The organism is Mesorhizobium sp. RCAM 05104 (genome assembly GCF_059683645.1).
Window position 1 is genome coordinate 5,337,267 of sequence record NZ_CM185033.1, and the last position, 53,632, is coordinate 5,390,898.

The window sequence follows — 53,632 nt, forward strand, 5'->3', positions numbered from 1 at the left end:
TCCTGGGCCGAAGCTTGGCGAAATCCTCAAGAACCTCGAGGCGGAATGGATCGAAGCCGGATTTGCCCCCGATCGCGACGCGTTGCTTGAACGTGCCGCGAAGGCGCTTGAAACGTAGAGCAGCTCACCGTTTCACGGAAACGGCAAACCGAGGCGGCGATTTGGCCGGGCGAAGCTTCGCCCGTCTACTTGATCGCTACGGGAGCCAGGGCGCGCGAAAGGCTTGCCTCGCCCTTGCCATAGACGGCGGCGCTGTAGTTGACCAGCGTGTCGGTACGAGCCGTGTTGAGCAGATCGTTGGTGATCTGCGTCGCGGTAGCCTTGGTGAATTTGCTGCCGATGATCGCAGCGTATCCCGAAATGATCGGCGCGGCGAAGGAGGTGCCATAGAGGCCTGTCTTGTCTCCGGTAACACCGACCACAAGGAAGTGGCTTTGCACAAGCATGTTCGAGCCGGCATAGTTGGAGTACCAGGCAAGCTGGGCCTTGTTGGATGTCGTGCCATTCGTGGATAGGGCGCCGACGAAGATCGCCGAGGCTTTGCCAACCAGAGCGAGGTCGAGATAGTCCTGCTGACCGCCTGTGACACCGCCCACGGCAACCGCATCGTTGCCCGCTGCCTTCGAAACAACGGCCGTTCCTTTGGTGGCATAGGAGATGATGGAGGCTTCCTCGGGACTCCATCCGATCTGGTTCAGGCGGTAGCCCGCTTTGGCGTACATGCCATAGCTCAGGTTGAGCACGTTCAGGCCGGGCGCCAGGCTGACGGCCGAGCTTGTTGAGAAGTCCTTCGACCTGATGGTCGCGAAGGGCGCGATCATGCTGGCTTCCTCGCGCGTCCATTCACCGTGGCGCTGGGTTTGAACCCCGACACCGAAATTGCCGGAGAAGCGCGACGTACTGGAGAAATCATCGACGATCGTAATCGTGACGCCCTTGCCCTTGTATCCCGCAGCCCAAGCGGCGCCTACGTCGGGGCTCATCCACCCCTGCACCGCTTGTGTGCCCGCGGCAGGGATCGTTGCGCTCACGCATGTGGACAGGCCGCCGCCGTGGCACAGCGCGGCCATCTCGTCGGCATTGACCGCCTCCTGTGCCGACGCCATCGACGCCGACAGGATGGTGAGAGCCGTGGCGATACCAAATTTCAAGCAACTACCTGACATGCTCTTACTCCGTTCAAACAAGAACCAAGACGGGCGATCGCCAATTTCGGAGCGAGATGATTTTCTCATTTGCATCCTCCCGGCGATCAGAAAGTAACACGGTAATTCAGCCAGAGGTGCTGGCTCTCCGGTTTAGCGTTAACCAGATATTTCAAGGTTTCCTCTGGCGCCATTTCGCTGGCCGCGAGCCGGCAATTGACGCTGTAGGTGCCCAAATCGCCATAGTTCGCTTCGCAAGGCTTTTCGGTGAGCTTGCCGCCGAGGGTCGTGGTGAGCGACAAGGAAAGAGTGCTGTTCGGACCTGGATGCATCTGCGTGAGGAAACCCAGCTTGAGGCTGGGCTCGATGCGATATTTCTCGCCTTCTTCTCCGGTACCAAATCCCCAAAGGATGCCGGTGTCCTCCGTGATCTGGGTCAAAAGGTCGACATGCATGTCGACCCAGCTTGCGTGGTACCATTGGTTGAACGATATCCGGCTTCCGTCCTGCAATTCATAACCGCCGTCGCCCAGGCCGCGGGCGCGATCGCTGAGCGGCGAGCCTTGATGGATGTCGACCAGCGATGTCGTCATTTCCTGGGCAATCGCCGGAGACGCCGCGAGGAGCCCGTACAGCAGGAGCGCCGTCGTGCGGTAACTCACTCGATTGCCGGACTTTTCGCGCATGCGCGAAACACCTCGCCCCACCGATTCCGGACCAGTGCCTGGTGGCGACGGGCTTCTCTTGCAGCCCCACTGTAGCCGGATTATCCGCCCGACAGTGGCACGGGCTCGGTTACCGCAGGGTTTATTTTAGCCGATACAAATATGATTTTTGGCGTCACAGGGTCTACACCGCGCCGCGTCGTCTAAACGGCGCGCTTGATCAAATCGCCCGCGACGGCATCAAGCGCCCATCGCGGGCGTCCCAGCCCTACGTTCATTGTCTGCTTGTGCCCGTTCGCCGTAGCTGACAAGCCCAGGCGCGCAAAACCTACGCGGCGTCGCGAACCTTCTCGATGCGCGAGCGGATCGCCTCGATCATCGTCTCACGGATGACCGTCTCGCCATGCGTCTCGCGCATGTGATCGACGGCACGGCGCATGACTTCGGCCTCTTCGTCGGCACGGGTGTGCCAGTCACAGCCGGGAACGAGCGACCCGCAGTGAAATTCCTTCATTGGATTTCTCCTTTCCTCCGTGGAGCCTGAAGCTCCGGTACTTTTTGGCTCATGGCCCAATTCCGGGGTCGGATGTTCGGACCGCGAGCGGGGGCGAAAATCATAACACAGATGGCGTGGTATTGGTTGCGGTCAACGGCAAAAAGGCGGAGCGGCGCTGCTCCGCCTTCTTACGCTACCCCAAAACAGGGCCAGACATCGTCTCGTCCTGCTCGGGCGGACCGGCGATCACTTCACGATCTTGACTGCCTCGGCAACCTTGTTCTTGCCGCTCATGTCCCATGAGACCCTGACCTTTTCACCAACCTTCAGGCCAGGATCCTTGAAGGTCTCGGGAAGCGTAAAGGTAGATCCGTTATCGAGCACAAGGCTCATGGCCGTCGCGTCGAAGGTCTTGATCGTCCCGGTGGTGTGCTTGACGGCAGCGAACGCCACCGAACCGGAAGCAAGAAGGGCAGCCGCGGCAGCCGAAACAATGATCTTGCGCATTGGGAAGTACTCCTGGAAAGAGCGGGCATCCTTTTGACGAAGATGTCCCGCATCATCTGGGCCGTCCGGTCGCGTCGGGTCGCGGCTCGCCTTGTCCTGACGCAATTCCGAACGGGAAACCGTTTCGCACTTCCCGGAATTGCGCTCGGGCGAACCGCCGGCGCTTCCCGACCCGGCCCGACAGATAGGCCAGTCTTTTCAAGCGCCTATTAGACGAAAAAGAAATCTTTCGAGGCACCGTGTGCCACATTCCATGCCCATTTCGAGCGAATGGGACATCAATGCGACCTCACATCCTGCTCACCATTTTGTTACGGCCAGCGAACCTCTGGCGGCAGGCTGGAGAGGATGGAGGCGACATTGCCGCCAGTCTTCAGGCCGAAGATGGTGCCGCGATCGTGAAGCAGGTTGAATTCGACATAGCGGCCGCGACGGATGAGCTGTTCGTCGCGGTCGCCGTCGGTCCAGTTCTCGTTGAAATTGGCACGCACGAGATGACCATAGACGACGAGAAAAGAGCGCCCGACATCCTGGACGAAGTTGAAGTCGGCATTCCAGCCGCCTCTGTCCTCGCCCGAATGCAGCCAGTCGAAGAAGATGCCGCCGGTGCCGCGCGGCTCGTTGCGGTGCGACAGATAGAAATACTCGTCGCACCAGGCCTTGAATTTCGGGTAGTCGGCGACGTCGGCGTTCTTCTCGCAAGCGAACTGCATGGCGCGATGGAAGGCGATCGTATCGGGATCGTCCTGGCTGCGGCGGCGATCGAGCACCGGCGTCAGGTCGGCGCCACCGCCGAACCATTGTCTGGATGTGACCACCATGCGCGTGTTCATGTGCACGGCCGGAACGTTGGGGTTCCACGGGTGTGCGATCAGCGAAATGCCAGATGCCCAGAAGCGCGGGTCTTCCTCTGCGCCGGGCATCTGCTTCCTGAATTCGGGCGAGAACTCGCCATGGACGGTCGAGGTGTGGACGCCGACCTTCTCGAAGACGCGGCCATGCATCATCGACATGGTGCCGCCGCCGCCGCGACCCTCGTCGCGTTCCCAGGGCGTCTTTTCGAAGTGGCCGGGTGACCACGAGGCCAGCGGGCCCCCAAGATCCTGCTCGATCTGTTCGAACCCAGCGCAAATGCGTTCGCGCAGCGCCTCGAACCACAACCGCGCCTTCATCTTCTTCTGTTCGATGTCGGCGGGCAGGCCTGCCGGTATTTCGGGTCGTTCCAAGTGCCGTCTCCGGTTGCGGGCGGCGAGTCCTACAAATGACTCGTCTTTTGCCGGCGCGATCCCTAATCTCTTAAGGGACAGGGTCAAGTCACTTTGGTTTCGCGCACGATCCTTTCCGAAACTCGATTCCGATTTCGGGGTCATGCGCTACGGTGCAAGGAGTTGTTTCGTGCGCACCCCGGCAAGACCGCCGCTGGATGGCCTGAAGAAAAGGCTCGACCAAAGCCGGGCCGAGCGCGCGCGCATGCCGCGCGACGGGTTCCTGCGCGAGACCTTCCTGCTGCCGCGCTCCGATGCGCGGCTCAAGGCCAAGGAATGGTTCGAGCGCTTTCCCAAGCAGGCCTACTGGACCGAGATCGAAAGCTGGTTCGAACGGCCGGGGGACCTCATCGAATTCACCATCAGGCGATTGCCGGCGGCTGACTGAAGCGCGGCTCAGCCCGCCACCAGTCGCCTTGCGCCGGTGCCTTCCCTTGCCAGCCGGTCGCCCTTGTTCCTCAGCGGGCATTTGTCGATCGACATGCAGCCGCAGCCGATGCAATCGGTCAGCCCGTCGCGCAGTTTCTTCAATTGGGCGATCTTGTGGTCGAGCCCGTCGCGCCAGGCGGTCGACAGCAGGCTCCAGTCGTCGCGCGTCGGCGTGCGGCCCTCGGGCAGCGAAGCCAGTGCCGCGCCTATCTCGGCAAGCGAGATGCCGACCTCCTGCGCGACCTTGATGACCGCCACCCGCCGCAGCACGTCACGGCCGTAGCGGCGTTGGTTGCCCGATGTGCGGTGGCTGCGGATCAAGCCGCGGGCCTCGTAGAAGTGCAGCGCCGACACCGCCACTCCGCTGCGCGCGGCCACCTGGCCGACCGTCAATTCCGTTACTGGCGCCATCCCTGATTTTCCGCTTGACCTCAACTTAAGTTGAGCTTGTAGCGAAGAAAGCCTGGATGTGCAAACGAAGGAGAAGGCGATGTGCGCCTGGGTGAAGATGACGGGTGGCGAACTCCTATCCGAGCTGCCGGATGGCTTCGCCCGTCACCATGGCGACGGACAACGCGACGTTGATGCTGCGCGCCGCGCCCTGCATGGGGATGGTCAGCCGCGCATCCGCGGCCTGATGGACCGGATCCGGCACGCCTGCGGATTCGCGGCCGAACAGAAGGACGTCCCCTTTGGCGAAGGCGAAGCTCGTATAAGCGGTCGAGGCTTTGGTCGACAACAGCACCAGCCGGCGCGAGCCCGCCTTGCGCCAGTCCTCGAAGGCGTGCCAGTCGACATGCCGGGTCAGGTCAGCCATTTCGAGGTAATCCATGCCGGCTCGCTTGAGCGCCCGGTCGGAGAGCGGAAATCCGGCCGGTTCGATGATATCGACGCCGAGCCCGAGGCAAGCGGCGAAGCGCAGGATTGTGCCGGTATTGCCGGCGATATCAGGCTGGTAGAGCGCGATGCGGAGACGATCGTTCATTTCCGCGTCCTTCTAATAAGTGGCAGATCGGCCACAGCGGCTTCGCGGTTTTGGAAATTCCTGGACCTGCGGGTGGCCATTTTCTGCGAAGTCGGGTATGTCAGGTCCATTGTCAACCCGAACCGATGGAGGGGTAATTCATGATGACCATGCACATCCAGCGCCCCTCTCGTGGGCTTACCTGCCTGCTGGCGGTTTCGGTACGACGATTCTCCTGACTCTCTAAGACTTGATCGCACCGATTCCCGCCGAAACGCTTTTTCGGCACCCGAAGGAATCCTGCGATGTTTTTCAAACTGTCAAAGGGGCTGATCGCCCCGCCTGAACATGTCCAGACCGATGCTTGTCGTCGCGTCCAGACCGACGCAATGCGCGCCTCCGGCCGAATGCCGGCGGACGATATTGCTTCGCCTTTTTATCCCTATTTTCATACGGAGGACGGACCGATGTTCGATCCCTACAGAATACCTGGCTCAAGGAGCCTGCATATCCACCGGGTGCCGACCTGGGCGCTGCTGATCGGCGAAACCTATTCGTCGGCCGTTCACGCCGAGGTTCGCCGCCGCCCGCATCGCGGCATGCTGCCGGATGTCGATTTCTCGCGCGCGGTTCCCGACCCGAGCCGGCCGTCGCTGGTGCGCCGGATCATCCGGCTGGTCCGGCCCGGCCCGAAAATCCGGGTCGTGGACACTTCGTCGTCAGGATCGTCAAGCGCGGCTGTCGGCGAAAAGCCGGCGAACCCCTATATTGCGCGAAGCAGGGCCGACGGTCCGGATGATTCCGGACCGTCGGCCCTCGACGCCATGCAGTCCGGGGACTTCGTACGTTCGCGTGCCGCGTAGGCGGAAAACAGATTTCATGAGCATGACCTATGTTGTTGTTTAGCTGGTTTGAAAAAAGCTCGATCCGTTCCCGGCAGCGGAACCGGTCGAGCCACCCAGGACGCTGGTCGCCTTCTGCCTGCATTACACGCGCGGCGCCTGGCCCTATATCCTTGTCGATGCGGTGCTGGTGACGGCCATCGCCATCGCGGAAGTGTGGATGTTCGGCTTCCTCGGCCGCATCGTCGACTGGCTGTCGGCCCAGAACCGCGAAACCTTCCTGCAGACGGAGGGTTGGAAGCTGGCCGGCATGGCCTTCATCGTGCTGTTCGTGCTGCCCGGCACGGTATGGCTGCATTCGCTGCTCAACCAGCAGACGCTGATGGGCAACTATCCCATGCGCATCCGCTGGCAGGTGCACCGCTACCTGCTCAAGCAGTCGATGAGCTTCTACCAGGACGAGTTTGCCGGCCGCATCGCCACCAAGCTGATGCAGACGGCACTCGCCGTACGCGAATGCGTCATCAAGGTGATCGACGTCTTGAACTACGTCATCGTCTATTTCCTCGGCATGCTGTTCATAGTCGGGTCGGCCGACTGGCGTCTGGCCGCTCCGCTCGGCGTCTGGCTGGTCGGCTACATCCTGTTGCTGCGCTACTTCATCCCCAGGCTGGGCAAGGTCGGCGAGGAGCAGGCCAATGCACGTTCGACCATGACCGGCCGCGTCGTCGACAGCTACAGCAACATCCAGACGGTCAAGCTGTTCAGCCACGCACGCCGCGAAGCATCCTTCGCCAAGGAGGGCATGGCCGGCTTCCTCGACACGGTCTACCGGTCGATGCGGCTGGTGACCGTGCTTTTCGGCTCGCTCTACATTCTCAACGCGCTTCTCTTGTTCTCGGTCACCGTCATCTCGCTATGGCTTTGGCTTGGGCAAGCCGTGACGATCGGCGCGGTCGCCGTGGTCATCGGCCTGGTGCTCAGGATGTGGGGCATGTCGCAGTGGATCATGTGGGAAATGTCGGGCCTGTTCGAGAACATCGGCACGGTCCAGGACGGCATCGCCTCGATCTCGCTGCCGCGGTTGGTCGAGGACAGGCCTGATGCAAAGGACATCACCGTTTCCAGGGGTGAGATCCGGTTCGAGGATATCCGCTTCCACTACGGCAAGCAGAAAGGCGTGATCGAAAACCTGTCGCTGGCGGTGAAGCCGGGCGAGAAGGTCGGCATTGTCGGCCGCTCGGGCGCCGGCAAGTCGACGCTGGTCAACCTTCTCTTGCGTTTCTACGATCTTGAAAGCGGAAAGATCCTGATCGACGGCCAGGAGATCGCGGCGGTCAAGCAGGATTCGCTGCGTGCGCAGATCGGCATGGTCACGCAGGACACCTCGCTGCTGCATCGCTCGGTGCGCGAGAACATCCTCTATGGCCGGCCCGACGCCAGCGAAGAGTTGCTTGTGGAGGCAGCGCGGCGCGCCGAGGCGCTGGATTTCATTGCCGGGCTTTCGGATGCCAATGACCGCAAGGGGTTCGATGCCCATGTCGGCGATCGCGGCGTCAAATTGTCCGGCGGCCAGCGGCAGCGCATCGCCATCGCTCGCGTTATGTTGAAGGACGCACCGATACTTATCCTTGACGAGGCGACGTCGGCGCTGGATTCCGAAGCCGAGGCGGCGATCCAGGAGAATCTCTACAAGCTCATGCAAGGCAAGACCGTCATCGCCATCGCGCACCGGCTGTCGACCATCGCGGCGATGGACAGGCTGGTGGTGATGGACAAGGGCCGTGTCATCGAGGAAGGTTCGCACGAGGAACTGGTCGCCAAGGGCGGCCTCTACGCGCAGCTCTGGCAGCGCCAGTCGGGCGGGTTCCTGCTCGAGGACGGCCCCGCCGACGCCGCCAATGACGCACTCGCAAAGGGCCAAGCCGCCGAATGATGACTGCCGTCTACCGCTGGTTCGAGAACTGGGTCTATCCGTTCAGGGAGCCGGCGAACCTTCGGCCACCATCGAGCGTTGGCGGCTTTCTCTGGCACTATGTCGGCCAGGCGAAATTCGCCTTCTTCGCCATGCTGGTCATCGGCGGCATCGCGCCGCTGGTCGAGGCCGGCCTGTTCTACTTCGTCGGGCGGCTGGTCGATATTCTCGACCAGCTTCCCGGCGAACGCAGCTGGCATGCGCTGTGGAATGCCGCCGGTCCTGAACTGGTGTTCATGATCGCGGTGGTGCTGGTCATCCGCACCATCGTCGTCGGGCTGTCGGCGCTGGTCGACGAACAGACGATCACGCCCGGTTTCTACAATCTGGTGCGCTGGCAGGCTCATCGCCATGTGTCGCGCCAGTCCTACGCCTTCTTTCAGAACGATTTCGCCGGCCGTATCGCCACCAAGGTCTGGCAGGCCGGGCAAGCCACCGGCGACCTGATGGAAAGCTTCATCGAGGTCGTCTGGTTCATGGTCGTCTACACGGTGACGACGCTGGCGCTGGTCGCGGGGCTCGATCTCAGGCTTGCGGTGCTGGTGGTGATCTGGATCGTCGCGTTCGGCTGGCTGGCGAAGCTCTACCTGCCGGCAATCCGCAAGCACGCCGAAGCAACCGCCGAGGCGGGCTCGATGATCAACGGCCGCATCGTCGATTCCTATTCCAACGTGCAGACGCTGAAGCTGTTCGCGGCCGACGGCGACGACCGCTACATCAGGAACGGCTTCGACATCTATCTCGATGCATTGCGCCCGTTCACCCGCCGGCTGACCGGCGTGCGCATGGCGCTGACGACGCTGTCGGGCATCATGATCACGGCGATCGGCTGCTTTGCCGTCTATCTCTGGGTCGAGGGCTCGATCACCGTCGGCGCGGTCGCCTTCACGCTGTCGCTGGTGCTGCGGCTCAACATGCTGCTCGGCCGGTTGATGATGCAGCTCAACAGCATCCTGCGGAACCTCGGCGTGCTGGAAAATTCCAAGGCGCTGATCTCGCAGCCGCTCGGCCTCACCGATGCGCCCGACGCGAAGGAGCTTGTCGTGGCGGGCGGACGCATCGATGTGAAGAAGGTCGAGTTCCACTACGGCAAGGGGTTCGGCGTCCTCAACGGCATCGACCTCGTGGTGCGGCCCGGCGAAAAGGTCGGACTGGTCGGACCGTCCGGCGCCGGCAAGACGACGCTCGCCAACCTGATCCTGCGGCTCTACGATCTGGAAGGCGGGTCCATCACCATCGATGGCCAGGACGTCTCCAAGGTCACGCAGAACTCGCTGCGCGCCAATATCGGTGTCGTCAGCCAGGACACCGCACTGTTCCACCGCTCGCTGCGCGACAACATCAAGCTCGGCATGCCCGATGCGACCGACACGCAAGTGATCGCCGCGGCGAAGAAGGCCGAGGCGCACGACTTCATCCTGACCTTGCGCGACAACAGGGACCGTGCCGGCTACGAAGCCTTTGTCGGCGAACGCGGCGTCAAGCTGTCGGGCGGCCAGCGCCAGCGCGTGGCGATCGCCCGCGTCTTCCTCAAGGACGCGCCGATCCTGATTCTCGACGAGGCGACCTCGGCGCTCGATTCCGACATCGAGGCGGCGATCCAGGAGAATCTCGCCAGGCTGATGGAGCACAAGACGGTCATCGCCATCGCCCACAGGCTGTCGACGATCGCCGCACTCGACCGCCTCGTGGTGCTCGACGGCGGCCGCATCGTCGAACAAGGCACGCATGACGAGCTGGTGGCGCTCGACGGGCTTTATGCGCGGCTGTGGAAGCGGCAGTCCGGCGGCTTCCTCTATCACGAGGACAGCGTGCTCGAAGAGACGCGGCCGGCGGAGTAGGGCATGGGTGCATCGCCAGAGGCCGGCCCAGGGGTCGGCTATGTGCTCAACCGGCTCCGGCCAACCATGCTGGGCTTCGACGCGCTGAAGGAAGAGAGCCGCTCGGAAGGCTATTGGATGCTGGTGCGCCTGGCGGATGGCTGGGCCAGCGGCCGCAACAAGTTTCGGAAGCGAGGCGAGGCACTGTTCGGGGCATGGCATGGCCGGGAACTCGCCGGCGTGTGCGGGCTGAACATCGATCCCTATTTCGAGGGTAGGGACCAGGGCCGGGTCCGGCACCTGTTCGTCAGCGCGCCTCACCGCCGCAGCGGCCTTGGCCGGACGCTGGTCGCGACGGTCATCGGCAGGGCACGTCACTATTTCGCCGTGCTCAACACCAGAGCACCGCCAGAAGCTTTCGGCTTCTATGAACGGCTTGGCTTTCAGCCGGTGTTGGGTGAAGAATTCGTCACGCACCGCATGTCGTTCGAAAAAGGGGGCTGAAATGTCCTTGCGTCCGCCATCTCATCTTGCCGGCACCTCGGCCACCGAAGCCGCCTTCGACGCGCTCGGCCATGAGATCCTTGCCGAGAAGGCGGCGGCACTGGGTCGTGCCGGCCAGCGGGTCGAGGAAACGCTGGCCCGGCTGCGCGACAATGCCGACGAACACCTGCGCCCCCGGCTTCTCAAGGAGGCCGCCGAGGCGGTTCACGGCTATTTCATCCAGCGCGAACTGTGCGGGTTGCGAAAGCACGATGGCGTCATCCGCGAATACAACATCCCGAAAGCGGTGCTGGTCAGGCTCGGCGCGAAATAGGTCTATTTTGTTTGACCATGATCCTTGCCGAAAACCGGGTTCCACTTTTCGGGATCATGGTCACTCCAGCCATTTGGTACTGAACGCACCGTTCTCGTGGATGTCGGTCGTTTCCAGCGGACCGGGGCCGAGATTGGTGAATTTGTGTGGCGTGTTGGGTGGAACGATCAGTATCTGGCCGGCGGAGGCCTCGATCTCCTGGTCGCCGACCGTGAACAGGGCGGTTCCCTGGCGGATGATGAAGATCTCCGCGTAGGGATGCGTGTGCAGCCGCGGGCCGCCGCCCATGTCGGGCAGATAGTTGAAGATCAGGCAGGAGTTGGAACCGTAGGCGCCGCATTGCAGTTCGCCCTTCCAGTGGTCGGAGCGAACAGCCCATTCCTCGCGATCGATGACATGCGCCATGCGGCCAAGGATAGATCACACCGGCGTCGTGAGTCGAGGCAAACAAGAACACCGGATTTTGCTGATATTTCCCGGTTGTTTAGCGATGTTCGACGTCACTTTGCCTGGTGGCGGATTTTGTCCCCGCGACAATCTGCCCATGTGCCTTCACCCGTCTGGACAAAAACGGGCTTCACGCATAAACCGAAGTCCAAATGCCGGAGGAATTCGCTAGCCTGTTCGCCATGCGCTGTCGGGTTGGCGTGAATGAGCGGGGAACAAGGCTCGGCCACCGGCGCGGAAGAGGCGAAAGGATCAGGCACCCGTGAGCGCAACCGACATCCACGATCCCAACCGTCGAGACTTTCTCTACGTCGCCACCGGCATGGCCGCCGTGGTCGGCGCGGGCGCGGTTGCTTGGCCGTTCATCGACCAGATGCGCCCCGATGCCTCGACGCTGGCGCTCGCCTCGGTCGAGGTCGATGTCTCTTCGCTGACGCCGGGCATGTCGCTGATCGTCAAGTGGCGCGGCAAGCCGGTCGTGGTGCGCAACCGCACCGAACAGGAGATGAAGGACGGCGAGGCGGTCAAGCTTTCAGACCTCAAGGATCCGATCGCGCGCAACGCCAATCTGCCGGCCGATGCCCCAGCGACCGACGCCAACCGCACCACGCCCGGCAAGGAAGCCTGGATGGTGATGGTTCAGGTCTGTACGCATCTGGGCTGCATCCCACTCGGCCAGGAAGGCGATTTCGGCGGCTGGTTCTGCCCGTGCCACGGCTCGCAATACGATACGGCCGGCCGCATCCGCAAAGGTCCGGCGCCCGAGAACATGGCAGTGCCGGTATTCAAGTTCATTTCCGATACCAAGATCCTTATCGGTTGAGGCAGGGGATATTTCGATGAGCGAGGGACACTCGACCTATACGCCCAAGACCGGTCTCGGACGCTGGTTCGACGCCCGCATGCCGCTGCCGCGGCTGGTCTATGACAGCTTCGTCGCCTATCCGGTGCCGCGCAACCTCAACTATGCGTGGACCTTCGGCGGTATCCTGTCGATCATGCTGGTGGCGCAGATCCTGACCGGCATCGTGCTGGCCATGCACTACACCGCCGACACCAATCTCGCCTTCGGCTCGGTCGAGAAGATCATGCGCGACGTGAATTCGGGCTGGCTGCTGCGCTACCTGCATTCGAACGGCGCCTCGTTCTTCTTCGTCGCCGTCTACATCCACATCTTCCGTGGCCTCTATTACGGCTCCTACAAGGCGCCGCGCGAGCTGCTCTGGATCCTCGGCTGCATCATCTACCTGCTGATGATGGCGACCGGCTTCATGGGCTACGTGCTGCCGTGGGGCCAGATGAGCTTCTGGGGCGCCACCGTCATCACCGGCTTCTTCAGCGCCATTCCGCTGGTTGGCGACTGGATCCAGCAGCTGCTGCTCGGCGGCTTCGCCGTCGACAATCCGACGCTTAACCGCTTCTTCTCGCTGCACTATCTGCTGCCGTTCATGATCGCCGGCGTCGTCGTGCTGCACGTCTGGGCGCTGCATGTCGTGGGCCAGTCGAACCCGACCGGCATCGAGGTCAAGTCGAAGACCGACACCGTCGCCTTCACGCCCTACGCGACCATCAAGGACGCGTTCGGCATGATCGTGTTCCTGTTCGTCTTCGCCTATTTCGTCTTCTACCTGCCGAACTATCTCGGCCACCCGGACAACTACACGGTCGCCAACCCGCTGAAGACCCCGGCCCACATCGTGCCGGAATGGTACTTCCTGCCGTTCTACGCGATCCTGCGCGCCATCACCTTCAACGTCGGGCCGATCAACTCCAAGCTCGGCGGCGTGCTGTGCATGTTCGGCGCCATCGCCATGCTGTTCCTGGTGCCGTGGCTCGACACCTCGAAGGTGCGCTCGGCGGTCTACCGTCCCTGGTACAAGCTGTTCTTCTGGCTGTTCGTGGTCGATGCCATCTTGCTTGGCTGGCTCGGCTCGCAGCCGGCGGAGGGCAGCTATGTGTTCATGGCGCAGATGGCGACGCTGTTCTACTTCGCCTTCTTCCTGATCGTGCTGCCGGTGCTCGGCCTGATCGAGACGCCGCGAAGGCTGCCGAACTCGATCACAGAGGCGGTGCTCGAGAAGAACAAGGGCGGCAGCGGACATCCGGCGGGCGCCACGGCCGCGCCAGAGACCAAGGGCTGAGCGGTAGAGAATCTAAGGGGATTTGGCATGAAAAAGATTCTCACCTCGCTGGCGCTGATCGGCCTTGTGGCCGCCGGCACCGGAGCGATCGCGGCCGAAGAGGCACACAACGCGGCCGCGCCGACGCATTTCCCGATCAACGAGCCGAAGGAGATGAGCTGGAGCTTCACCGGCCCGTTCGGCACCTATGACAAGGCGCAACTGCAGCGCGGCCTGAAGGTCTACAAGGAAGTCTGCTCGGCCTGCCATTCGATGAATCTGGTGGCGTTCCGCACGCTTTCGGACCTCGGCTATTCCGACGCCCAGATCAAGACGCTGTCAGCCGAATACACGATCCATGACGGTCCCAACGACGCCGGCGACATGTTCGACCGTCCCGGCAAGCCGTCGGACCATTTCCCGGCGCCATTCGCCAACGAGGAAGCCGCCGCTGCCTCCAATGGCGGCGCTGCTCCGCCCGACATGTCGCTGCTGGCCAAGGCGCGCGGCGTCGAGCGCGGCTTTCCGCAATTCGTCTTCGACATCTTCACCCAGTACGACGCAGGCGGCCCCGACTATATCCATTCGCTGCTGACCGGCTACGACCAGACGCCGCCGGCTGGAATGGTCATCCCGGAAGGCACCCACTACAACCCGTACTTCATGTCCGGCGTGTCGCTGAAGATGCCCAAGCCGCTCTCCGACGGCCAGGTGACCTATGACGATGGTTCGCCGCAGACGATCGATCAGTATTCCCGCGACGTGTCGGCTTTCCTGATGTGGGCGGCCGAGCCGCACATGGAAGACCGCAAGAAGACCGGCTTCCGTGTGCTGGTGTTCCTGCTGCTGTTCGGCGCGCTGGTCTATCTCACCAAGCGCAAGGTGTGGGAAGGCGTCGCGCACTAACCGCGCCGAAGGAAACACGATCATGCAAGGGCGCCGGAAGGCGCCCTTTTTGCTTGCTGGAGCGGGCATTGCCGGCGACGCAGCGGTCGTTGCCGTCTTGGTCGAACAAGTCCGTTGGCACGGCGCCATGTGGTTGGTATGCCACGCAGGACCAGTGGCGAAAGGATCGCCAACGACATGGCATTTGGAATTCGATGATGCGGCTCAGCGACTGTCACAATTTTTCCGACTTCCGCCGCATGGCGCAACGGCGGCTGCCGGGGCCGATCTTCGACTATATCGACGGTGCTGCCGACGACGAGGTCACCTATCGCCGCAACACCGAAAGCTTCGAGACTTGCGACCTGGTTCCCAACGTGCTGCGCGGGGTGAGCGAGATCGACATGTCGGTGACGGTCATGGGCCAGAAGCTGGCGATGCCGGTCTACTGCTCGCCGACCGCCTTGCAGCGGCTGTTCCATCATCAGGGCGAGCGCGCGGTCGCCAGGGCCGCCGCCAAATACGGGACGATGTTCGGCGTCTCCTCGCTTGGCACCGTCAGCCTCGAGGAGGCGCGCACGATCAGCAGCGGCCCGCAGGTCTATCAGTTCTATTTCCACAAGGACCGCGGCCTCAACAGGGCAATGATGCAGCGGGCAAAGGAGGTTGGCGTCGAAGTGATGATGCTGACCGTCGACAGCATCACAGGGGGAAACCGCGAACGGGACAAACGCACCGGCTTTGCCATTCCCTTCAAGCTCAACCTCGCCGGAATGCTGCAGTTCGCGCTCAAGCCGGCCTGGGCGATCAACTATTTCACCCATGAGGGGTTCAAGTTGCCGCAACTGGACGAACATGTCGACATGGGCGGCGGCACGATGTCGATCAGCCGTTATTTCACCGAGATGCTCGACCCGTCGATGACGTGGGACGACGTCGCCGAGATGGTCAGGCTGTGGGCGGGCCCGTTCTGCCTCAAGGGCGTCATGTCGGTGGAGGACGCCAGGCGCGCCGTCGAGATCGGTTGCAGCGGCATCGTGCTGTCGAACCATGGCGGGCGGCAGCTGGATGGCTCGCGGGCGGCTTTCGACCAGCTGGCTGAGATCGTCGATGCGGTCGGCGACCGCATCGACGTCATCATGGATGGAGGCGTGCAGCGTGGCACGCATGTGCTGAAGGCGCTGTCGCTCGGCGCCAAGGCAGTCGGTGTCGGGCGCTACTATCTGTTTCCGCTCGCGGCGGCAGGCCAGCCGGGCGTCGAACGGGCGCTCGGACAGATGCGGGTCGAGATCGAACGCGGCATGAAGCTGATGGGCTGCAGTTCGATCGAGCAATTGTCACGCAAGAACCTGCGTTTCCGCTAGCCGGCCGGGAAGGGGCCAGCCATGGCGGATGCGGAAGATCGCCGCGCCGGCTAGGCCAATCCTTTGCCGGATGCGCTTGTCTCGACGGCCGCATCGCGCTAGCCGTTGTCGGCCGCGCGGGGTTGCGATTGACCTCAGCGGCAGCTCGTATCTGTCAGCCGAACCTGGATCATCCGGAGCCGCCTCATGAAACCGTCGCTCGAAGACACGCTGCTTGCCGCGATCCGCACCATTCCCGACTATCCCAGGCCCGGCATCCTGTTTCGCGACATCACCACGCTGCTCGGCAATGCGCGCGCTTTCCGCCGCGCCATCGACGAGCTGGTGCATCCCTATGCCGGCCAGAAGGTCGACAAGATCGCCGGCGTCGAAGCGCGCGGTTTCATCCTTGGCGGCGCCGTCGCCCATCAGCTCTCGGCCGGTTTCGTGCCGATCCGCAAGAAGGGCAAATTGCCTTTTGAAACGGTGCGCGTCGCCTACAGCCTTGAGTACGGGCTGGACGAGATGGAAATGCACAAGGACGGTGTTTCGCCGGGCGAGAAGGTGATCCTGGTCGACGATCTGATCGCCACTGGCGGCACGGCGGAGGCCGCGGTCAAGCTGCTGCGCCAGATCGGCGCCGACATCCTTGCCGCCTGTTTTGTCATCGACCTGCCGGATCTCGGCGGCCGCGCCAAGCTGGAAGCGCTCGGCGTGCCGGTGAGGACGCTGATCGGGTTCGAGGGGGTTTGAGACCGGTTTGCCGAAGGCAAATTGAAAGGTCCAGTGGGCCTTTCAAAGGTCTCGGACGCCCGGAGCGATAGCGAAGGGCCGGGTGGCAACGCGAACTCCCAGCGCGGGCGCCGCCCCTCATCCGCCCTTCGGGCTCCCCCTAAACGGGGCGAAGGGAGAGTCTATTCCGTCTTCACCAGCACGGCGCTTTCGAACTCAAGCACCTTGTCGCCGGTCGAATCGAAAGCTTCCGAACGCAGCGCCAGCAGCCGCCAGCCGGGACGTGAGGCGATCGGGCGGTGGGAAAGCGCTGTCCGGGTAAACGTGACGGTTTCGCCGGCATAGACCGGCTTCGGCCATTTGAGGTTCTTGAACCCGGGCGAGGGGCCGAATTCGGGCATCGGGCCAGGACCGTTCCACTCCGCGCCCTCGGCGTCCATGCGCTTTTCGAGATTGTACTTCATCCAGGTAGCGGCGGTGTGCCAGCCGGAGGCGCACAGGCTGCCAAGGACGCTGTCCCTTGCAGCCTCCTCGTCGACGTGGAAGACCTGCGGATCGTATTTCCTGGCGAATGCCTTGATCGCCTCGGGCTCGAATTTGTGCGAGCCGAGCGTGATGGTGGTGCCGATGCAGAAGAACTCGTCGAGGGTCACGCGATGGCCTCACGGGTCAGGAACATGCAGGTGTTCTCGAATTCGAAAACGCTTTCGCCGCGCTGGTTGAACAGTTCGCTGCGCATGGTGACCAGCCCGATCTGTGGCTTGGACCTAGACACGCGCCTGGCAAGCACGGTGGTGTTTCCGGAGAGCGTGTCGCCGGCCAGCACCGGCTTCTTCCACTTGACGTAGTCGACGCCGGGCGCGCCTTGCGAGGTCGAGTCCAGCAGGAACGCATCGCACAGCATGCGCATGAACATGGCGCAGGTATGCCAGCCGGAGGCCGCCAGTCCGCCGAGGATGCTGGCCTTGCCGGCTTCCTCGTCGAGATGCATCGGCTGGGCGTCGAACTCCTGCGCGAATTCGATGATTTCGGCGGCGCTCACCAGCTTGGTGCCGAGGTCGAGCGACGTGCCCTCGGCGAAATCCTCGTAGGCCCAGGTTTTTGCAGTCATGGTCTGAAATCCGGCTCAGGAACCCGCGATCCCCAGGATGGGGGTTTCCGGATGCAGGCCGAAGGGCATTTGGTCAAGCGATTTCTGCTGCGCCAGTTTGTCGGAACCCAACAACCAACAGCGTGATCAGAGCCAACCGCGGCGGCGGAAATACCAGAAGGGCAGGATCGCCGACAGCACCATCATGGCAACGGCGAAGGGGTAGCCCAGCTCCCACTTCAACTCGGGGATGACATCGAAATTCATTCCATAGATCGAGGCGACGAGCGTCGGCGGCAGGAAGATGACGGCGGCGACCGAGAAGATCTTGATGATGGCGTTCTGCTCGATCGAGATCATGCCGAGCGTGGCGTCGAGCAGGAAGGAAATCTTCTGCGACAGGAAGGTGGCATGGTCGGCAAGCGACAGCACATCGCGCGACAGCGTCTTGATGCGCGCCTTGGTGTCCTTGCTCATCTTGGTCCGGGTCGAGGCATGGGCGAAGAAACCGGCGAGGCGCTGCAGCGAAATCAGGCTGTCGCGGATCGAGGAGGCGATATCCTCCTTGCGGCCGATGGCCTTCAAGAGTTCCTGGAAATCGCGGTTGCGCTTGGACACCTTGGTCGAGGTTGCCTGGAAGATGTCACGCGAGATCGCCTCGATGTCGCGGCCGGCGCGTTCCAGGATATCGGCGAGGCGGTCGACGATCGCCTCCAGCAAGCCGATCAGGATGGTGTCGCCGCTGGTGCAGCCGGTCGCCACTTTCTCGGCGCGCTGCGGAAAGGTCTTGAACGCTTTCGGTTCGTGGTAGCGCACGGTGATCAGCCTCGTGCCGGCGAGCACGAAGGTGACCGGCGACATGAGCGGATCGTCGACCTCGGTGTGGGCAGGCAGGGTGGCGGTCATGAAGTAGGCGCCGTCCTCGACATAGAGGCGGCTCGAAATCTCGATCTCCTCCATCTCTTCACGCGTCGGAATGGCCACGCCGAGCCAGCTCTCGATCGTCGCTTCCTCTTCCTTGGTCGGGTTGAGGAGATCCGCCCAGACGACGGCGTCGCCGTTTGCCAGGAGATCATCGACGACGCGCAGACGATCATTGTCGACGACGAAGGCCTTGATCATCGTCGGGTCTCCCTTTGGGGACGCTCGTGGTCGTTTCAGGTCGAGTGCGACCGCCCTTAGACCCGGCGCCAGGGGCAGTCAAGCGGTCTGAACGCCGGTCCATCGCGCGCGCGGACGATCCGGTCCCTGACGTCGCCGCCGATCCTTAGCCAGAACCTGGTCAGGCATCGTCTCCGCGCCAAAGTTGGGTTCGATGTCACGGAGTTGGCGGCCCGCATCGGCGCCTGCGCCGTCGGCCTACATGCCGCACGCCACGCAGTTGGGATGAAGCGCGGCGACGGCGCGCTGGCCGATAGTGAGGCAAAGCGCTCAAGCCATTGCTTTTCAAGTAACTCCTAAAGTGGCTCGGAACCCAATCCTTTCGAGTTTCCATTAATTTTCGTAAAGTTGAAATAAAATTCTACGGCCCTTGTTAGTAGAAATGTAGAAATAATAAATGTGCGAAAATCATTAGTGACACCGAATATAGCAAAGAGTACACTGGGGATACTCATACGATTTTTTTGATCCTGTTTGGCCGTTTAAGATTGTCGACTCGAAACAGTCGGCAACACTGGAGGGTTTGCGCAATGGACGAAATCGTACCGGTAATCCTCGGATCTGTATTAGGAGCGCTGGTCTGGTGCACCTCGGTTGGCCGGATGCGTTCCGTGCTTGCCATTCTTGCGGTCTTCGCGGCAGGCGCTTTCGCCACCATACTGAGCGGCGAGGTCCAGCTCAGCTGGGTCTATTTCCTGATTGATTTCAGCGAAGCTGGGCTTGGCCTCGCAATTGGCATTGCGCTTGTGCATTTCTTCCGGCGAAGCCGGGCAGGGAACGCTTCAGTACGAAACTAGTTTCCGGACTGCAAATTTAGGATCGTTTTCATCGCGGACGTTTCGTCCGTTGGGAGGAGTGCGCCATGAGCACGGACGAACGACGCCCGGAGGAAGCCGGTTTCATATTCCGGGGCAAGGCAGTGCCGGACAAAGATCGTTCAGGCCGTGATGAAGGCGATGCCGGACGCGGCTCCCCGGCGGAAAAAACAATCAGGATCCATATCGACGAGGTGATGCACAGCACCGCCGAATTACGCGGCCTGCACGGCCGTGACGCTTTGGTCATTACCGAACAGAGGGCGACCTTCGAAGGCGGCGAGGAATTCGTCTTCTTCACCGACGTCGTGTCGCTGGGCGACGATCTCGTCGTTCGCGAACTCGGCCATCGCCGCGCTACGTCGGAAGCGCGCGAGGAGACCGCCGAGATGCTGCGTGCCGCCGCTGAACGACCACTGGCCGAACGCGTGCGCCATGCCAACCTGATCGTGACAGGCGAGGTCACGGCTTCGAGGGTGCTGGAGCGTCCGTTTCCGCCGCGCTCGGAGCATGATCCCGAATGGGGCATCGCGCGCGTGGCCATACGGACCGTCCACAAGGGGAAAAAACCGAAGGGAGAGGTCGAAGTCCTCTTCGCCAATAGCCATGACATCGCCTGGTACAAATCGCCGAAGCTGCATGAAGGGCAACACGGCATCTTCCTGCTGCACCTGGCTGAGCAAGGGGACGAGGACGACCATCCGCGCGACCTGCCCAGGCCCATCCACAAGGCGATCGATCCGCTCGACTTCCTGCCTGCGGACCGCGAAGGCGAGGTACGGCGACTGATCGATCAAGAGGGAGGTCGCTGAGATGTCGGACGTCCTCACAATCGTCAACATGATCCCCAACCTCTCGAGCGGGGAGACCAACCAGGACAGCGAACCCAATCTGGCGGTCAATCCCGCCAATCCGCTGGAGATCGCCGGAACAGCCTTCACGCCAAGCCCCAATGCCGGCAGCAAGAATTCCCCCATCTTCTTTTCCAACGATGGCGGCTCCACCTGGAGCCTGAAGGACCTGATCGCCGGCACGCCGGTGCGCGACCAGACGCTGCGCTTCGCGACGACGAGCGGCAACCTCTACGCCGGCGTGCTGTGGGGCGGCGGCGGCATCTCGTCGATCAATTTCGACATCTTGCGGACCAACGACTTCTCCGGCGCCACGACGATGTTCAGAATGGCGACGCGCAAGAACGACGATCAACCCTTCGTACAGGCGGCGACGGTTCCTTCCGGCCCCGGCGCCGGCAAGGACCGCGTCTATGTCGGCAGCAACGACCACGCACCGGCCAACATACCGGCAACGGTCGACCAGTCGCTTGACGCGGCAATCGCCGCACCCGCGACCAGCACTTTCGTCATCGAAGGCCGTACCGTCGCCCGCGATGGCTTCCAGACGCGGCCGGCCATCCACCTGAACGGCACGGTCTACGCGCTGTTTTATGCCGCTCTGCCCGGCTTCGCGTCCTTCGACGTGGTGGTCGTGCGCGACGACAACTGGGCAAGCGGCGCCACGCCGTACACCGCGCTGACCGATCCGGGCGACCTCAACCAGGGCCTGCGCATCGCCACGGGCGTCGACAACCCGTTCCTGGGCCTCAACATCGGCCAGCAGCGCATCGGCGGCGATCTTTCGATCGCGGTCGACCCCAACAACAGCGCGGTCGTCTATGCCTGCTGGGGTGACCAGACGGGTGGCACCTATACGCTGTATGTACGCAAGTCGACCGATTCCGGGGTGACCTGGTCTGGCAACCTGCGCAGCATAGCCAATGCGACCAATCCGGCGCTGGCCATCAACGAGGCGGGCCGGCTCGGCTTCGTCTACCAGCAGGTCACCGGCCTGGCGCCCAGCCAGCGTTGGGAAACGATGTTGGAACTGACGACCAATGATTTCGGGTCGATCAGCACCTATACGCTGGCCACCACGCCGGCCAGTTCGCCGGCGGCGAGTTTCCAGCCTTATATCGGCGACTATCTCTACATGATGGCGGTCGGACGCTCGTTCTACGGCATCTTCAGCGCCAACAACACGCCCGACACCGCCAACTTTCCCAACGGCGTCAAATTCCAGCGAAACGCCAATTTCACCACCAAGACGCTGCTGGCCACGGACAACGTCACCCCGGTGGCGGTGTCCATCGACCCGTTCTTCTTCAAGGTCGCGCCCGGGACCGGCAGGGTCGTCACCGGCATCGCCGACAAGGGCAATTTCGGCCATGTCTGCCTCGGCTCGTTTACGGACGAGGAACTGACCATCGACAATGGCGGCACGGCGATGCTGACGATCACCAACATTGTCTCGTCGTCGCCGGACTTCGTCACGCCGAGCGTGCTGTCCTATCCGATCAAGCTTGGTGTCGGCGACGCCATCGATCTGCCGATCCGGTTCGAGCCGACCAGCCTCGGCCTCAAGGCGGCGACCATCACCGTGTTCAGCGACGATCCGGCCGGGCCGCACAAGGTCCACGTATCGGGCCTGGCGCAAGGGCCGAAGCTCAACCTCCTGATCGCTGACACCGGTAATTTCGGCAAGGTCTGCGTCGGGTCGTTCCGCGACGAGCCGCTCATCCTCAACAATGGCAGCCATTGCGGATTGACGGTCACCGGAGCGGCATCGTCCTCGCCGGACTTCCTGGTTCCCGAGGCGTTGTTCTATCCGCTGCTGATCGGGGCCGGCGCATCGCTGCCACTGCCGATACGCTTCGCGCCGAAGAGCTTTGGCGCGAAGGCGGCGACGATCACCGTCACCAGCACCGATCCCGGCAGCCCACACGACATCGTGGTCAAGGGCGAAGCGCCGAGCGGCAAGCTCGCCGTTACCGGCTCGCTCTGCTTCGGCGGGGTCAAGGCCTGCTGCCGGGCTGAGCGGATAATCTCGATCTGCAATGTCGGCGAATGCGCCCTGCACGTGACGAGCGTCGCCTTCAAGCGCAAGAGCCATCACTGGAAGCTGGTCCACAACCCGTTCCCGGCGACATTGCATGCTGGGTCGTGCATGGCGCTCACCGTTTGCTACAAGGCAAACGAGAAGTGCCCGCGCGCCTGCGAACTGATCATCACCAGTGACGACCCGGTGATGCCGGTCAAGACGCTGGACGTGATGGCCTATACGATCTGGGAGGAATGTGGCTGCAAGTGCGAAGGCCACGAGCACCACAAATGCGGTTGCGAAAAATGCTGCGACGATTGCTGCGACGACGACGATGGTGACGACGAGGAGGACGACGAATAAGTAGAGCGCATCGCGCGTTACATCGAGGACAATCGCCGCGTCGGACCGTGCGCGGCGGAATCGTCGCGCGCCGGGGATTTGTCAGCAGGCAGATCAGGTGTTGAACTTGAACAGCATGATGTCGCCGTCCTGGACGACATAGTCCTTGCCTTCGTCGCGGGCCTTGCCGGCTTCCTTGGCCGCCACTTCGCCGCCCAGCGTGATGAAGTCGTTGTAGGCGATGGTCTGGGCGCGAATGAAGCCGCGCTCGAAATCGGTGTGGATGACGCCGGCCGCCTGCGGTGCCTTGTCGCCCTTGTGCACGGTCCAGGCGCGCGTCTCCTTCGGCCCAACGGTAAAATAGGTGATGAGGTGCAACAGCTCGTAGCCGGCACGGATCACCTTGTTCAGGCCGGGCTCGTCGAGGCCTAGCGAGGACAGGAATTCCATCTCTTCCTCGTCGGAGAGCTGGGCGACTTCGGCCTCGATCGCGGCCGAGATGACGACGGTGCGGGCGCCTTGTGCCGCCGCCATCTTTTCCACGGCCCTGGTATGCTCGTTGCCGGTGGCGGCATCGGCCTCGGAGACGTTGCAGACGTAAAGCACGGGATGCGAGGTCAAAAGGTTCAAGCCCTGCAGGATGCGCAGGTCGTCCGCCGAGATGCCGTTGAGCAGGACGCGGGTCGGCTTGCCGGCTTGCAGCAGTTCGAGCGCCGCCTCCATCATCGGCAGCACGGTCATCGCTTCCTTGTCCTTGCTGCCGGCGCGCTTGCGGAATTGCACGATGCGGCGCTCGAGACTGTCGAGGTCGGCGAGCATCAGCTCGGTCTCGACGGTCTCGGCATCGGCGACGGGGTCGATGCGGCCCTCGACATGGGTGATGTCGTCATCCTCGAAGCAGCGCAGCACATGCACGATGGCGTCGACCTCGCGGATGTTGGCGAGGAACTGGTTGCCCAGCCCTTCGCCCTTCGAGGCGCCGCGCACAAGGCCGGCGATGTCGACGAAGGAGATGCGGGTCGGGATGATCTCCTTCGACTTGCCGATCGCGGCAATCTTCTGCAGGCGCGGGTCGGGCACCGCCACCTCGCCGGTGTTCGGTTCGATGGTGCAGAACGGATAGTTGGCGGCCTGCGCCGCCGCCGTCCTGGTCAACGCGTTGAAGAGCGTCGACTTGCCGACGTTGGGCAAGCCAACGATGCCGCATTTGAAACCCATTGTGTCTGGTCCTATCGGGAAATCGAAATTTGATCAGGGCTATGGGGGAAAGGGCCGATGATCGTCAAGGCGCAATTCAGTTTAGAGGTTGTGCAACATTGTCGGTGCCAATGGCCAACGAGCGAACGCCGGACCAGCTCAGTATCTGCAACAGGTGCCAGAACGCGTCCACGTCGGCAGTTCCGAAATCAATCGTCATCCGTCCATCGAGCAATAGCGCGCTGTGAATGATGTTTCCCACGGTTTCCACTGTTTCACGCTCTCCATCGATATCGAACCAGCTGTGAAACCATTCGTCGAAGAGGTCGGAGTCGAGGTTCTTTGTGTCGAACTTGAAACCGACCTCGTCCCATTTGAACGGTGCGATGTACACACCCATTCCACCAATACCGGCGTGGATATCCGGAGAGAATTTCAGATAGGTATCGCTGTTGATGAATTGCGGGTTTGGCTGTCCGTCATTGGCGACAAAGTCGACGGCGATGAAATTTCGATAAAAGGAATCGACATTCGCGTATTTGACCTCGCTCGCATGCGATCCGCGGCTGTTGGCAGCAAGCTCGCCGACAGCGGAAACGAACTGGTCGACATATCTCTGCCTGATGCGGCGGACCAGTTCCTGAACGTCATCCATGTCCATGGCCTAATCCTTGCCGCCGAACAGCTTCTTCAGCATGGCGGCCATCGGGCCGGAGTCCGGCAGCTTGGCGGGTGCCTGCTGCGGGCGTGCCTGACGAATGTGGCTCTGGGCTTTTGGGCCTTGTGTCTTCGGCGCTTTTGGTGGAGGGCGGTCGTCGTCGCCGGTCGGCACGAGCTTGTCGCGCAAGGCGAGCGTCACCCGGTTCATGAAGGAATTGTCGTCGCCCTTGGCCAGCAATCCGGCATCGTCGGCTATCGCGTCGAGCAGCACGTCCAGCCATTCGCGGTCGGCCTTGGCGAAGTCGCCGAGCACATGGCCATGGACCATCTCCTTGACGCCGGGATGGCCGACGCCGATGCGTACACGGCGATAATCCTTGCCGACGTGCTGGTCGAGCGAGCGGATGCCGTTGTGGCCACCGGAGCCGCCACCGACCTTGACCCGAACCTTGCCTGCGGCAAGATCGATCTCGTCGTAAAAGACGGTGAGCGCTGATGGGCCGAGCTTGTAGAAGCGCAGCGCTTCGCCGACCGACTGGCCGGACAGGTTCATGAAGGTCTGCGGCTTGATCAGGACGATCTTTTCGCCGCCAAGCGTGCCTTCGGAAATCAGACCCTGGAATTTCTTCGACCAGGGCGAAAAGGAATGGCGGCGGGCGATAGCGTCCGCCGCCATGAAACCGACATTGTGTCGGTTGTCAGCGTATTTCGCGCCCGGATTGCCGAGGCCTGCAAAGACAAGCATCGTCTGCTCCGGGCGGGAAAGAGTTACTTCTCTTCGGCGGCAGGCGCCGCTTCAGGTACAGCCTCGACCGTCTCTTCCGTCTCCGGCTTCATCGCCGACGAACCGGCAATGGTTGCGATGGTGAAGTCGCGGTCGGAGATGACGGGCTTCACACCGGCCGGCAGCTTGACCGCCGAGATGTGGATCGAGTCGCCGATATTGGTGCCGGTGAGATCGACGGTGATGAATTCCGGGATCGCATTGGCCGGGCAGTGGAACTCGACTTCGTGACGCACGATGTTGAGCACGCCGCCGCGCTTGATGCCGGGCGACTTGTCCTCATTGATGAAGTGGACAGGCACGTCGACATTGACTTCGGTGTCCTTGCCGATGCGCAGGAAGTCGACATGGACAGGGAAATCCTTGACCGGGTCGAGCTGGAAGTCCTTCGGCAGGACCTGGATCTTCTTGCCGTCGACATCGATCGTGGCGACCGTGGTCAGGAACCCGCCGCCATGGATCTTGTAGTAGATGTCCTTGTAGGTGAGGGCGATCGCCAGGGGAGGCTGCTTGTCACCATAAATTACTGCAGGCACTTTACCGTTGCGGCGAACTGCACGGGCGGACCCCTTACCGACCTGTTCACGCGCTTCGGCCTTGAGCTCGTAAGTATCGTGGCTCATGGCATTTCCTTTCGGTTTGTTCTGGAGCGTTCGCGGAGGGCAACGTGCCTGGACCGTAAACGTCGAAAGCCGCCGGGTGAGGCGGCCTTCCGCCGCGTTGCCTCCAAGGGTGTCTACGCGGGTGGCGGCTCTATAGCGGAAGGCGGCTGGCGGTGCAAGCCGGAGGCAGGTAAGGGCGGTGTCGCGCCTTGAATTTTCTGCCTTTGCGCCGTGAGCCGACATTTCCATGTCTTCTCCGAAGCTCCGCTCGTGCTTCGTATAGCCACTCCGGCGGCTTTGTGAACTCGATCCACCGGTTAAATGTTCTCGCGTGTATACACCTCAAAAGGCAGGATCGTCGTAAAGTTGCCGGTCTCGTTCGGGGCGGCGACGGCGCGGACCATGCCGGCCAATGCTTCCTTGGCGATGCGGGCGAGCGGGTGCGAAATGACAAAGGTCAACGTGCCGTCGAGCAGCGCCGGACGGGTCGACTCCATCAGCTCATAGCCGACGACGACAACGCTGCCGGCGCGACCGGTGGAGCGTAGGGCCGCGATGGCGCCGGTGATGCCGCCACCGGCGACATAAAGACCGGACAGATCCGGATTTTCGTTCAGCAGCTTTTCGGTCATCTCCTGCGCGATGGCGCTCGATTCGAAGGTCAGCAGCGGCTCCAGCAGCGTGAATTCAGGCGCATGCTCGCGAAAATAGGAGCGAAAGCCGCTCTCGTTCATTTCCTGGCAGCGATAGCGGTGATTGCCGACAAGGATGCCGAGCTTGCCGGGTGCGCGGCAGACATGCTCGAAAACCCAGGCCGCGGTGCGCCCGACCTTCCAGTTGTCCAGTCCGATATAGCGCACATGTCCGGTCGCCGAGATCTGCGAGATCAGCGCAAACACCGGTACGTTGCTGGCATGCAATGCATCCACCGCCTGGGTGACGAGGGGATGGACCGCGGCGACGACGCCGACGGCATCGCATTCGGCGCCCAAGGCCAGCATCCGCGAGGCGACGTTCTGCGGCGACAGATCGTCCAGAAACTCCGTGCGCAGCTCTATCTCGCAGTCGGGCATCGTTTCCGTTGCCAGGCGCAGCGCCTCGGCCATGTTGCGGTAGAAGGCGCGGCCGGGCTGGTGCAGCAGGAAACCGAACCTGTAGCGCGGCCTGGCGGCCCCCACGCGGCTGCGTAGCGCGCCCATGCCGTAGAAGCCGATCTGCTCCGCCGCCAGCCTGACGCGCTCGCGCGTGCCCTGGCGGACGGCGCCCGAGCCGCTCAGCACCCGGTTGACGGTGGCCACCGAAACATTCGCCTCGGCGGCTACATCCTTGATCGTTGGCCGCTTACCTTGATCCATTTTATCTCATCAGTCTGTAGCAATTGATACAAAGATATCATTCACTCTGCAAGATTGATATGAATGACACAATCAATTTGGAACAAACATTCTATTCTTGATTCATTTTGGATCAAGATGTTTATCTCCTGGAAAGCAAGCAAGGCGGAAGCACCGCCAGCCCAGGGATAACAGCAGCACAGCGCAGACACGGGTCTCGCACACCGCCCTCAGGCGGTGTGAGGCAGCGTGCGCGTGCGGCCATCCCAGGCATGGCGGGTGGAGGAATTGCATGGATGATCTCAAATACGGCGTGCGCGACAAGCGTGGCGACTGGAAGCCGAACGGACGCATCGAGGGGGCGCCGTTGTGGTACTGGCCACCGAAACTGCCGAAGATCCTGGCGTGGCTGCCCGGCTATATCTGGCCGTGGAATGCCTTCCACATGGCCACGGCGCTGATCTACTGGTTCTATGTCGTCCCCAGCGTCGAGACGATGAAGACGATCAGCTGGGGTTGGGCGTTGTGGCTCTACGCCGTCAACGCCGCCGCGATCCTCGTCTTCTACGGCATCTTCGAGCTGCGCTACTACATCAGGCGCGCCCAGGCGACGCGGTTCAAATACAACCACAAGTTCCCCGCCGATGCGCCTTCCGACGTGTTCTGGTTCCAGAGCCAGAACATCGACAACTTCCTGCGCTCGTTCTTCATATCCATCCCGCTGTGGACCGTGGTCGAAGTCGTCTTCCTCTGGTGTTTCGCCAATGGCTACGTGCCGTGGGTCGGCTGGCAGGGCCACCCGGTCTATCTTGCGGCGCTGGTGCTGGTCGCGCCGGCCATCCACGAGGTGCATTTCTTCTTCATCCATCGCCTGATCCACTGGGGACCGCTCTATCGTTGGATCCATTCGGTCCACCACAATTCGATCAACCCGTCGCCCTGGTCGTCGCTGTCGATGCATCCGGTGGAAGGGTTCCTTTATCATGCGGTCGCCTTCTGGCACCTGATCATCCCGTCCAATCCGATCGTCGCGCTGTTCCAGCTGCACATCGCCGGCTTCGGCGCAGTCAACGGCCATCTCGGCTTCGACAAGCTCGAGGTGAGCGAGGACACGGCCGTCGATAGCCACGCCTACACGCACTACCTGCACCACAAATTTTTCGAGGTGAACTATGGCGGCGACGGGCTGATCCCGCTCGATCGATGGTTCGGCACCTGGCACGACGGCACTAGGCAAGGCGACGCCATGATGGACGCCCGCTTCCAGAAAAAGAAGGAACGCATGAACGCCAAGGCTGCAGCGAACCATTGATCACGTGACGCGACGCGCAACGGGAGAGGTGCGCGCCAGCAGATAAATTCACTGTTTTTCTAAACCCGTCTGATGACGGCAACTGGGAGGAGACGACATGAAGCGTACAAGGAAGCTCTTGACGGCGATGATGACGGCGGCCGTGGTGGCGACAGGCGCCACAACCGCAATGGCCGATGGGGCGAAGATCTTCGTCATCGGCGGCAAGGCGGACGACCCGTTCTGGTCGAAGGTCAAGAAGGGCGCCGACGATGCCGGCAAGGTCGCCGAACTGACCGGCGGCTCGGTGACCTGGCTCGGCCCGCAGAACTACGACAATCTCGGCCCGGACGCCGCCAAGCTGATCCGCACAGCGCTCAGCCAGAAGCCGAGCGCGATCGTCGGCCCCGACTGGGTGCCAGAGGCCATGGACGACGCCTTCAAGGAAGTCGTTGCCGCCGGCGTGCCGCTCATCATCTACAATTCCGGCGGCATGGACGCCGCCAAGCGGCTCGGCGCCATGAGTTATGTTGGCAATGAAGAGTACTCGGCTGGTCTCGGCGGGGGCGCCTATTACGGCAGCCATGGCGCCAAGAACGTGCTGTGCGTCAACACACTGCCGGGCGCGACCAACACCGAAGACCGCTGCAAGGGCATCGCCGACGCCATCGCCAAGACCGGTGGCAAATCCAGCCAGCTGCCGCTGCCTTCCTCCAGCTTCGGCAACCCGACCGCGGTCGCCGAGGCGATCAAGGCCGCCGTGCTGAAGGACAACACCCTCGACGGTGTCATCACCATCAGCGCCGGCGACGCCAACAGTGCGGCCAACGCCATCAGCCAGGCCAATGTCGGCGACAAGGTGAAGCTCGCTTCGTTCGACATGGATGAGACCGGCCTTCAGCGCATCAAGGACGGCACTCAGATGTTCTCGATCGACCAGCAGCCTTACCTGCAGGGCTATCTCGCTGTGTCGCTGTTGAACGGCTTCGTCAATTACGGGCTCGACTTGCCGACGAAACCGGTGCTGACCGGACCGGGGATCGTCGACGCCGCCAATGTCGATGCGACGCTGGCGGGTGCCGCGGCCGGCGCTCGATAAAACGCCGCCTCACCTTCTCCCCTTGTGTGGGAGAAGGTGGATCGGCGCGCAGCGCCGAGACGGTTGAGGGTTGTTCGAAGAAACTCCAACGCCTCACTCCGCCCAGCACCCTCACCTGTCGCCTTTGGCGACACCTTCTCCCACAAGGGGAGAAGGGGGAGCCATGTTCAAGCCAGGGACATTTCGATGACATCCCAAGCCCATCACCAACCCGCCACGGCAGTGACCGCGCCGTCCTCCCAGCACTCTTCGCTGCCCTCGATCGGCAGCCTCGTGCGCCGACCCGAGGTGGGTTCGCTGATTGGCATGATCGCCGTGCTGATGTTCTTCTCGATCTTCGGCGGCGCCAATTTCATGTCGGCCGGTGGGTCCGCGAGCTGGCTCAACGTCGCCTCGGAACTCGGCATCATCGCACTCCCGGTTGGGCTGTTGATGATCGCCGGACATCTCGATCTCTCCGTCGGGTCGATGGTCCCCGCCAGTTCGATGACCATTGCCATCATCTCGGGCCACTATGGCGCACCAATCATCGTCGGGATCCTCGCGGCGCTCGGTCTGGGCCTCGCCGTCGGCTTCATCAACGGTGTCCTGGTGATCCGCACCAAGGTGCCATCCTTCGTCGTGACGCTCGCCACGTTGTTCGCATTGGCCGGCCTGACGCTCGGCCTCTCGGTCATCCTGTCCGGCAGCACCAGCGTCGCGCTGAAGAGCGGACCGACCGCCAAGCTGCTGTTCGGCGACTATCTCGGCGGCAAGTTCGAGGTGACGCTGTTCTGGTGGATCGCCGCCATCCTCATCGTCGGCTTCATCCTGAATTTCTCGCGGTTCGGTAACTGGATCCTGGCCATGGGCGGTGACGCCGTCAGCGCCCGCAATGCCGGCATCCCGACCGACCGGGTCACCATCGCGCTGTTCATGAGCAGCGGCCTGTGCGCCTCCTTCGTCGGCATGTCGCAGGCGATCCTCTACAACAGCGCCCAGGTGGCCGCCGGACAGTCCTTCATCTTCAACTCGATCATCGCGGTGGTCATCGGTGGCGTGCTGCTGACCGGCGGCTACGGCTCGGTGGTCGGCATCGTGCTCGGCACGCTGACCTTCGCCATCGTTAACCAGGGCATTTTCTACACCGGCTTCGACGCCAACTGGGCGAGCCTGATCATCGGCGTCCTGCTGCTGGCGGCGGTGCTAATGAACAACACCTTCCGCACCATGGCGCTGACCTATTCGCCGCGCACCAAACCGAGGGCACGCTGATGACAACGCCCCTGCTCAGACTGACTGGGATCAACAAGTCGTTCGGTCCGATCGACGTCCTCCACGACATCTCGCTCGAGGTCAACAGAGGCGAGGTGCTGTGCCTGCTCGGCGACAATGGTGCCGGCAAGTCGACGCTGATCAAGATCCTCTCCGGTGTCCACAAACCGACGTCGGGCACGATAGAAATGGACGGCAAGTCAGTCGCCTTCGACAGCCCCCGCGACGCCAGCGACCATGGCATCGCCACCGTCCACCAGTTCGGCGGGACATTCCCGCTGATGAGCATCGGCCGCTCCTTCTTCGTCGGCGCCGAGCCGACGCGGCGCTGGGGGCCGCTGACCATCTACGACCGCAAGCGGGCCAATGAGATCGCCGTCAGCGAGATGCGCCAGCTCGGCATCACCCGCATCGACGATGGCGACCGCCTCGTCGGCGGACTGTCCGGCGGCGAACGCCAGGCGCTGGCGATCGCGCGCGCCGTGCATTTCGGCGCCAGCGTGCTGATCCTCGACGAGCCGACCGCGGCCCTTGGCGTCAAGGAGGCGGCGCATGTGCTGCGCATCGTCCTGCAGGCACGCCGCAAGGGCATTGCGGTGATCTTCATCACCCACAATGTCGTCCATGCCCTGACCGTCGGCGACCACTTCGCCGTCCTCATCAGAGGCTCCAAGGCCGCCGATTTCCGCAAGGGTGAGAAAAGCCGCGAGGCGATCACCGACCTGATGGCGGGCGGCGAGCAGATGGCTGAGCTTGAAGCCGAGATCGAGAGCTTCAGCGCAACGCAGTGAAGACGCCCATCTTCTCCTCCCGGGCATCTTCCTGTGCGGCCGGCGGAATGCGTGGTCCCGCCGGCCGCCTTTTCAACCGAACAAAGACAGGCTTGCAGGAACCAGCAATGGCAAAGTGGATTGACGTGTGCGCGACCGATGACATCGAGGAAGAGGACGTCATCCGCTTCGATCACGAAGGCCGGACATTCGCCATCTATCGCAGCCCCGAGGATGCTTTCTTCTGCACCGACGGGCTGTGCACGCATGAGAAGGTGCATCTGAGCGAAGGGCTGGTTATGGAATACAAGATCGAATGCCCGAAGCACAGCGGCGTGTTCGACTACCGGACCGGCGAAGCGCTGCGCGCACCGGTCTGCGTGAACCTTAAAACCTACACCACGAAGGTCGAGGACGGCCGCGTGTACATCGAGGTCTGACATGTCCGATACCTTCACCCTTGCCGCTTGCGCCGAGATGCTGTGGCGCGACCGGCCGATGGAATGGCGCGTGCGGCGCCTCACCGAAATGGGCTTCCATGTTGGCCTGTGGAACTGGCCCGAACATGATCTCGCCATGCTCGAAAAATCCGGCGCGACCTTCTCGATCATGAACGGCTATCTGCGCGGCAGGCTTGCCGATGACGAGGGCGCCGACGAACTCTTGAGGACGGCGAAGGAGACGGCGGCAGTCGGCAAGCGCCTCGGTGTCGCACGGCTCAACCTGCACGGCACCGGACTGGGCGAAGGCGGCCTACCGGTCACGCCCTGTGAGACCGTCACCGGCGCGATGTGGCTCAAGGCGCGCGACACGCTGAACCGCATCGCCGACCTTGCCGAGACCGAGGGCGTGACCTTCACGCTGGAGAATCTGAACCTGCCGGTCGACCATCCCGGCGTGCCGTTTGGGCGCGCGCAGGATACGCTTGCGCTGGTATCGAGCGTCAACCGGCCGAGCCTGCGCCTCAATCTCGATCTCTACCATGCGCAGATCGGCGAAGGGAACCTGATCGAACTCTGCCGCGCCTGCTTGCCGTGGATCGGTGAGGTGCAGGTAGCCGACGTGCCCGGACGCATGGAGCCCGGCAGCGGCGAGATCAATTACAAGGGCATCGCCCGTGCGCTGAAGGACATGGGCTATCGCGGTCCGGTGGGAATGGAGGCGTTCGCCTCCGGCGATCCCGAGGCAGCCCTGCTGGCCTTCCGCGAAGCCTTCAACGTCTGAGGAACGAAATGGTCACCAAGAGCATCCGCCCCACCGTCGCCGATATCCGCGCCATGAAGGGTCGTGGACAAAAGATTTCCATGCTGTACGTCACCTCGCTCGAAGAGGCGGCAGCGGCGGACGCGGCCGGCGTCGACATGCTTTCGATCGAGGGCCGCTTCTTTTCGCCCGAGATGCGCGAGGCGGCCGGCCGCTGCTTCGTGCAGGTCGGGCTGCCTTACGGCCCCGCCGGCAACCTGGTCACGTCAGAGGACTATCTGAAAACCGCCTATCACTTCATGCGCATCGGCGGCGACTGCTTCTACTGTGCCGCCTCGCTCGATATCCAGAAGGCGCTCTGCGACAACGCGGTACCGGTTGTTGCCCATGTCGGCCTGATCCCTTCGCAATGCACCTGGACCGGCGGGTTCAAGGCCGTCGGCAGAACGGCCGAGAGCGCGCGTTCGGTGTGGGATCACGTCAAACGCTTGGAGGCCATCGGCTGCTTCGGCGCCGAGCTGGAAGTGGTGCCCGACCGGATTGCCGAATTGATCACAAGGAATACGCCCATGATCATGCTTGGCATGGGCGCCGGGCCACACGCCGACGCGCAGTATCTTTTCAGCGAGGACGTGCTTGGCCACACCGCTGGCCACAAGCCGCGCCATGCCAAGACCTACCGCAACTTCGCCGCCGAGTATGATCGGCTGCAGGGCGAGCGTGTCGCCGCCTATCGCGAGTTCATCTCGGACGTACAAACGGGCGCCTATCCCGAGCCGCAGCACGTGGTTCCCGTCACCGACGAGGAATTATCGACCTTCAGGACGGCCCTCGGCCTCTGAGCACGCCGATCATGGCGGCGGCAGGATTGGATCTTCCGGGGATGGCGGCTTGCGTCTTGCAAAAAACGGATGAGGCCGCCACACCGGATCGGACGATTGCCGTCCATCGGACGTTTCTCGACGTGGCGAAATCGGCACGCCGAGCTAGCTATTGATTGCCGCTCAGCGCATTGCGCAGCGCCTGGATCTGGCGGTTCAGGGCATCGAGTTGTGCCAGCGTCATGCCCGAGCGTTCGATCAAGGTCTCGTTCAGACAGTTGCACTGGACAAGCAGCGCGCGCCCGGCGGCGGTCAGATCGACCTGCACCTGGCGCTCGTCGATCAGGCTGCGCTGACGGGTCACCAGCCCAGCCTGCTCCATTCGCTTCACCAGCGGCGTGACGGTGCTCGATTCCAAGGCAAGCCTGTGCGCGATGGTGCCAACCGACATGCCATCGGCTTCTCCCAGCGCATTGAGCACAAGATACTGCGGATAGGTGATCCCCATCTCGTCCAGCATCGGCTTGTAGGTGCGATTGATCGCCATGCTCGTGGCGTAGAGCGTGAAACAGAGCTGATTGTCCAACGGGAGAGGCACGACGCATTCCTTCTTGCCGACATCGGCACAAACTCCATACCACGAAAAATGATATCGCGATACATATTTCCATGGACAAGGGCTGCAAGCCGCGCTAGCTATATTGTTATCGCGATATTGTTTGTCGCGACAATCAATTAAAGGAGATTGAGATGACCTCGCAATCCAAGCCCGGCTCCGGCAGCGGCACGATCACCACCAAGGACGGGACTGAAATCTTCTACAAGGACTGGGGAACCGGTCAGCCGATCGTCTTCCATCACGGCTGGCCATTGAGCAGCGACGACTGGGACGCGCAGATGCTGTTCTTCCTGGCGCAAGGCTACCGCGTCATTGCCCATGACCGGCGCGGCCATGGCCGCTCCACGCAGACGGATATCGGCAACGAGATGGACACTTACGCCGCCGATGTTGCGGCACTCGCGGCGCATCTCGATCTCAAGAACGCAATCCATGTCGGCCATTCGACCGGTGGCGGCGAAGTGGCGCGCTATGTCGCCCAGTACGGTTCGGGAGGCCGTGTCGCCAAGGCGGTGCTGATCGGCGCGGTGCCGCCAATCATGCTCAAGACCCCGGCCAATCCCGGCGGCCTGCCGATCGAGGTCTTCGACGGCTTCCGCTCCGCCCAGGCAGCCAACCGCGCCCAGTTCTTCCGCGACGTTCCGGCTGGTCCGTTCTACGGTTTCAACCGTCCGGGCGCGGCAGTATCGCAAGGGATCATCGACAATTGGTGGCGTCAGGGCATGATGGGCGGCACCAAGGCGCACTATGATTGCATCAAGGCCTTCTCGGAAACCGACTTCACCGAGGACCTGAAGACAATCGACGTGCCGGTGCTGGTGATGCACGGTGATGACGACCAGATCGTCCCTATAGCCGACTCGGCGCTGCTGACGATCAAGCTGCTCAAAAAGGGCGAGCTCAAGATCTACAAGGGCTTCCCGCATGGCATGGCCACGACCCATGCCGACATCATCAACGCCGACCTTTTGGCCTTCTTCAAGGCCTAGGCTTTTCGAACAGGGTAAAGCACCTGCCGTCAGGCGGGTGCTTTACCCGTCTGAATTCGGGCCTATCGGATCGCAGCGTCCGCCGTCCTGGCTTGCTTCATGTTCGGCAGGAACACCGTCAGCAGTCCGAGGAACGGGAGATACGAGCAGATCTGGAAGACGAAATCGATGCCCTTCATGTCGGCGACGACACCGAGCACGGCGGCGGCGATGCCGCCAACGCCGAAGGCGAAGCCGAAGAAGATGCCGGCGATCATGCCGACGCGGCCCGGCACCAGTTCCTGCGCGAAGACGACGATGTTGGAGAAGGCCGACGACAGGATCAGCCCGATCAGCACCGTCAAGACCATCGTCCATTCGAAGTTGGCGTAGGGCAGGGCCAGCGTGAAGGGCAACACGCCGACGATCGAGAACCAGATCATGGCCTTTTGTCCGTAGCGGTCGCCGAACGGGCCGCCGAGCAGGATGCCCAGCGCCGAGGCGCCGAGGAACAGGAACAGCATGACCTGCGACATCTGCACCGAAACGCCGAACTTATGGATGGAATAGAAGGTGTAGTAGCTGGCCAGACTGGAGATATAAGCGTTCTTGGTCAGCACCAGCAGTGTCAGAACCAGCAGCGCGCCCATCACCTTGCGGCGCGGGAATGGCGAGACGAAGCTGACCGCCTTGCGGGTGCCCTGCGTGGCGCGCAGCCGGCTGTACCAGCCGCCGACCCGCCACAACACGAATATGCCGATCAGCGAACCGACGGCGAACCAGGCGATGCTGGTCTGGCCGAACGGCACGACGATGAAGGCGGCCAGCAACGGGCCCATGGACTGGCCGAAATTGCCGCCGACCTGGAACAGCGACTGCGCCAGGCCGAAGCGGCCGCCGGAGGCGAAGCGGGCGATGCGCGAGGATTCCGGGTGGAAGATCGCCGAGCCGATGCCGATCAGCGAGGCGCCGACCAGCAGCAGCGCATAATGCCCGGCATAGGCCAGCACGATCAGGCCGATCAGCGAGGAGGCCATGCCGTAGGGCAGCGAATAAGGCATCGGCCGCTTGTCGGTGACCATGCCGATCACCGGCTGCAGCAGTGACGCGGTCACCTGGAACGTGAAGGTCAGCAGGCCGATCTGCCAGAAATCGAGACCGTAATTCTCTTTCAGCAAGGGATAGATGGCCGATAGCAGCGACTGCATGATGTCGTTGATGCAATGGCAGAAGCTCACCGCCAGGATGACGGTGAAGGCCGTCGCCTGGGCTGAAGCGTGGCTGGCGGTCGCGGGCGAGGCGACGGCGGTGGCTGTTGTATCGGTCAAGACAGGCTCCGTGGTCTTTTTGGCGGGCACGCCGGCAGGCAGCTTGGCGGGCGCTCCCGCAGGCGCCTTATAGGCCGGTTGCCAGGCGACTTCTTTCGTGGTTTGGTCCAATAGTTTCGCAAGTGGGCCATAGCCGATGCCGCACGGCAGGGAAATCTTTCACGCCGGCAATGACGATCTGCAGCAATTGCACGAGCGTCGCTGGCAATGGCTGGAGCAAGTGGCCGGTCCGGCGGTGGCTTTGCCGACCGAATATCCAGACGGTTACCACGTGCCGCGACACCGCCACAGCCGCAGCCAGCTGCTGCATGCGCTGGTCGGCGTCGTGCTGGTGACGACGCGGCACGGACGCTGGATGGTGCCGCCCGATCACGCGATGTGGATTCCGGCCGGCACCGAGCATTCCGTCGAGATGCTGGGCGATGTCTCGATGCGTTCAGTCTATGTGATGCCGCGGGCTATTCCCGGGCTGCCGGAGGGGTTGCGCGTGGTCGGTGTCACCGACCTGATGCACAGCCTGATCGTGGAATCGGAAAAGCTGCCGCAAGGCGGCGAACTGGAAGGGCGCGGCGGGCTGATCATGAAACTTTTGCTGCATGAAATTCCGACCCTGCCGGAGCGGCCGCTCGGCCTGCCGTTCCCGTCCGACCCCAGGCTGGCGGCGCTCTGCCGGCGTTTTGTCGCGGCACCTTCGCCGCATGCGACGATCGACGAATGGGCGGATGCCGCCGGCATGAGCCGCCGTTCCTTCACCCGTGCCTTTCATCGCCAGACCGGATTGTCGCTGTCGACATGGCGCCAGCAGGCCTGCCTGTTCGCGGCGCTGCCGAGGCTGGCCGATGGCGAGCCCATCACCAGGGTGGCGCTCGACCTCGGCTATGACAGCGTGCCGGCCTTCATCACCATGTTCAAGCGCATGCTGGGCGCGTCGCCACGCGGCTATATGCGCGGCGCGCGCGACAGCGGTGAAGGTGCGCGTCGCCAACCCGGTCCGTTTCGCCTGGAGAGCCCCTAAGGCTGATGCCCGGCTTCGCCTTCAGCCCGCGACCGGCTCCGGCAGGCGGATGATCTGCTCGCCATGGGGAGCGGAAGCCGGTGCGCGGCCACGGCCATGTTGCCGTGGCGAACAGCCCATCACCCGCTTGAAGGCGGTGCTGAAGGCACTTTCGGATTCGTAGCCGAGCGACAGCGCGATGGCCGAAACAGGGTCGCTGGAACTCGCCAGCCGGTCGCCCGCCAGCAGCATGCGCCAGCGCGTCAGGTAATCCATCGGCGAGGCGCCGACAGTCGCCTTGAATTTCAGGGCAAAGGTCGACCGCGACATGCCGGCGCGCTCGGCCAGCGTCTGCAATGTCCAGCCATGCGCCGGATTGTCATGCATGGCGCCGATCGCCGCGCCGATCTGCTTGTCGGCCAGGGCAAAAAGCCAGCCGACGCCGCCTCGCAACCCCTCGGCCATGTGCAGGCGCAAGGCTTCGATCAGGATCATGTGGGCGAGGTGCTCGACGATGAGGAAGCCACCGGGCTGGCGCTTACGCAATTCCTGCATCATCCGCTCCACTGGCCAGCGCAGTGCTGAATGGTCGGCATCGCTGCGGATGTGGACGATGGGCGGCAGCATCCGCAACAGGATGCCGGCATGGTCGCCGGAAAGGGCGAAGCGGCTGCTGACGAGAAGGAAATCGCCGCCGCCATTGTGCGAGGTGACGCCGCCGGTGCGGGCCGGGGAAAAGATCGTGCGGGCGTCGACCGCCGGCAGATCCATATCGCTGGCAAGGCGGAAGGGCCGGCCGCGCGGCAGTAGGAAGCAGTCGCCTGTCTCGAGGCGCACCGCGTCGGCGACGCCCTCCACGGACAGCCAGCACTGGCCGGACACCACGGCACCGCATTTGATGGCTGCCTGCTGGTCGGGGAACTGGATCGACCAGTCGCCACCGGCCTCCAGCCCGGCGGAGAGGTAATTGCGCGGCTTCAGCAGCGATAGCACGTCTGAGAGCGGATCCATGAGCATTCCCGGACGATTGCGAAGATAATACGGACTTTACAGCATAGATCGTATTACCTCAATCCCGTATCTCCTTTGGCAACGGAGTGCCTGTCCGGCCTCGCACGAGCCAAAGGAGAGATCACCATGCGTGTATTTGTGACCGGTGCCACCGGTTTTGTCGGTTCCGCAGTCGTGCGGGAGCTTGTTGGAGCGGGTCATCAGGTGCTCGGTCTTGCCCGCTCGGATGCAGGCGCCAGATCGGTCGCCGCCGCAGGCGCCTCGGCGCTTCGCGGCGATATCGAGGATCTGGAAAGCCTGCGCAGCGGGGCCGCCCAGTCGGACGGTGTGATCCATACCGCCTTCAACCACGACTTCTCGAAATTCGCGGCGAATTGCGAGGCGGACCGGCGCGCCATCGAGACGCTTGGCGCGGCACTCGAAGATTCCGAAAGGCCATTGCTGGTCACGTCCGGGCTCGCGGTGCTGACGCAGGGCAGCATGGCGACCGAGGACGACGCGCCTGTCCTGCCGTCTGCTTCCTATCCCCGCGCGTCGGAAGTGACGGCTGAGGCGCTGGCGGCGCGCGGGGTGCGCGCCTCGACGGTGCGTCTTTCCCCCTCCGTCCACGGCGACGGCGATCACGGCTTCGTGCCGATGCTGATCGGCATCGCCCGTCAGAAGGGCGTCTCGGCCTATATCGGTGATGGGACCAACCGCTGGCCGGCGGTGCACCGGCTCGATGCCGCCACGCTCTTCAGGCTGGCGCTGGAGAAAGGGGCCGGCGGAGCCCGCTACCATGGCGTCGCCGATCAAGGAGTGCCGACGCGAGAGATCGCCGAGATCATCGGCCGGCGCCTGAACCTGCCGGTCGTGTCCAAAACCCAGGAGGAAGCGGCCGACCATTTCGGCTTCCTCGCGCACTTCTTCGGCATGGACTGGCCAGCTTCCAGCCAGCAGACCCGGGATGTGCTTGGGTGGCAGCCTAAGCAGGCGGGGCTGATTGCCGACCTCGACCGCCTCAGCTATTTCGAAAGCTGAAGGCTGCTCTGACTTAGTCGAACAGGCTCGACACCGATTCCTCGGTCGCCGTGCGCGAGATGGCTTCGCCCATCAGGTCGGCTATCGAGATGACGCGGATGTTGGGAGCGTCGAGGACGCCCTGCGTCGGCTGGATGGAATCGGTGATCACCAGTTCCTGCAGCTTCGAGCCGCTGATGCGGGCGACGGCGCCGCCCGACAAGACGCCGTGGGTGATGTAGGCGGTGACGCTGGTGGCGCCGTTGGCCAGCAGCGCATCGGCGGCATTGCAGAGCGTGCCGCCGGAATCGACGATGTCGTCGATTAGCAGGCAATCCTTGCCGGCGACCGCGCCGATGATGTTCATGACTTCGGATTCGCCGGGACGCTCACGGCGTTTGTCGACGATGGCGAGTTGCGCGTCGAAGCGCTTGGCCAGCGCACGCGCCCGCACCACGCCGCCGATATCGGGCGATACCACCACGACATTGCCGAGCTGCTTGTACTTCGCCTTCACGTCGCGGGCCATCACCGGCACCGAGAACAGATTGTCGGTCGGGATGTCGAAAAAGCCCTGGATCTGGCCGGCATGCAGGTCGAGCGTCAGAACGCGGTCGACGCCGGCGCGGGTGATCATGTTGGCGACCAGCTTGGCCGAGATCGGGGTACGGCCGGAAGCACGGCGATCCTGTCTTGCATAGCCGAAATAGGGAATCACCGCCGTGATGCGTTTCGCCGACGAGCGCATGAAGGCATCGATCATGATGAGCAGTTCCATCAGGTGATCGTTGGTCGGGAATGAGGTCGACTGCAGGATGAAGACATCCTCGCCGCGCACATTTTCCTGGATTTCGACGAAGATTTCCTGATCGGCGAAGCGCCTGACGCTGGCCTTGCCAAGCGGGATGTTGAGATAGCGGGCGACCGCTTCGGCCAACACCCTGTTGGAATTGCCTGCGAAGAGTTTCATGCACCGTTCCTGGTGAGGGATTTCATCGGGCTTTTAGCGGCCCGCGCCGGTATTGCAAGCGCCGTGATCGGGAATCCGCCGGCTAATCTGAAGAAAGCTCCGCACCATCGCCAGCCGGCAACAGGAAGCAGCGGACTCCCGCTGCTCCCTCTTCTCGTTTGAGCGTCGGATTTTCCCAAAACCGTTTCCACTTTGGGTCCGATGCCTAGCCTGCCTTGCCGCCCAGCCAGGCCGCGAACTGGTCGATGGTCTGGTCGGCGATCGCCTGCATGGTGGCCGGCGCGACCGCCTTCCAGCTGTCGCCGCCGTTGGCCGAAGGCGCTTTCAGCTGGCCGTTGATGCGGTGCAGGCGGTTGCCGGCCGGGTCGTAGACGTCCCAGACATAGATGACGGTGGTGTCCTTGCCTTCCGAAATCGCCGAGAAATAGCCTTTGAGCACATGGGTCGCGGTCTGGTCGGCGCTGCCGGCGAGCGTGATGCCGCGCTGCCTGGCGCGCGTCTGCAGTTCCGCCGTCAGCGGCGTCGCGGCTTCAACCGAGGCGCCGACGATCGGCGCGATCTGCAGGCGGGTCTTGGAAAGGATGGCGGCGCTCTGGGCAGGCGTGAGTGGTGTGGTGGCGGCTGCAGGAGCGCCCGCCGTGGTGGTGGCTGGTGCTGGAGCCGCGGCCGCGGTGTTGCCTTGCGTGGCGGGCAGCGCCTGCGTCGAGGTCGCCGGCGGGGTGATCGCCGAAGGCTCGAGGACATCCTTGGCGTTGGTGCAGGCGGCCAGCGCGAGCGCCACGAGCAATGACACGGTCGTCACATGCGATCGTCTCATTTGCCTGATAACTCCTTGGCGAAGAACGCCTCCCATTATGGATTCACTGTACGATCAAGTCGAGATCATGGCGGGAAAGCGGCTTCGGCTGGGATTCGGTGGTCAGGTAGGTGCGGCCAAGCGTCATCGCCGTCTCGGTGTCGGAATCCATGATGATCATGTGCGCGAACAGCGTCATGTTCGGCGCGATCGGCTCGGGATTGCCCTGGTAGAACATCGGCATATCCATCCAGGACGGCGTGAAGCGGGCGCCGACCGAGTAGCCGCAGGCGTTCAGCCGGTGCTTGGTCAGGCCGTGCGCTTCCATGGTGCGGGCATGGGCATCGAACACGTCGCCGAAGCTGTTGCCCGGCGTCATCGCCTTCTCGACGGCCAGCAGGGAGGCGCGGGCGGCGTCGAACAGCTCCTGATGGCGCTTCGAGACCTTGCCGGTCAGCACCGTGCGCATCATCGGCGCGTGGTAGTGGTTGAAGACGCCGGCCCATTCGAGCGTCAGCTGGTCGTTCTTGGTGAGCTTGCGGCGGCCGGCCTTGTAGCGGCACAGCAGCGCGTCGACGCCGGAGCCGATGATGAACTCGTTGGCCGGATAGTCGCCGCCGCCGGCAAAGATCGCGCCCTGCATGGCGGCGAGGATCAGGGCTTCGTCGCCGCCCTGCTTGATCAGCGGCAAGGCCGCGTCGAGCGCGTCGTCGGAGAGATTGGCGGCCTTCTCGGCCTTGGCGACCTCGGCCGGGCTCTTGAACAGGCGCAGCCGACCGACAATGCCGGACGCGTCGGCGATCTGGCCAAAAGTCTGCAACTGCTCGTCCAGCCGGCGGCCATTGTAGGCGGTCAACCCATGGGTGTCGTATTCGACGCCGATGCGGGCGCCGAGCAGGTCGAGTTCGTTGAGCAGATTGCGCAGGTCGACCGCCGGATTGGCGCCGTTGCGGTCGGTCCACAGGACGATGTTGTCGATGATCGAGGTGTGGCGCGCCTGGCGCAGGTCGGCCGAACGGGTCAAAAGCACCATCGAACCGTCGGCCTTCACCACCAGGCACTGGAAGAAGCAGAAGCCGAACGTGTCGTAGCCGGTCAGCCAGTACATGCTCTCCTGCGCGAACAGCAGGATGGCGTCGAGCTTCTTTTCGGCCATCTCGATCATCAGCCGGTCGCGCCGCGCGTCGAATTCCGATCGTTCAAAATGCAGCGCCATTATTCCCTCTCCAAAACGATTGCCGAAACCTGCCGGCCGTAATCGGGCTCCCCGCAGTGCGTGGTGCGCCGGTAGGAGTAAAACAGATCCGCCTCGGCATAGGTGCAGCGGCCGAGACCCTCGGCCGTCACCCCGGCCTTCGCAAGCCGGTCGACCGTGTAGCTGACGAGGTCGAACATGGCATGGCCGGGGTTGGCGGAGGGCGCGAAATAGCCGATGTTTTCGGCGTCGGCCTCGACGAAGCGGGCGACGAACTCCGGTCCGACCTCGTAGTTCTCGGGGCCGATCGAGGGGCCGAGCACGGCAACGATGCGTTCGCGCCGGGCGCCGAGGCTTTCCATGGCGAGAACCGTGTTTTCCAGCACGCCGGTGAACGCGCCTTTCCAGCCGGCATGTGCCGCGCCGATGATGCGCGCCTGCGCATCGGCGAACAGCACCGGGCCGCAGTCGGCGGTAGAGGCGCCAATGGCGATGCCCGGCTGGTCGGTGACGATGGCGTCGGCCTTGGGCCGTTCGCCGGCAAACGGCTCCCTGGCGATGACGACATCGGGCGAGTGGATCTGGTGGGCGGTCAACAGATGGCTCGCCGGCACGCCCATCCAGGCGGCGACGCGGCCGCGGTTCTCCGCGACAAGCGCCTGGTCGTCATTCGATCCGGTGCCGATGTTGAGGCCCCGGTAGATGCCGCTGGAGACGCCGCCCGTGCGGGTGAAATAGCCGTGGCGGATGCCTTGCGCCTGCGCCTTGTCCAGCAGGGGCGACCGAACGGGATCCGGTTTGGTCTGATTCAGCATGCGGGCGTTGTTGTCCGTGTGGGCGGTTTCGTCAAGAAAAAGTCGGGACAAAGCGCGGCCGGGGGTTCGACCACTCTTTTACCGGACGGGAGATTGGGAGGGGCGGCGACGAAAAGTCAATCCGCCGCGGCAAAGGGGCGGACGGCCACGCCACGCGGCAGCACGGCAAGCACCTTGAACAGCTCGCCCATGGCTTGCGGGCCGGCGAGGCGTTCGACGTCGTCGGCGATCTTTTGGCGGGCTTCCTGGGAGGCATCGGCGCCGAGCCGGCCGGCGCGCTCGAGAATGCCCATGCCGAGCAGGAAGTGGCCCTGCGTCGACAGATGGGCGTCGAGGCCGTGCACGCGCACGATCGCGGCGAGTGCGGCGAAATCGACATGGGTCGTCAGGTCGGCTTCGCCCGGATTGGCCAGCACATCTTCGTGATCGTGGCCGCGCAAGGCCTGCAGCGTGTCGCCGACACCCGGCTGGAGGTGACCATAGTCGAGGAACAGGCCGGCGCCGCCATGCCCCGCTATGCGCTCGGCGATGGCCGCCATCAATGCGGCGCGGGCAGGCGCCACTTCGACGACGGCGCCTTGCGGCGCGCTGACGGCATCCTTAGGCAGCAGCGTCGGGTCGACCGAGCCGGCGCCAGCAAAGAAGCCGAGGTTGTCCTCTTCGTCCAGGCCGACCATGCGCTCGCGCCAGCCGGCGCCGGCGCGGACGAACTGGCGAATGGGCACGGCGTCGAACAATTCATTGCCGACGATGAGAAGCGGCTGTTGCGGCAGCGTGTCGATGATTTCGTGCCAGCGAACCGCGAAGGGCGTCGCGGCAAGCGTCTGTTTCTGGACCTCGGCCAGGCGCGGGCTGGTCTCGATCATGGCGAAGGCGGCGCCGTTGGCCAGATCAGGATCAAGCCGCGACAGGGTGCGCAGCATGTCCTTCATCAGCGTGCCGCGGCCGGGGCCGATCTCGGCGATGGTCACCGGCAGCGGCCGGCCGCCGGCCAGCCAGGCCTGGTAGAGCCAGACGGCGACGAGCTCGCCGAACATCTGGCTGATCTCCGGCGCGGTGATGAAGTCGCCGGCGGCACCGAAGGGCTCGCGTGTCGTGTAGTAGCCGTCCGCGGGGTCGAACAGGCACAGCGCCATGTATTCGTTGACCGGGATCGGCCCCAGCGCCTCGATCAGGTCGACGATGCGGGCCTTCAGCCGTGTCATGCCGGCTGTGACTGTGGCACCGGCTTGGCGGTCGCCATCGCCCAGATGCCGGCCAGCACCATCGGCGACGACAGGATCATGCCCATGGTCAGCCAGTTGGTGCCAAGGAGATAGCCGAGCTGCTGGTCGGGCTCGCGGAAGAACTCGACGAAGATGCGTGACAGGCCATAGCCGCAGATGAAGGCGCCGCCGACGAAGCGCGGCGTCTTCAGCTTGAGGCGCGAATGGGTGAGGATGCGCAGCACGAGGAACAGCACCACGCCCTCGAGCAGGGCCTCGTAGAGCTGGCTCGGATGGCGGGCGAACGGCCCGCCATTGGGGAACTCGATCGCCCACGGCACATCGGTCGGCCGGCCCCAGAGTTCGGAATTGATGAAGTTGGCGACGCGCACCAGGCCGAGGCCGACCGGCACGCCGGCGGCCACGACATCGAACAGCGACCAGGTGCGGATGCCGCGCTTGATGGAAAACAGCGTCATGGCGAGGGTGACGCCGAGCAGGCCGCCATGGAACGACATGCCGCCTTGCCAGACGGCGAAGATGTCGAGCGGGTGGGCAATGTAGCGCGGCAGGTCGTAGAACAGCACGTAGCCGGTGCGGCCGCCCAGCACGACGCCGATGGCCGCCCAGACGATGAAATCGTCGAGGTCTTCGGGCTTCATCGGCGGGGTGCCGTTCGGCCACAGCCTGGCATTGGCGGCGAGCCGCTTGGCATACCACCAGGCGAACAGGATGCCGACGATGTAGCCGACGCCGTACCAGTGCACCGCCAGCGGACCGATCTGGATCAGGATCGGGTTGATGTTGGGAAAGGGCAGCGAGGCCAGCGGCAGCAGGAAATAGTCGTTCAACGGGGAGCTCTCGGTTGCGGTCGCATTGGGCGCGGACCATGCGGCAGGGTTTTGGCGGGGTCAAGGCAAGGTGGTTCCCGTCAAGGCTCGGGGAACGGGATCGCCACAAGGGTCATCGCGCCGTGCAGGGACATGCCGCAAATCTGCCGTGGCAGCGGCCGGATGGCTGGGTTCAATCCTCGGGCTTGACGGCAACCATCCGCCGCAACGCGTCGTTGATCCTGTCCTGCCAGCCGGGACCGTCTTCCTGGAAATGGTCCAGCACGGCGCGATCGATCCGGATCGAAACAAGCTCCCTGACATTTGGTGCGGCCGAGGGTTCGCGAATTGGTGCCGCCGGCTTCTTGATCGGCTTGAAGGCAGCCTCGGCGGCTGCCATCGGATTTGTCGGTCGGCGCGGAGGCGTTGCCATTGATTGACCCCTGACTGGAGCGTGCTTGACGCAAGACGAGATGAAAGCACCACAATAGGCAACTTGGCGCCATCCCGTATAGTCTGGAAGGAGCCGCTCGAAAGCTCCCTGCACGCGCGACAATCAGTCTGCGGACATGCGTTATAGCAGCGCAGACAGGCCACGGGATCGACTGGCGATGCGCCAGAGGCGTGCAACGTTCTTGCATTCGACGCGCGGCATCATTACGTCATTTCGAGCAAGCGAGGATTTGCCATGTCGACCGGACCGAACCGCATTCTCGATGAATTCGCCAAGCTGATGACCGACGCCGCGGGCGCGGCGCAAGGCGTGCGCCGTGAGGTGGAGACCGCCTTCAAGGGGCAGGCCGAGCGCATCCTCAACTCGATGGATGTGGTGCAGCGCGAGGAGTTCGAGGCTGCGCGCGAGATGGCCGCCAAGGCGAGGGACGAGAATACCCGTCTTGCCGCCCGCATCGAGGCGCTCGAGGGGAAGCTTGCCGAATTGACCGGACAGGCCGCACCAGCGGCGGCGGCAAAGCCCCGCGCAAAAAAATAATCGTTAAACTTTTCCACAAAGCACAATCCTGAAAAGCGCTTTGCCGTGAATCGCTTAACGGCATTGCATGAATCTTTGTGACAGCGGCTTTCCACATGCGAATGACGCAGTGCGAAAAATTGGGCTGTTCACGCGACTCCCGATCAATAGACTGAATTTGTTGCATGATTCGGAGCAGGGTCATGTGGCCGGGCGGTGGGGTCCGGTCTGGGGTCTTTGTGTCGAGAAGTCCTGGCCGTCCGAGTTCTAGACAAGATTGTTCGTTGTGTGTGCCCTCCCGCGGAGCGTGTGGCGGCGCTCCTCAGAACGACAGGAAGCATTCCATGGAACTTCTCGAACTCGAATTCTCCCGCGAAATCCATCCGGTGGATGTTATCGAGCAGGTGGCCCACAACAACGACTGGTCCTTCGAACGGGCTGGCGACGACGAGATTTCGATCTCGGTTGCCGGCAGCTGGACCGACTATCACGTCTCCTTCTCCTGGATGGAGGATTTCGAGGCGCTGCATCTGGCCTGTGCCTTCGACATCAAGGTCCCGGAGGCCCGTGCGCTGGAGGTGATGCGGCTCTTGTCGCTGATCAACGAACAGATGCTGTTCGGCCATTTCGACCTCTGGGAGCAGGAGGGCGCGATCATGTTCCGCCAGTCGCTGCTGCTGGCGGGCGGGGTCGAGCCGTCGAGCCAGCAGGTCGAGGTGCTGCTGTCGTCGGCTTTGGAAGCTTGCGAATGCTATTTCCAGGCGTTCCAGTTCGTCGTCTGGTCGGGAACCTCGGCCAAGGACGCGCTGGCCGGCGTGCTGTTCGAGACCTACGGCAACGCCTGAACCAAGCAAGGCAGAGATGAGTTCGAGCAGCGAGCGCAAGCCCGAGATCAGTTTCGCCGATTTCGATCGTGTCGACATTCGCGCCGGCACGATCGTTGAGGCTGAGCCGTTTCCGCAGGCGCGCAAGCCGGCATTCAAGCTGAAGATCGATTTTGGCGCCGACATCGGCATCAAGAAATCGTCGGCGCAGATCACCAAATACTATGTGCCCGAAACGCTGGTCGGCCGGCAGGTGTTCGCGGTGGTCAATTTCCCGCCGCGCCAGATTGGGCCGTTCATGTCGGAAGTACTGACGCTCGGTTTCCCCGACGAGGAGGGCGCCGTCGTCCTCGGCGCGATCGAGCGCAAGGTGCCGGATGGCGGGCGATTGTTTTAGGATGCGTTGATATTCAGGTGAGGCCGGCTTGCGAAGGGCGGTCTCCTGCGCTTCCGGTGCTCACGTACCCAAACGTACGCTCCGCTCGTCGCAACGGCGACCCCGGAGCCCGCCATTCTCAGCTCGGCCTGACCTGAATCTCAATGCACCCTGCGCGCTTGGCCCGTCAGGCCGCCAGCTTCCGCGTCGTGCCGAGCGCTTCCTCGACCGTGCCGAGAAACATTTCCGCGCAGGCTTTCCAGCTGTAGCGCATGGCGCGTTCGCGCGCATCGGCGCGGTCGACGTTGAGGGCGGCGAGTGACGCCTCGCGCAGGTCGTTCGAGACCGCGCCGCCAAAACCATCGCCGACAATGTCGATCGGCCCTGTCACCGGATAGGCGGCTACCGGCGTGCCGCTGGCCAGCGCCTCGATGATGACGTTGCCGAAGGTATCGGTGCGGCTGGGGAAAACGAAGACATCGGCCGAGGCATAGATCTCGGCCAGTTCGTCATTCGGCCGATGGCCGAGGAAATGGGCCTGCGGGTACTTCGCCCTGAGCCTGGCAAGTTGGGGACCCTCGCCGACGATCACCTTGCTGCCGGGCAGGTCGAGATCGAGGAAGGCCGGGAGGTTCTTTTCGATGGCGACGCGGCCGACGCAGAGGAAGATCGGGCCGGGGAAGCCGAGGTCCTTCTTCTTGTCCGGCCGGAAATGCTCGGTGTCGACGCCGCGCGTCCATGGCCTCAGCTTGGTGAAGCCGCGCGCCGACAGATCGTCGGCGAGCGATTGGGTGGCGACCAGCGTGCCCTGGCCCGAATTGTGGAAATCGCGCAGCCAGCGATAGGCCCAGCTTTCCGGCACCGGCAGGCGGGCGCTGAGATATTCGGGAAAGCGCGTGTGATAGCTGGTGGTGAATGGACGCCCGGCATTGCGGCAATAGCGCCGCGCCATGATGCCGAGCGGACCTTCGGTGACGATGTGGATGTGGTCGGCCTTGCCGGCTTCGATCAATCGCGCGACGTGGCCGGGCGTGGTCAGCGCCAGCCTTATGTCGGGATAGGTAGGCAAGGGCAGGGTGCGAAAGATGTTGGGTGTCAGGAAATCCACCGCGACGTCGAAGGATTTCAGCGTTTCGGCAAGCCGTTCCAGCGTGTGGACGACGCCATTGACCTGTGGGCGCCAGGCGTCGGTGACCATCAATATGCGCATGGCGGCCCTTTGCTCGAAAGGTCGACGTTTGCCTTGAGGCGATGCCGGAACGGCGACCAGCTTGCCGCGCTCGCTTCGCTCCGGCGCACCCGGGCGGGTACGGGGTCGAAGTGAGGCCGCAGGGCCGAATCAAGAGTGGTCGCGCGCTTCATGCGCGCTCTTCACCATGGTTTCATGACGGGCGGATGAAGCCTGGCGCCTGGCCTGCCTAGGCGGGTACCTTGATCACGGCGCGCAGTCCGCCGAGCGGGCTGTCGTCGAGCGTGATGTCGCCGCCATGGCTGCGGGCGATGTCGCGGGCGATCGACAGGCCGAGCCCGGTGCCGCTGGCATCGAGGTTGCGGGCCTCGTCGAGCCGCAGGAAGGGTTTGAACACATCCTCGCGCCGGTCGGCGGGAATGCCCGGACCGTCGTCGTCGATGGTGACCAGCAGCGAGCCGCGTCCATGCGTGGCGTTGACCTCCACCGTCCTGGCATAGCGGAAGGCGTTGCCGATGACGTTGGACAGCAGCCGGGCGAAGGCACTCGGCCGCACATGCACGGTCGGATCGCCGACAAGCGTCGTCGACAGTTTGCATTTGCGCAGGTTTGCTTCCTCGCCGAGCTTCTGGAAATAGACTTCCAGATCGAAACGTCCGGGGTCCTCCGAGGCCTCGCCGCGAGCGAAGGAGAGATAGCCTTCGAGCATCGACTGCATGTCGTCGATGTCCTGATTGAGGGCTGCCTTGGTCTCTGCCTTGCCGCCGGCCAGGGCCAACTGCAGCTTGAAGCGGGTGAGGATGGTCCTGAGATCATGGCTGACGCCGGTCAGCATCGCGGTGCGCTGTTCGATCTGGCGTTCGATGCGCTCGCGCATCTGGATAAAGGCGAAGCCGGCGCGGCGAACCTCCTCGGCGCCGCGTGGCCGGAAGTCGCGCGGCATCGGCCGGCCCTTGCCGAAGCTTTCGGCGGCCTCGGCAAGCGTCAGGATCGGCCGGATCTGGTTGCGCAGGAAGGGGATGGCGATCATCAAAAGCACCAGCGAGGTGCCGACCATCCAGATCAGGAAGATGTGAGTGTTCGAGGCATAGGCCTGGCTGCGGCGCACGAAGACGCGCAGCACCTTGCCCTCGAGCTGGACGCGCACCTCGACGATGTTGGAATTGCCGACCGTGTCGATCCAGAACGGCCGGTTGATCTGGCGGGTGATCTCGGCCGAGAGAACGTCGTCGAGGATCGAGAAGAATGGTTTGGGTCCGGGAGGCGGCAACGGATCGGGCGGCAACAGGTCGACCTTCAGCTGCATGCGGTCCTGGGAGATGCGGATGATGTTGGCGTAGTCGGCGTCGTGCGGATAGGTCTCGATCATGTCGATGATGGCGGCGATGTCACGCACGGTGGCCTGCGACAGGCGCTGCGTCACGGTTGCCCAGTGGCGCTCCATGAAGACGAAGGCGACGACCGATTGCAGCAGGATCATCGGCGCGATGACGATGATCAGCGAGCGGGCATAGAGCCGCTTGGGCATGTAAAGCGAAACGAGGCGCCAGAACCGGTTCCAGATGCGCGGCACCGTCTTCAGCGTCCGCGTGGTGCGTGCGCTCAAGCCGCCGTTCCCCGGCTGTTCCAGTTCCGTGGTTGCCATTCGATCTTTTCGCTCAACCGCGACCGCTCAGCAGGCCGCGGCCGGCATTCTATTCCACGCTGAGCCGATACCCAATACCGCGCACGGTCTGCAGCCAGACCGGGTTGGACGGATCGCGCTCGATCTTGCGGCGCAGCCGGTTGATCTGGACGTCTATGGTGCGCTCGCCGACTTCCGAATCGTCGCCGACAAGCTCGTGACGCGGAATGGTTTCGCCGGCCCGTGCCGCGAAGATCGCCAGGATCTCCTGCTCGCGGTCGGTCAGCTTCAGGGCTTCGCCGCCACGCTTCAACTCGCGCCTGGCGATCTGGAAGGTGTAGGGACCGAAGACCAGCTGTTCGACCTTCGGCGTGGTCGTCGGGCCGCCGCGGCGCAGGATGTTGTTGATGCGCAGGATCAGCTCGCGCGGATCGAAAGGCTTCGGCAGGTAATCATCGGCGCCAGCCTCGAGGCCGGAGATGCGGCTGTCGGTCTCCGATAGCGCCGTCAGCATCAGGATCGGCACGTTCTTTTCGGCCCGCAACGACTTTGTCAGGTCGACGCCGCTTTCCCCTGGCATCATGACGTCGAGCACCAGAAGGTCGAAGTCGAGGCCGGCAAGTTTGCGCCTGGCTTCGCCGGCATTGCCGGCGACGGTCACGCGAAAGCCGTTTTCGGTCAGATACTGTTTGAGAAGATTGCGGATGCGGGTGTCGTCGTCGACCACAAGCAGATGTGGCGCGTCGTCGTCGGGCGCGGCCGCCTGATCGACCCTCTCAGTGCTCTCCATGGCTTTTCCCTGACATTCTTGCGGACCCAACGTCGATCTGTGCTCTTAGTTCCGGGTTGACCATCGCTTCGAGGAACCGTTCCACCAAGGTCCGTTCGGTGATTCCGGAATCTCCCAATGCAGCATGGATGCGGCGTGACTGTGGCCGCGCCAGCGCCAGCGCCAGCGCGCGGCCCTTGGCTGTCGGATAGAGCTCGCGCTGGCGGCGGTCGCGCGGACCTTGCAACTGCACGACATGGTCGGTGTCGATCAATTGCTTGAGCACCCGCGCCAGGCTCTGCTTGGTGATCTTCAGCACGTCGAGCAGTTCGGCGACCGTCAGGCCGGGCCTGCGGTTGACGAAATGCAGCACCCGGTGATGTGCGCGGCCGAAACCGTAGTCGGCCAGGATCTGATCCGGATCGGAGGTGAAGTCGCGGTAGGCGAAGAAGAACAGTTCGATGATGGCGAAGTCGATGCCGTCCTCGTCGGTGATCGCGGTCCTGATCGGTTTCCCGGCTGTGTGGCTTCGATCCGTCATCATTTCTCCGCTGAAAAGAGAGATTATGTCAGTACTATTGACGTAATTTCCCTGCAATGGTAATTTTTGACAAGCTTTTGGGCGGAATGCGAACAAAAAGGCAAGGGAAGCCGGTTTTTCCGGAACTTCCTGAGTTTGCCAGAGCTCACTTATCCGCTTACGCTTCGAGCCAGCAGCCGACGTTCCCAATCCGTGGCGCGGCTGACGAGAAACACGCAACGCTACAACGATGTGCGGGTCGCGGCCCGCGGGAGGTTACCATGGCATCCGTTCCCTTCGATCAACTGGACGGCTTTATCTGGATGAATGGTGCGTTCGTCCAATGGGGGGACGCCAAGATCCACGTGCTGACCCATGGCCTGCATTACGCCAGCGCGGTCTTCGAGGGCGAGCGCGCCTATGGTGGCGAGATCTTCAAGCTGAACGAGCACACAGAGCGCCTGCATGAATCGGCGCGCCTGCTCGGCTTCAAGATTCCCTATTCGGTGGCCGAGCTCAACGATGCTTCCGCGACGCTTTTGAAGAAGCAGGGTTTCCAGGACGCCTATGTCCGGCCGATCGCCTGGCGCGGCAGTGAGCAGATGGGCGTTTCGGCGCAGAACAACCGCATCAACTGCGCCATCGCCATCTGGCAATGGCCGAGCTATTTCGACCCGGCGCAGAAACTGAAAGGCATCCGCCTGGACGTGGCGGAATGGCGCCGGCCCGACCCGCGCACCGCGCCCTCCAAATCGAAGGCCGCCGGCCTCTACATGATCTGCACCATGTCCAAGCATGCGGCGGAAGCCAAGGGCTACGCCGACGCCATGATGCTCGACTGGCGTGGCCAGGTCGCGGAAGCGACCGGCGCCAACATCTTCTTCGTCAAGGACGGCAAGATCCACACGCCAAAGCCCGACTGCTTCCTCGACGGCATCACCCGCCGCACGGTCATTGGCCTGGCCAAGGACCGCGGCCTGGAGGTGATCGAACGCGCCATCATGCCGGAAGAACTCGAAGGCTTCGAGCAATGTTTCCTGACCGGAACAGCAGCCGAAGTGACTCCGGTTTCGGAGATCGGGCCTTACCGATTCGAGGTCGGTGAAATCGCCAAGAACCTTATGAACGACTATTCTGCCGCGGTTCAGCCCAAGCACGCGATTGCAGCAGAATAACGAAAGTCACAGCTTTTCAAGCAAGCAGGGGCGGTTTTCGGGCCGCCCCTTTTATTTCAGCGTTTCTGCATTTGACTTTCATCCAATTCGGCGTCTCATGATGCTGTCGGCCCGGGAGGCTGGCAGCTATGGAGGGACTAATCATATGGACATGAACACGCTTCTTCCGATCATTGTACAGGTGATTGCAGGCGTCATCGGCGGCCAGGCGATCGGTGTTGCGCTCAAGAATGCGGCTATGGGACAGCTGCCCAAAATCCTGGGTGGTGCCATCGGTGGTGTCGGCGGTGCGGCGATCCTCGGCAGCCTGCTTGGCGGTGGCACGATCGACCCGGCGGCGGCCGCGGCGGCTACGAGCGGTCTCGGCAGCGCGCTCAACCTCAACAACATCGTCGGCGGCGCTGGCGGCGGCGCGATCCTGACCGGCATTATCGGCGCGGTCATGGGCGCCATGAAGAAGTAAGCTGCCGGTCTCAGGTTTGTTCAATGGGCGGCTTCGGCCGCCCATTTCTTTTTCGGAACGACCGACTGTTCGTCTTTCGTATGGTGGCCGCCCTTCGCCCGCGCCTCCAGAGCGGTGCATCGTTTCATCGAAACGCCGAACCGCTCTGTCCCTTGGTCCGACGCAATTCACAAGGGAAAGCGCTGTGCGCTTTTCCCGGGAAAACCGTTTCACACTTTTCCTGGAATTGCTCTACATCACGGC

General features: G+C 63.1%; 59 protein-coding genes and 1 pseudogene (1 of these 60 running past the window's edge). 30 read left to right on the plus strand and 30 right to left on the minus strand.

The window, feature by feature from the left end; translation table 11 throughout:
• Window positions 1–118, plus strand: the 3' end of a protein-coding gene (locus tag AC56QP_RS26080) for a CCA tRNA nucleotidyltransferase (RefSeq protein ID WP_489862853.1). The gene continues 1,145 nt to the left of window position 1, outside the view; only the last 118 of its 1,263 coding nucleotides appear in the window; its start codon lies off the left edge, out of view; its stop codon occupies window positions 116–118.
• A gap of 67 nt (window positions 119–185) precedes the next feature.
• Here AC56QP_RS26080 and AC56QP_RS26085 read toward each other — a convergent pair whose 3' ends face one another.
• The 5 genes from AC56QP_RS26085 to hemF form a co-directional block, all read right to left on the minus strand.
• Window positions 186–1,241: a S8 family serine peptidase gene (locus AC56QP_RS26085; RefSeq protein ID WP_489862852.1), complete on the minus strand. Its 1,056-nt coding sequence runs from the start codon at window positions 1,239–1,241 to the stop codon at window positions 186–188.
• An 11-nt stretch (window positions 1,242–1,252) separates the two neighbouring features.
• On the minus strand, window positions 1,253–1,831 hold the full coding sequence (locus AC56QP_RS26090) for a hypothetical protein (protein WP_489862851.1): 579 nt from the start codon (window positions 1,829–1,831) through the stop codon (window positions 1,253–1,255).
• Between the two features lie 307 nt (window positions 1,832–2,138).
• Entirely contained in the window at window positions 2,139–2,324 is a 186-nt protein-coding gene (locus AC56QP_RS26095) for a DUF1059 domain-containing protein (RefSeq protein WP_091579087.1), read from the minus strand.
• A gap of 228 nt (window positions 2,325–2,552) precedes the next feature.
• Window positions 2,553–2,813 (minus strand): DUF1344 domain-containing protein, encoded by a 261-nt coding sequence (locus AC56QP_RS26100; protein WP_091579451.1) that lies wholly within the window; start codon window positions 2,811–2,813, stop codon window positions 2,553–2,555.
• A gap of 311 nt (window positions 2,814–3,124) precedes the next feature.
• Window positions 3,125–4,039 carry an oxygen-dependent coproporphyrinogen oxidase gene (gene hemF, locus AC56QP_RS26105; RefSeq protein WP_489862850.1) on the minus strand — a complete coding sequence of 305 codons (915 nt, stop codon included), beginning with the start codon at window positions 4,037–4,039 and terminating at the stop codon, window positions 3,125–3,127.
• A gap of 169 nt (window positions 4,040–4,208) precedes the next feature.
• Between hemF and AC56QP_RS26110 the strand changes: the two genes are divergently transcribed.
• The gene (locus AC56QP_RS26110) at window positions 4,209–4,466 is read left to right on the plus strand and encodes a hypothetical protein (protein ID WP_256753125.1); all 258 of its coding nucleotides are present in this window, start codon (window positions 4,209–4,211) and stop codon (window positions 4,464–4,466) included.
• Between the two features lie 8 nt (window positions 4,467–4,474).
• Here AC56QP_RS26110 and soxR read toward each other — a convergent pair whose 3' ends face one another.
• Window positions 4,475–4,918 (minus strand): redox-sensitive transcriptional activator SoxR, encoded by a 444-nt coding sequence (gene soxR / locus AC56QP_RS26115; RefSeq protein WP_269905165.1) that lies wholly within the window; start codon window positions 4,916–4,918, stop codon window positions 4,475–4,477.
• A 115-nt stretch (window positions 4,919–5,033) separates the two neighbouring features.
• A complete protein-coding gene (locus tag AC56QP_RS26120; RefSeq protein ID WP_489862849.1) occupies window positions 5,034–5,492 on the minus strand; it encodes a tRNA (cytidine(34)-2'-O)-methyltransferase in 459 nt (152 codons plus the stop codon).
• Between the two features lie 284 nt (window positions 5,493–5,776).
• Here AC56QP_RS26120 and AC56QP_RS26125 point away from each other — a divergent pair, with 284 nt between their 5' ends.
• From AC56QP_RS26125 to AC56QP_RS26145, 5 genes and pseudogenes are all read left to right on the plus strand, one after another.
• Window positions 5,777–6,334 (plus strand): hypothetical protein, encoded by a 558-nt coding sequence (locus tag AC56QP_RS26125; protein WP_489862848.1) that lies wholly within the window; start codon window positions 5,777–5,779, stop codon window positions 6,332–6,334.
• 29 nt (window positions 6,335–6,363) lie between these two features.
• Window positions 6,364–8,249: pseudogene (locus AC56QP_RS26130) on the plus strand (ABC transporter ATP-binding protein).
• Entirely contained in the window at window positions 8,246–10,129 is a 1,884-nt protein-coding gene (locus AC56QP_RS26135; RefSeq protein ID WP_489862846.1) for an ABC transporter ATP-binding protein, read from the plus strand. Before AC56QP_RS26130 ends, AC56QP_RS26135 begins: the two are co-directional and overlap by 4 nt.
• 3 nt (window positions 10,130–10,132) lie before the next feature.
• Window positions 10,133–10,612: a GNAT family N-acetyltransferase gene (locus AC56QP_RS26140; protein WP_489862845.1), complete on the plus strand. Its 480-nt coding sequence runs from the start codon at window positions 10,133–10,135 to the stop codon at window positions 10,610–10,612.
• A 1-nt stretch (window position 10,613) separates the two neighbouring features.
• Window positions 10,614–10,925 carry a DUF6665 family protein gene (locus tag AC56QP_RS26145; RefSeq protein WP_489862844.1) on the plus strand — a complete coding sequence of 104 codons (312 nt, stop codon included), beginning with the start codon at window positions 10,614–10,616 and terminating at the stop codon, window positions 10,923–10,925.
• 60 nt (window positions 10,926–10,985) lie between these two features.
• On the opposite strand, the gene AC56QP_RS26150 is transcribed toward AC56QP_RS26145, so the two are convergent.
• Window positions 10,986–11,330, minus strand: coding sequence for a cupin domain-containing protein (locus AC56QP_RS26150; RefSeq protein ID WP_489862843.1), 345 nt, complete (start codon window positions 11,328–11,330; stop codon window positions 10,986–10,988).
• 304 nt (window positions 11,331–11,634) lie between these two features.
• Here AC56QP_RS26150 and petA point away from each other — a divergent pair, with 304 nt between their 5' ends.
• The 5 genes from petA (at window position 11,635) to AC56QP_RS26175 (ending at window position 16,473) form a co-directional block, all read left to right on the plus strand.
• Window positions 11,635–12,195, plus strand: a complete 561-nt coding sequence (petA, locus tag AC56QP_RS26155) for a ubiquinol-cytochrome c reductase iron-sulfur subunit (protein WP_489862842.1) — start codon at window positions 11,635–11,637, stop codon at window positions 12,193–12,195.
• Between the two features lie 16 nt (window positions 12,196–12,211).
• On the plus strand, window positions 12,212–13,513 hold the full coding sequence (locus AC56QP_RS26160; protein ID WP_091579103.1) for a cytochrome b: 1,302 nt from the start codon (window positions 12,212–12,214) through the stop codon (window positions 13,511–13,513).
• 27 nt (window positions 13,514–13,540) lie between these two features.
• Complete coding sequence (locus tag AC56QP_RS26165; RefSeq protein ID WP_489862841.1) at window positions 13,541–14,398, plus strand: cytochrome c1; 858 nt, start codon at window positions 13,541–13,543, stop codon at window positions 14,396–14,398.
• Between the two features lie 197 nt (window positions 14,399–14,595).
• Window positions 14,596–15,741 (plus strand): alpha-hydroxy acid oxidase, encoded by a 1,146-nt coding sequence (locus tag AC56QP_RS26170; RefSeq protein ID WP_489862840.1) that lies wholly within the window; start codon window positions 14,596–14,598, stop codon window positions 15,739–15,741.
• Window positions 15,742–15,927: 186 nt separating this feature from the next.
• Window positions 15,928–16,473: an adenine phosphoribosyltransferase gene (locus AC56QP_RS26175; protein WP_497100983.1), complete on the plus strand. Its 546-nt coding sequence runs from the start codon at window positions 15,928–15,930 to the stop codon at window positions 16,471–16,473.
• Between the two features lie 161 nt (window positions 16,474–16,634).
• Here the strand turns inward: AC56QP_RS26175 and AC56QP_RS26180 are convergent, their stop codons facing one another.
• The 3 genes from AC56QP_RS26180 to corA form a co-directional block, all read right to left on the minus strand.
• On the minus strand, window positions 16,635–17,105 hold the full coding sequence (locus AC56QP_RS26180; protein WP_489862839.1) for a MaoC family dehydratase: 471 nt from the start codon (window positions 17,103–17,105) through the stop codon (window positions 16,635–16,637).
• Window positions 17,102–17,563, minus strand: coding sequence for a MaoC family dehydratase (locus AC56QP_RS26185; protein ID WP_269905180.1), 462 nt, complete (start codon window positions 17,561–17,563; stop codon window positions 17,102–17,104). The genes AC56QP_RS26180 and AC56QP_RS26185 overlap by 4 nt, the downstream gene beginning before the upstream one ends.
• Window positions 17,564–17,689: 126 nt before the next feature.
• Entirely contained in the window at window positions 17,690–18,664 is a 975-nt protein-coding gene (corA, locus tag AC56QP_RS26190; RefSeq protein WP_489862838.1) for a magnesium/cobalt transporter CorA, read from the minus strand.
• Window positions 18,665–19,233: 569 nt separating this feature from the next.
• Here corA and AC56QP_RS26195 point away from each other — a divergent pair.
• The 3 genes from AC56QP_RS26195 (at window position 19,234) to AC56QP_RS26205 (ending at window position 22,755) form a co-directional block, all read left to right on the plus strand.
• Window positions 19,234–19,500: a hypothetical protein gene (locus AC56QP_RS26195; protein WP_489862837.1), complete on the plus strand. Its 267-nt coding sequence runs from the start codon at window positions 19,234–19,236 to the stop codon at window positions 19,498–19,500.
• 65 nt (window positions 19,501–19,565) lie between these two features.
• Entirely contained in the window at window positions 19,566–20,330 is a 765-nt protein-coding gene (locus tag AC56QP_RS26200) for a hypothetical protein (protein ID WP_489862836.1), read from the plus strand.
• Window position 20,331: 1 nt separating this feature from the next.
• Window positions 20,332–22,755 (plus strand): choice-of-anchor D domain-containing protein, encoded by a 2,424-nt coding sequence (locus AC56QP_RS26205; RefSeq protein ID WP_489862835.1) that lies wholly within the window; start codon window positions 20,332–20,334, stop codon window positions 22,753–22,755.
• A 93-nt stretch (window positions 22,756–22,848) separates the two neighbouring features.
• On the opposite strand, the gene ychF is transcribed toward AC56QP_RS26205, so the two are convergent.
• The 5 genes from ychF to AC56QP_RS26230 form a co-directional block, all read right to left on the minus strand.
• Window positions 22,849–23,952 carry a redox-regulated ATPase YchF gene (gene ychF, locus AC56QP_RS26210; RefSeq protein ID WP_489862834.1) on the minus strand — a complete coding sequence of 368 codons (1,104 nt, stop codon included), beginning with the start codon at window positions 23,950–23,952 and terminating at the stop codon, window positions 22,849–22,851.
• A gap of 76 nt (window positions 23,953–24,028) precedes the next feature.
• Window positions 24,029–24,592 carry a hypothetical protein gene (locus AC56QP_RS26215; protein ID WP_489862833.1) on the minus strand — a complete coding sequence of 188 codons (564 nt, stop codon included), beginning with the start codon at window positions 24,590–24,592 and terminating at the stop codon, window positions 24,029–24,031.
• 3 nt (window positions 24,593–24,595) lie between these two features.
• The gene (gene pth, locus AC56QP_RS26220) at window positions 24,596–25,336 is read right to left on the minus strand and encodes an aminoacyl-tRNA hydrolase (RefSeq protein WP_489862832.1); all 741 of its coding nucleotides are present in this window, start codon (window positions 25,334–25,336) and stop codon (window positions 24,596–24,598) included.
• A 23-nt stretch (window positions 25,337–25,359) separates the two neighbouring features.
• Window positions 25,360–25,998, minus strand: coding sequence for a 50S ribosomal protein L25/general stress protein Ctc (locus AC56QP_RS26225; protein ID WP_489862831.1), 639 nt, complete (start codon window positions 25,996–25,998; stop codon window positions 25,360–25,362).
• Between the two features lie 296 nt (window positions 25,999–26,294).
• Entirely contained in the window at window positions 26,295–27,332 is a 1,038-nt protein-coding gene (locus tag AC56QP_RS26230; protein WP_489862830.1) for a LacI family DNA-binding transcriptional regulator, read from the minus strand.
• 271 nt (window positions 27,333–27,603) lie between these two features.
• Between AC56QP_RS26230 and AC56QP_RS26235 the strand changes: the two genes are divergently transcribed.
• The 7 genes from AC56QP_RS26235 to AC56QP_RS26265 all read left to right on the plus strand — a co-directional run bounded on the left by AC56QP_RS26235 (window position 27,604) and on the right by AC56QP_RS26265 (window position 33,770).
• Entirely contained in the window at window positions 27,604–28,623 is a 1,020-nt protein-coding gene (locus AC56QP_RS26235) for a sterol desaturase family protein (RefSeq protein WP_489862829.1), read from the plus strand.
• A gap of 97 nt (window positions 28,624–28,720) precedes the next feature.
• Window positions 28,721–29,701 (plus strand): sugar ABC transporter substrate-binding protein, encoded by a 981-nt coding sequence (locus AC56QP_RS26240; protein ID WP_489862828.1) that lies wholly within the window; start codon window positions 28,721–28,723, stop codon window positions 29,699–29,701.
• A gap of 306 nt (window positions 29,702–30,007) precedes the next feature.
• A complete protein-coding gene (locus tag AC56QP_RS26245) occupies window positions 30,008–30,955 on the plus strand; it encodes an ABC transporter permease (protein WP_489863513.1) in 948 nt (315 codons plus the stop codon).
• Complete coding sequence (locus AC56QP_RS26250; protein ID WP_489862827.1) at window positions 30,955–31,746, plus strand: ATP-binding cassette domain-containing protein; 792 nt, start codon at window positions 30,955–30,957, stop codon at window positions 31,744–31,746. Before AC56QP_RS26245 ends, AC56QP_RS26250 begins: the two co-directional genes overlap by 1 nt.
• Before the next feature lie 107 nt (window positions 31,747–31,853).
• A complete protein-coding gene (locus AC56QP_RS26255) occupies window positions 31,854–32,165 on the plus strand; it encodes a MocE family 2Fe-2S type ferredoxin (protein ID WP_489862826.1) in 312 nt (103 codons plus the stop codon).
• Between the two features lies 1 nt (window position 32,166).
• A complete protein-coding gene (locus tag AC56QP_RS26260; RefSeq protein ID WP_489862825.1) occupies window positions 32,167–32,949 on the plus strand; it encodes a TIM barrel protein in 783 nt (260 codons plus the stop codon).
• An 8-nt stretch (window positions 32,950–32,957) separates the two neighbouring features.
• A complete protein-coding gene (locus AC56QP_RS26265; protein WP_489862824.1) occupies window positions 32,958–33,770 on the plus strand; it encodes a 3-methyl-2-oxobutanoate hydroxymethyltransferase in 813 nt (270 codons plus the stop codon).
• A gap of 148 nt (window positions 33,771–33,918) precedes the next feature.
• Here AC56QP_RS26265 and AC56QP_RS26270 read toward each other — a convergent pair whose 3' ends face one another.
• Window positions 33,919–34,347 carry a MarR family winged helix-turn-helix transcriptional regulator gene (locus AC56QP_RS26270; protein ID WP_489862823.1) on the minus strand — a complete coding sequence of 143 codons (429 nt, stop codon included), beginning with the start codon at window positions 34,345–34,347 and terminating at the stop codon, window positions 33,919–33,921.
• Window positions 34,348–34,499: 152 nt separating this feature from the next.
• On the opposite strand from AC56QP_RS26270, the gene AC56QP_RS26275 reads away from it, so the two are divergent.
• Entirely contained in the window at window positions 34,500–35,357 is an 858-nt protein-coding gene (locus AC56QP_RS26275) for an alpha/beta fold hydrolase (protein WP_489862822.1), read from the plus strand.
• A 62-nt stretch (window positions 35,358–35,419) separates the two neighbouring features.
• Here the strand turns inward: AC56QP_RS26275 and AC56QP_RS26280 are convergent, their stop codons facing one another.
• On the minus strand, window positions 35,420–36,664 hold the full coding sequence (locus AC56QP_RS26280; protein ID WP_489862821.1) for an MFS transporter: 1,245 nt from the start codon (window positions 36,662–36,664) through the stop codon (window positions 35,420–35,422).
• A 136-nt stretch (window positions 36,665–36,800) separates the two neighbouring features.
• On the opposite strand from AC56QP_RS26280, the gene AC56QP_RS26285 reads away from it, so the two are divergent.
• Window positions 36,801–37,679, plus strand: a complete 879-nt coding sequence (locus AC56QP_RS26285) for an AraC family transcriptional regulator (protein WP_489862820.1) — start codon at window positions 36,801–36,803, stop codon at window positions 37,677–37,679.
• A 21-nt stretch (window positions 37,680–37,700) separates the two neighbouring features.
• Here AC56QP_RS26285 and AC56QP_RS26290 read toward each other — a convergent pair whose 3' ends face one another.
• Window positions 37,701–38,669: an AraC family transcriptional regulator gene (locus tag AC56QP_RS26290; RefSeq protein ID WP_489862819.1), complete on the minus strand. Its 969-nt coding sequence runs from the start codon at window positions 38,667–38,669 to the stop codon at window positions 37,701–37,703.
• Window positions 38,670–38,795: 126 nt separating this feature from the next.
• On the opposite strand from AC56QP_RS26290, the gene AC56QP_RS26295 reads away from it, so the two are divergent.
• A complete protein-coding gene (locus AC56QP_RS26295; protein WP_489862818.1) occupies window positions 38,796–39,689 on the plus strand; it encodes an SDR family oxidoreductase in 894 nt (297 codons plus the stop codon).
• A gap of 13 nt (window positions 39,690–39,702) precedes the next feature.
• Here AC56QP_RS26295 and AC56QP_RS26300 read toward each other — a convergent pair whose 3' ends face one another.
• The 7 genes from AC56QP_RS26300 to AC56QP_RS26330 form a co-directional block, all read right to left on the minus strand.
• Entirely contained in the window at window positions 39,703–40,638 is a 936-nt protein-coding gene (locus AC56QP_RS26300; protein WP_019860650.1) for a ribose-phosphate pyrophosphokinase, read from the minus strand.
• Between the two features lie 205 nt (window positions 40,639–40,843).
• Entirely contained in the window at window positions 40,844–41,455 is a 612-nt protein-coding gene (locus AC56QP_RS26305; protein ID WP_489862817.1) for a hypothetical protein, read from the minus strand.
• A 43-nt stretch (window positions 41,456–41,498) separates the two neighbouring features.
• Window positions 41,499–42,650, minus strand: a complete 1,152-nt coding sequence (locus AC56QP_RS26310; protein ID WP_489862816.1) for a M24 family metallopeptidase — start codon at window positions 42,648–42,650, stop codon at window positions 41,499–41,501.
• On the minus strand, window positions 42,650–43,444 hold the full coding sequence (gene pgeF / locus AC56QP_RS26315; protein WP_489862815.1) for a peptidoglycan editing factor PgeF: 795 nt from the start codon (window positions 43,442–43,444) through the stop codon (window positions 42,650–42,652). Before pgeF ends, AC56QP_RS26310 begins: the two co-directional genes overlap by 1 nt.
• A gap of 116 nt (window positions 43,445–43,560) precedes the next feature.
• On the minus strand, window positions 43,561–44,649 hold the full coding sequence (locus AC56QP_RS26320; protein WP_489862814.1) for a class I SAM-dependent methyltransferase: 1,089 nt from the start codon (window positions 44,647–44,649) through the stop codon (window positions 43,561–43,563).
• Entirely contained in the window at window positions 44,646–45,500 is an 855-nt protein-coding gene (gene lgt, locus AC56QP_RS26325; RefSeq protein WP_489862813.1) for a prolipoprotein diacylglyceryl transferase, read from the minus strand. The genes AC56QP_RS26320 and lgt overlap by 4 nt, the downstream gene beginning before the upstream one ends.
• A gap of 172 nt (window positions 45,501–45,672) precedes the next feature.
• Entirely contained in the window at window positions 45,673–45,912 is a 240-nt protein-coding gene (locus AC56QP_RS26330; RefSeq protein WP_489862812.1) for a BrnA antitoxin family protein, read from the minus strand.
• A 255-nt stretch (window positions 45,913–46,167) separates the two neighbouring features.
• On the opposite strand from AC56QP_RS26330, the gene AC56QP_RS26335 reads away from it, so the two are divergent.
• The 3 genes from AC56QP_RS26335 (at window position 46,168) to AC56QP_RS26345 (ending at window position 47,670) form a co-directional block, all read left to right on the plus strand.
• A complete protein-coding gene (locus AC56QP_RS26335) occupies window positions 46,168–46,470 on the plus strand; it encodes an accessory factor UbiK family protein (RefSeq protein ID WP_489862811.1) in 303 nt (100 codons plus the stop codon).
• Between the two features lie 323 nt (window positions 46,471–46,793).
• Window positions 46,794–47,294: a type III secretion system chaperone family protein gene (locus tag AC56QP_RS26340; protein WP_006202532.1), complete on the plus strand. Its 501-nt coding sequence runs from the start codon at window positions 46,794–46,796 to the stop codon at window positions 47,292–47,294.
• A gap of 16 nt (window positions 47,295–47,310) precedes the next feature.
• A complete protein-coding gene (locus AC56QP_RS26345; RefSeq protein ID WP_489862810.1) occupies window positions 47,311–47,670 on the plus strand; it encodes a tRNA-binding protein in 360 nt (119 codons plus the stop codon).
• A 166-nt stretch (window positions 47,671–47,836) separates the two neighbouring features.
• Here AC56QP_RS26345 and AC56QP_RS26350 read toward each other — a convergent pair whose 3' ends face one another.
• The 4 genes from AC56QP_RS26350 to AC56QP_RS26365 all read right to left on the minus strand — a co-directional run bounded on the left by AC56QP_RS26350 (window position 47,837) and on the right by AC56QP_RS26365 (window position 51,772).
• A complete protein-coding gene (locus tag AC56QP_RS26350) occupies window positions 47,837–48,859 on the minus strand; it encodes a glycosyltransferase family 4 protein (RefSeq protein WP_489862809.1) in 1,023 nt (340 codons plus the stop codon).
• A 208-nt stretch (window positions 48,860–49,067) separates the two neighbouring features.
• The gene (locus AC56QP_RS26355) at window positions 49,068–50,483 is read right to left on the minus strand and encodes an ATP-binding protein (RefSeq protein ID WP_489862808.1); all 1,416 of its coding nucleotides are present in this window, start codon (window positions 50,481–50,483) and stop codon (window positions 49,068–49,070) included.
• Between the two features lie 49 nt (window positions 50,484–50,532).
• Window positions 50,533–51,252, minus strand: coding sequence for a response regulator (locus tag AC56QP_RS26360; protein WP_256754311.1), 720 nt, complete (start codon window positions 51,250–51,252; stop codon window positions 50,533–50,535).
• Window positions 51,239–51,772 carry a MarR family winged helix-turn-helix transcriptional regulator gene (locus AC56QP_RS26365; protein WP_167365108.1) on the minus strand — a complete coding sequence of 178 codons (534 nt, stop codon included), beginning with the start codon at window positions 51,770–51,772 and terminating at the stop codon, window positions 51,239–51,241. Before AC56QP_RS26365 ends, AC56QP_RS26360 begins: the two co-directional genes overlap by 14 nt.
• A 260-nt stretch (window positions 51,773–52,032) precedes the next feature.
• On the opposite strand from AC56QP_RS26365, the gene AC56QP_RS26370 reads away from it, so the two are divergent.
• Together AC56QP_RS26370 and AC56QP_RS26375 are read left to right on the plus strand one after the other, a co-directional pair.
• Window positions 52,033–52,926, plus strand: a complete 894-nt coding sequence (locus AC56QP_RS26370; protein ID WP_256754313.1) for a branched-chain amino acid aminotransferase — start codon at window positions 52,033–52,035, stop codon at window positions 52,924–52,926.
• A gap of 145 nt (window positions 52,927–53,071) precedes the next feature.
• Window positions 53,072–53,389, plus strand: a complete 318-nt coding sequence (locus AC56QP_RS26375; protein WP_091579147.1) for a hypothetical protein — start codon at window positions 53,072–53,074, stop codon at window positions 53,387–53,389.
• Window positions 53,390–53,632: the final 243 nt, after the last annotated feature.

What these genes read in the sequence shown, in the direction of transcription:
- pth (WP_489862832.1), bottom strand. Translation starts at nt 25,336, where the DNA reads ATGCTTGTCTTTGCAGGCCTCGGCAATCCGGGCGCGAAATACGCTGAC.
- AC56QP_RS26200 (WP_489862836.1), top strand. Translation starts at nt 19,566, where the DNA reads ATGAGCACGGACGAACGACGCCCGGAGGAAGCCGGTTTCATATTCCGG.
- AC56QP_RS26095 (WP_091579087.1), bottom strand. Translation starts at nt 2,324, where the DNA reads ATGAAGGAATTTCACTGCGGGTCGCTCGTTCCCGGCTGTGACTGGCAC.
- AC56QP_RS26140 (WP_489862845.1), top strand. Translation starts at nt 10,133, where the DNA reads ATGGGTGCATCGCCAGAGGCCGGCCCAGGGGTCGGCTATGTGCTCAAC.
- AC56QP_RS26100 (WP_091579451.1), bottom strand. Translation starts at nt 2,813, where the DNA reads ATGCGCAAGATCATTGTTTCGGCTGCCGCGGCTGCCCTTCTTGCTTCC.
- AC56QP_RS26230 (WP_489862830.1), bottom strand. Translation starts at nt 27,332, where the DNA reads ATGGATCAAGGTAAGCGGCCAACGATCAAGGATGTAGCCGCCGAGGCG.
- soxR (WP_269905165.1), bottom strand. Translation starts at nt 4,918, where the DNA reads ATGGCGCCAGTAACGGAATTGACGGTCGGCCAGGTGGCCGCGCGCAGC.
- AC56QP_RS26305 (WP_489862817.1), bottom strand. Translation starts at nt 41,455, where the DNA reads ATGAGACGATCGCATGTGACGACCGTGTCATTGCTCGTGGCGCTCGCG.
- corA (WP_489862838.1), bottom strand. Translation starts at nt 18,664, where the DNA reads ATGATCAAGGCCTTCGTCGTCGACAATGATCGTCTGCGCGTCGTCGAT.
- AC56QP_RS26360 (WP_256754311.1), bottom strand. Translation starts at nt 51,252, where the DNA reads ATGGAGAGCACTGAGAGGGTCGATCAGGCGGCCGCGCCCGACGACGAC.
- AC56QP_RS26215 (WP_489862833.1), bottom strand. Translation starts at nt 24,592, where the DNA reads ATGGACATGGATGACGTTCAGGAACTGGTCCGCCGCATCAGGCAGAGA.
- AC56QP_RS26160 (WP_091579103.1), top strand. Translation starts at nt 12,212, where the DNA reads ATGAGCGAGGGACACTCGACCTATACGCCCAAGACCGGTCTCGGACGC.
- AC56QP_RS26255 (WP_489862826.1), top strand. Translation starts at nt 31,854, where the DNA reads ATGGCAAAGTGGATTGACGTGTGCGCGACCGATGACATCGAGGAAGAG.
- AC56QP_RS26370 (WP_256754313.1), top strand. Translation starts at nt 52,033, where the DNA reads ATGGCATCCGTTCCCTTCGATCAACTGGACGGCTTTATCTGGATGAAT.
- AC56QP_RS26170 (WP_489862840.1), top strand. Translation starts at nt 14,596, where the DNA reads ATGCGGCTCAGCGACTGTCACAATTTTTCCGACTTCCGCCGCATGGCG.
- AC56QP_RS26300 (WP_019860650.1), bottom strand. Translation starts at nt 40,638, where the DNA reads ATGAAACTCTTCGCAGGCAATTCCAACAGGGTGTTGGCCGAAGCGGTC.
- AC56QP_RS26340 (WP_006202532.1), top strand. Translation starts at nt 46,794, where the DNA reads ATGGAACTTCTCGAACTCGAATTCTCCCGCGAAATCCATCCGGTGGAT.
- AC56QP_RS26260 (WP_489862825.1), top strand. Translation starts at nt 32,167, where the DNA reads ATGTCCGATACCTTCACCCTTGCCGCTTGCGCCGAGATGCTGTGGCGC.
- AC56QP_RS26365 (WP_167365108.1), bottom strand. Translation starts at nt 51,772, where the DNA reads ATGACGGATCGAAGCCACACAGCCGGGAAACCGATCAGGACCGCGATC.
- ychF (WP_489862834.1), bottom strand. Translation starts at nt 23,952, where the DNA reads ATGGGTTTCAAATGCGGCATCGTTGGCTTGCCCAACGTCGGCAAGTCG.
- AC56QP_RS26355 (WP_489862808.1), bottom strand. Translation starts at nt 50,483, where the DNA reads ATGGCAACCACGGAACTGGAACAGCCGGGGAACGGCGGCTTGAGCGCA.
- AC56QP_RS26265 (WP_489862824.1), top strand. Translation starts at nt 32,958, where the DNA reads ATGGTCACCAAGAGCATCCGCCCCACCGTCGCCGATATCCGCGCCATG.
- AC56QP_RS26250 (WP_489862827.1), top strand. Translation starts at nt 30,955, where the DNA reads ATGACAACGCCCCTGCTCAGACTGACTGGGATCAACAAGTCGTTCGGT.
- AC56QP_RS26290 (WP_489862819.1), bottom strand. Translation starts at nt 38,669, where the DNA reads ATGGATCCGCTCTCAGACGTGCTATCGCTGCTGAAGCCGCGCAATTAC.
- AC56QP_RS26345 (WP_489862810.1), top strand. Translation starts at nt 47,311, where the DNA reads ATGAGTTCGAGCAGCGAGCGCAAGCCCGAGATCAGTTTCGCCGATTTC.
- AC56QP_RS26245 (WP_489863513.1), top strand. Translation starts at nt 30,008, where the DNA reads ATGATCGCCGTGCTGATGTTCTTCTCGATCTTCGGCGGCGCCAATTTC.
- AC56QP_RS26120 (WP_489862849.1), bottom strand. Translation starts at nt 5,492, where the DNA reads ATGAACGATCGTCTCCGCATCGCGCTCTACCAGCCTGATATCGCCGGC.
- AC56QP_RS26165 (WP_489862841.1), top strand. Translation starts at nt 13,541, where the DNA reads ATGAAAAAGATTCTCACCTCGCTGGCGCTGATCGGCCTTGTGGCCGCC.
- AC56QP_RS26275 (WP_489862822.1), top strand. Translation starts at nt 34,500, where the DNA reads ATGACCTCGCAATCCAAGCCCGGCTCCGGCAGCGGCACGATCACCACC.
- AC56QP_RS26090 (WP_489862851.1), bottom strand. Translation starts at nt 1,831, where the DNA reads ATGCGCGAAAAGTCCGGCAATCGAGTGAGTTACCGCACGACGGCGCTC.
- AC56QP_RS26175 (WP_497100983.1), top strand. Translation starts at nt 15,928, where the DNA reads ATGAAACCGTCGCTCGAAGACACGCTGCTTGCCGCGATCCGCACCATT.
- AC56QP_RS26135 (WP_489862846.1), top strand. Translation starts at nt 8,246, where the DNA reads ATGATGACTGCCGTCTACCGCTGGTTCGAGAACTGGGTCTATCCGTTC.
- AC56QP_RS26295 (WP_489862818.1), top strand. Translation starts at nt 38,796, where the DNA reads ATGCGTGTATTTGTGACCGGTGCCACCGGTTTTGTCGGTTCCGCAGTC.
- AC56QP_RS26335 (WP_489862811.1), top strand. Translation starts at nt 46,168, where the DNA reads ATGTCGACCGGACCGAACCGCATTCTCGATGAATTCGCCAAGCTGATG.
- AC56QP_RS26185 (WP_269905180.1), bottom strand. Translation starts at nt 17,563, where the DNA reads ATGACTGCAAAAACCTGGGCCTACGAGGATTTCGCCGAGGGCACGTCG.
- AC56QP_RS26285 (WP_489862820.1), top strand. Translation starts at nt 36,801, where the DNA reads ATGCCGCACGGCAGGGAAATCTTTCACGCCGGCAATGACGATCTGCAG.
- AC56QP_RS26125 (WP_489862848.1), top strand. Translation starts at nt 5,777, where the DNA reads ATGTTTTTCAAACTGTCAAAGGGGCTGATCGCCCCGCCTGAACATGTC.
- AC56QP_RS26240 (WP_489862828.1), top strand. Translation starts at nt 28,721, where the DNA reads ATGAAGCGTACAAGGAAGCTCTTGACGGCGATGATGACGGCGGCCGTG.
- AC56QP_RS26195 (WP_489862837.1), top strand. Translation starts at nt 19,234, where the DNA reads ATGGACGAAATCGTACCGGTAATCCTCGGATCTGTATTAGGAGCGCTG.
- AC56QP_RS26375 (WP_091579147.1), top strand. Translation starts at nt 53,072, where the DNA reads ATGGACATGAACACGCTTCTTCCGATCATTGTACAGGTGATTGCAGGC.
- AC56QP_RS26145 (WP_489862844.1), top strand. Translation starts at nt 10,614, where the DNA reads ATGTCCTTGCGTCCGCCATCTCATCTTGCCGGCACCTCGGCCACCGAA.
- AC56QP_RS26085 (WP_489862852.1), bottom strand. Translation starts at nt 1,241, where the DNA reads ATGCAAATGAGAAAATCATCTCGCTCCGAAATTGGCGATCGCCCGTCT.
- AC56QP_RS26330 (WP_489862812.1), bottom strand. Translation starts at nt 45,912, where the DNA reads ATGGCAACGCCTCCGCGCCGACCGACAAATCCGATGGCAGCCGCCGAG.
- pgeF (WP_489862815.1), bottom strand. Translation starts at nt 43,444, where the DNA reads ATGCTGAATCAGACCAAACCGGATCCCGTTCGGTCGCCCCTGCTGGAC.
- AC56QP_RS26310 (WP_489862816.1), bottom strand. Translation starts at nt 42,650, where the DNA reads ATGGCGCTGCATTTTGAACGATCGGAATTCGACGCGCGGCGCGACCGG.
- AC56QP_RS26235 (WP_489862829.1), top strand. Translation starts at nt 27,604, where the DNA reads ATGGATGATCTCAAATACGGCGTGCGCGACAAGCGTGGCGACTGGAAG.
- AC56QP_RS26320 (WP_489862814.1), bottom strand. Translation starts at nt 44,649, where the DNA reads ATGACACGGCTGAAGGCCCGCATCGTCGACCTGATCGAGGCGCTGGGG.
- AC56QP_RS26350 (WP_489862809.1), bottom strand. Translation starts at nt 48,859, where the DNA reads ATGCGCATATTGATGGTCACCGACGCCTGGCGCCCACAGGTCAATGGC.
- AC56QP_RS26225 (WP_489862831.1), bottom strand. Translation starts at nt 25,998, where the DNA reads ATGAGCCACGATACTTACGAGCTCAAGGCCGAAGCGCGTGAACAGGTC.
- AC56QP_RS26205 (WP_489862835.1), top strand. Translation starts at nt 20,332, where the DNA reads ATGTCGGACGTCCTCACAATCGTCAACATGATCCCCAACCTCTCGAGC.
- AC56QP_RS26150 (WP_489862843.1), bottom strand. Translation starts at nt 11,330, where the DNA reads ATGGCGCATGTCATCGATCGCGAGGAATGGGCTGTTCGCTCCGACCAC.